General features: G+C 56.8%; 46 protein-coding genes and 1 pseudogene (1 of these 47 only partly in view). 34 read left to right on the forward strand and 13 right to left on the reverse strand.

Going from position 1 to position 43970, the window contains the following annotated elements; all coding sequences use genetic code 11:
• The 22 genes from CNE01S_RS14085 to CNE01S_RS14190 all read left to right on the forward strand — a co-directional run.
• On the forward strand, positions 1-171 hold the 3' end of the coding sequence (locus CNE01S_RS14085) for an STY4534 family ICE replication protein (RefSeq protein WP_061276967.1). 318 nt of this gene lie to the left of the window's left edge; only the last 171 of its 489 coding nucleotides appear in the window; its start codon lies off the left edge, out of view; it ends in the stop codon at positions 169-171.
• Between the two features lie 77 nt (positions 172-248).
• Complete coding sequence (locus CNE01S_RS14090) at positions 249-452, forward strand: hypothetical protein (RefSeq protein ID WP_061276929.1); 204 nt, start codon at positions 249-251, stop codon at positions 450-452.
• Between the two features lie 13 nt (positions 453-465).
• The gene (ssb, locus tag CNE01S_RS14095) at positions 466-1017 is read left to right on the forward strand and encodes a single-stranded DNA-binding protein (protein ID WP_061276930.1); all 552 of its coding nucleotides are present in this window, start codon (positions 466-468) and stop codon (positions 1015-1017) included.
• A 261-nt stretch (positions 1018-1278) separates the two neighbouring features.
• A complete protein-coding gene (pilL2, locus tag CNE01S_RS14100) occupies positions 1279-1932 on the forward strand; it encodes a PFGI-1 class ICE element type IV pilus protein PilL2 (protein ID WP_072279145.1) in 654 nt (217 codons plus the stop codon).
• Positions 1917-2645 carry a hypothetical protein gene (locus CNE01S_RS14105; protein WP_138089298.1) on the forward strand — a complete coding sequence of 243 codons (729 nt, stop codon included), beginning with the start codon at positions 1917-1919 and terminating at the stop codon, positions 2643-2645. The genes pilL2 and CNE01S_RS14105 overlap by 16 nt, the downstream gene beginning before the upstream one ends.
• 1 nt (position 2646) lies before the next feature.
• Positions 2647-3369 (forward strand): TIGR03759 family integrating conjugative element protein, encoded by a 723-nt coding sequence (locus CNE01S_RS14110; protein ID WP_061276932.1) that lies wholly within the window; start codon positions 2647-2649, stop codon positions 3367-3369.
• The gene (locus CNE01S_RS14115) at positions 3348-3908 is read left to right on the forward strand and encodes a lysozyme family protein (protein WP_061276933.1); all 561 of its coding nucleotides are present in this window, start codon (positions 3348-3350) and stop codon (positions 3906-3908) included. The genes CNE01S_RS14110 and CNE01S_RS14115 overlap by 22 nt, the downstream gene beginning before the upstream one ends.
• The gene (locus CNE01S_RS14120; protein WP_061276934.1) at positions 3905-4441 is read left to right on the forward strand and encodes an integrating conjugative element protein; all 537 of its coding nucleotides are present in this window, start codon (positions 3905-3907) and stop codon (positions 4439-4441) included. Before CNE01S_RS14115 ends, CNE01S_RS14120 begins: the two co-directional genes overlap by 4 nt.
• Positions 4442-4643: 202 nt before the next feature.
• Positions 4644-4910 carry a hypothetical protein gene (locus CNE01S_RS14125; protein ID WP_061276935.1) on the forward strand — a complete coding sequence of 89 codons (267 nt, stop codon included), beginning with the start codon at positions 4644-4646 and terminating at the stop codon, positions 4908-4910.
• Positions 4907-7054, forward strand: coding sequence for a type IV conjugative transfer system coupling protein TraD (traD, locus tag CNE01S_RS14130; protein ID WP_082763219.1), 2148 nt, complete (start codon positions 4907-4909; stop codon positions 7052-7054). Before CNE01S_RS14125 ends, traD begins: the two co-directional genes overlap by 4 nt.
• Positions 7035-7793, forward strand: coding sequence for a TIGR03747 family integrating conjugative element membrane protein (locus tag CNE01S_RS14135; RefSeq protein WP_061276936.1), 759 nt, complete (start codon positions 7035-7037; stop codon positions 7791-7793). The genes traD and CNE01S_RS14135 overlap by 20 nt, the downstream gene beginning before the upstream one ends.
• Positions 7794-8099: 306 nt before the next feature.
• Positions 8100-8879, forward strand: a complete 780-nt coding sequence (gene modA, locus CNE01S_RS14140; RefSeq protein ID WP_061276937.1) for a molybdate ABC transporter substrate-binding protein — start codon at positions 8100-8102, stop codon at positions 8877-8879.
• Between the two features lie 240 nt (positions 8880-9119).
• On the forward strand, positions 9120-9458 hold the full coding sequence (locus CNE01S_RS14145) for an integrative conjugative element protein, RAQPRD family (RefSeq protein ID WP_061276938.1): 339 nt from the start codon (positions 9120-9122) through the stop codon (positions 9456-9458).
• Positions 9458-9700, forward strand: coding sequence for a TIGR03758 family integrating conjugative element protein (locus CNE01S_RS14150; protein ID WP_082763220.1), 243 nt, complete (start codon positions 9458-9460; stop codon positions 9698-9700). Before CNE01S_RS14145 ends, CNE01S_RS14150 begins: the two co-directional genes overlap by 1 nt.
• Positions 9701-9741: 41 nt before the next feature.
• The gene (locus tag CNE01S_RS14155; protein ID WP_082763221.1) at positions 9742-10128 is read left to right on the forward strand and encodes a TIGR03745 family integrating conjugative element membrane protein; all 387 of its coding nucleotides are present in this window, start codon (positions 9742-9744) and stop codon (positions 10126-10128) included.
• 19 nt (positions 10129-10147) lie between these two features.
• Complete coding sequence (locus CNE01S_RS14160) at positions 10148-10504, forward strand: TIGR03750 family conjugal transfer protein (RefSeq protein WP_061276939.1); 357 nt, start codon at positions 10148-10150, stop codon at positions 10502-10504.
• The gene (locus CNE01S_RS14165) at positions 10501-11160 is read left to right on the forward strand and encodes a PFL_4703 family integrating conjugative element protein (protein ID WP_061276940.1); all 660 of its coding nucleotides are present in this window, start codon (positions 10501-10503) and stop codon (positions 11158-11160) included. Before CNE01S_RS14160 ends, CNE01S_RS14165 begins: the two co-directional genes overlap by 4 nt.
• A gap of 35 nt (positions 11161-11195) precedes the next feature.
• Complete coding sequence (locus tag CNE01S_RS14170; RefSeq protein ID WP_245874491.1) at positions 11196-12086, forward strand: TIGR03749 family integrating conjugative element protein; 891 nt, start codon at positions 11196-11198, stop codon at positions 12084-12086.
• Positions 12083-13612, forward strand: a complete 1530-nt coding sequence (locus tag CNE01S_RS14175; protein ID WP_061276942.1) for a TIGR03752 family integrating conjugative element protein — start codon at positions 12083-12085, stop codon at positions 13610-13612. Before CNE01S_RS14170 ends, CNE01S_RS14175 begins: the two co-directional genes overlap by 4 nt.
• Before the next feature lie 10 nt (positions 13613-13622).
• A complete protein-coding gene (locus tag CNE01S_RS14180; RefSeq protein WP_082763222.1) occupies positions 13623-14075 on the forward strand; it encodes a TIGR03751 family conjugal transfer lipoprotein in 453 nt (150 codons plus the stop codon).
• A gap of 143 nt (positions 14076-14218) precedes the next feature.
• Positions 14219-17008, forward strand: a complete 2790-nt coding sequence (locus CNE01S_RS14185; RefSeq protein ID WP_082763224.1) for a conjugative transfer ATPase — start codon at positions 14219-14221, stop codon at positions 17006-17008.
• On the forward strand, positions 17002-17412 hold the full coding sequence (locus CNE01S_RS14190) for a hypothetical protein (protein ID WP_061276943.1): 411 nt from the start codon (positions 17002-17004) through the stop codon (positions 17410-17412). The genes CNE01S_RS14185 and CNE01S_RS14190 overlap by 7 nt, the downstream gene beginning before the upstream one ends.
• A 443-nt stretch (positions 17413-17855) precedes the next feature.
• On the opposite strand, the gene CNE01S_RS14195 is transcribed toward CNE01S_RS14190, so the two are convergent.
• The 3 genes from CNE01S_RS14195 to CNE01S_RS25270 form a co-directional block, all read right to left on the reverse strand.
• A complete protein-coding gene (locus CNE01S_RS14195) occupies positions 17856-18158 on the reverse strand; it encodes a hypothetical protein (protein ID WP_061276944.1) in 303 nt (100 codons plus the stop codon).
• Positions 18159-18229: 71 nt separating this feature from the next.
• The gene (locus CNE01S_RS14200; protein ID WP_061276972.1) at positions 18230-18721 is read right to left on the reverse strand and encodes an Hcp family type VI secretion system effector; all 492 of its coding nucleotides are present in this window, start codon (positions 18719-18721) and stop codon (positions 18230-18232) included.
• Positions 18722-19255: 534 nt separating this feature from the next.
• On the reverse strand, positions 19256-19504 hold the full coding sequence (locus tag CNE01S_RS25270; RefSeq protein WP_072279146.1) for a hypothetical protein: 249 nt from the start codon (positions 19502-19504) through the stop codon (positions 19256-19258).
• A gap of 471 nt (positions 19505-19975) precedes the next feature.
• Between CNE01S_RS25270 and CNE01S_RS14210 the strand changes: the two genes are divergently transcribed.
• The 6 genes from CNE01S_RS14210 (at position 19976) to CNE01S_RS14240 (ending at position 26269) form a co-directional block, all read left to right on the forward strand.
• Entirely contained in the window at positions 19976-20176 is a 201-nt protein-coding gene (locus CNE01S_RS14210) for a hypothetical protein (protein ID WP_061276946.1), read from the forward strand.
• Positions 20177-21544: 1368 nt separating this feature from the next.
• A complete protein-coding gene (locus CNE01S_RS14220; protein ID WP_061276948.1) occupies positions 21545-21943 on the forward strand; it encodes a TIGR03757 family integrating conjugative element protein in 399 nt (132 codons plus the stop codon).
• Positions 21940-22941 carry a TIGR03756 family integrating conjugative element protein gene (locus CNE01S_RS14225; RefSeq protein WP_061276949.1) on the forward strand — a complete coding sequence of 334 codons (1002 nt, stop codon included), beginning with the start codon at positions 21940-21942 and terminating at the stop codon, positions 22939-22941. The genes CNE01S_RS14220 and CNE01S_RS14225 overlap by 4 nt, the downstream gene beginning before the upstream one ends.
• An 11-nt stretch (positions 22942-22952) precedes the next feature.
• Entirely contained in the window at positions 22953-24401 is a 1449-nt protein-coding gene (locus CNE01S_RS14230) for an integrating conjugative element protein (protein WP_061276950.1), read from the forward strand.
• A gap of 45 nt (positions 24402-24446) precedes the next feature.
• Positions 24447-24764 carry a hypothetical protein gene (locus CNE01S_RS14235; RefSeq protein ID WP_255212418.1) on the forward strand — a complete coding sequence of 106 codons (318 nt, stop codon included), beginning with the start codon at positions 24447-24449 and terminating at the stop codon, positions 24762-24764.
• On the forward strand, positions 24761-26269 hold the full coding sequence (locus tag CNE01S_RS14240) for a conjugal transfer protein TraG N-terminal domain-containing protein (RefSeq protein WP_061276952.1): 1509 nt from the start codon (positions 24761-24763) through the stop codon (positions 26267-26269). Before CNE01S_RS14235 ends, CNE01S_RS14240 begins: the two co-directional genes overlap by 4 nt.
• 89 nt (positions 26270-26358) lie before the next feature.
• Here CNE01S_RS14240 and CNE01S_RS14245 read toward each other — a convergent pair whose 3' ends face one another.
• Positions 26359-26748, reverse strand: a complete 390-nt coding sequence (locus CNE01S_RS14245) for a hypothetical protein (RefSeq protein ID WP_061276953.1) — start codon at positions 26746-26748, stop codon at positions 26359-26361.
• A 340-nt stretch (positions 26749-27088) separates the two neighbouring features.
• On the opposite strand from CNE01S_RS14245, the gene CNE01S_RS14250 reads away from it, so the two are divergent.
• A complete protein-coding gene (locus CNE01S_RS14250) occupies positions 27089-28126 on the forward strand; it encodes an AAA family ATPase (RefSeq protein ID WP_061276954.1) in 1038 nt (345 codons plus the stop codon).
• 118 nt (positions 28127-28244) lie between these two features.
• Positions 28245-30623: a S8 family peptidase gene (locus CNE01S_RS14255; protein ID WP_245874336.1), complete on the forward strand. Its 2379-nt coding sequence runs from the start codon at positions 28245-28247 to the stop codon at positions 30621-30623.
• An 82-nt stretch (positions 30624-30705) separates the two neighbouring features.
• Here CNE01S_RS14255 and CNE01S_RS14260 read toward each other — a convergent pair whose 3' ends face one another.
• From CNE01S_RS14260 to CNE01S_RS25275, 3 genes are all read right to left on the reverse strand, one after another.
• The gene (locus tag CNE01S_RS14260) at positions 30706-31104 is read right to left on the reverse strand and encodes a GNAT family N-acetyltransferase (RefSeq protein ID WP_061276955.1); all 399 of its coding nucleotides are present in this window, start codon (positions 31102-31104) and stop codon (positions 30706-30708) included.
• Between the two features lie 275 nt (positions 31105-31379).
• Complete coding sequence (locus tag CNE01S_RS14265) at positions 31380-31643, reverse strand: hypothetical protein (RefSeq protein ID WP_138089297.1); 264 nt, start codon at positions 31641-31643, stop codon at positions 31380-31382.
• 552 nt (positions 31644-32195) lie between these two features.
• The gene (locus CNE01S_RS25275; protein ID WP_138089296.1) at positions 32196-32402 is read right to left on the reverse strand and encodes a hypothetical protein; all 207 of its coding nucleotides are present in this window, start codon (positions 32400-32402) and stop codon (positions 32196-32198) included.
• Between the two features lie 380 nt (positions 32403-32782).
• Between CNE01S_RS25275 and CNE01S_RS14270 the strand changes: the two genes are divergently transcribed.
• Positions 32783-33694, forward strand: a complete 912-nt coding sequence (locus CNE01S_RS14270) for an integrase domain-containing protein (protein ID WP_061276957.1) — start codon at positions 32783-32785, stop codon at positions 33692-33694.
• A 69-nt stretch (positions 33695-33763) separates the two neighbouring features.
• On the opposite strand, the gene CNE01S_RS14275 is transcribed toward CNE01S_RS14270, so the two are convergent.
• On the reverse strand, positions 33764-34285 hold the full coding sequence (locus CNE01S_RS14275) for a GNAT family N-acetyltransferase (RefSeq protein WP_061276958.1): 522 nt from the start codon (positions 34283-34285) through the stop codon (positions 33764-33766).
• A gap of 355 nt (positions 34286-34640) precedes the next feature.
• Between CNE01S_RS14275 and CNE01S_RS14280 the strand changes: the two genes are divergently transcribed.
• The gene (locus tag CNE01S_RS14280; RefSeq protein WP_061276959.1) at positions 34641-35738 is read left to right on the forward strand and encodes a glycerol dehydrogenase; all 1098 of its coding nucleotides are present in this window, start codon (positions 34641-34643) and stop codon (positions 35736-35738) included.
• A gap of 39 nt (positions 35739-35777) precedes the next feature.
• The gene (locus CNE01S_RS14285; protein WP_061276960.1) at positions 35778-37427 is read left to right on the forward strand and encodes a dihydroxyacetone kinase subunit DhaK; all 1650 of its coding nucleotides are present in this window, start codon (positions 35778-35780) and stop codon (positions 37425-37427) included.
• A gap of 234 nt (positions 37428-37661) precedes the next feature.
• Here CNE01S_RS14285 and CNE01S_RS14290 read toward each other — a convergent pair whose 3' ends face one another.
• Together CNE01S_RS14290 and CNE01S_RS14295 are read right to left on the reverse strand one after the other, a co-directional pair.
• On the reverse strand, positions 37662-38366 hold the full coding sequence (locus tag CNE01S_RS14290; protein WP_061276961.1) for an IS6 family transposase: 705 nt from the start codon (positions 38364-38366) through the stop codon (positions 37662-37664).
• Positions 38367-38575: 209 nt separating this feature from the next.
• Positions 38576-39496, reverse strand: coding sequence for an alpha/beta hydrolase (locus CNE01S_RS14295; protein WP_061276962.1), 921 nt, complete (start codon positions 39494-39496; stop codon positions 38576-38578).
• A gap of 117 nt (positions 39497-39613) precedes the next feature.
• Here CNE01S_RS14295 and CNE01S_RS25015 point away from each other — a divergent pair.
• Positions 39614-39832: pseudogene (locus CNE01S_RS25015) on the forward strand (integrase core domain-containing protein); the annotation flags it as partial.
• A gap of 433 nt (positions 39833-40265) precedes the next feature.
• On the opposite strand, the gene etsC reads toward CNE01S_RS25015, so the two are convergent.
• The 3 genes from etsC to CNE01S_RS25490 all read right to left on the reverse strand — a co-directional run.
• Entirely contained in the window at positions 40266-41645 is a 1380-nt protein-coding gene (etsC, locus tag CNE01S_RS14300; RefSeq protein WP_061276974.1) for a macrolide efflux RND transporter outer membrane subunit EtsC, read from the reverse strand.
• A gap of 3 nt (positions 41646-41648) precedes the next feature.
• Positions 41649-43586: a MacB family efflux pump subunit gene (locus CNE01S_RS14305; protein ID WP_061276963.1), complete on the reverse strand. Its 1938-nt coding sequence runs from the start codon at positions 43584-43586 to the stop codon at positions 41649-41651.
• On the reverse strand, positions 43583-43970 hold a 388-nt coding region (locus tag CNE01S_RS25490), incomplete at its 5' end, for an efflux RND transporter periplasmic adaptor subunit (protein ID WP_369406086.1). The genes CNE01S_RS25490 and CNE01S_RS14305, both read right to left, overlap by 4 nt.

A 43970-nucleotide genomic window follows, 5' to 3' on the forward strand; every position in this document is an offset into this window, starting at 1 on the left:
CTGAACAAGGGCGAACATGCCGGCGAACAGCGCGTCAGCCTCAAGGCCCGCCTGATCAAGGTGGACTGGGTAAAAATCGGCCAAGAGATGGTCTTTAAAGCCGAGAAGTCTGACTCCCTGCCGCCCCAGAATGGCGCGGCGCAGCCGTCCTACGCAGAGAACTCATTCTGAGCGGCTTTCATCCTTAACTCACCTGAATAACAGACCTTCCGTCAGGGCGGTCTGTTTTCTTATGAAGGAAATCTTCGATGATGCATTCAACGGGCATTCTGGCCGCCGCGTCAGGTTTTCACTTACCTTTGCAAATTCTCCGCAGTAGCCGTGGCTATTACATCGGCACCGTAAATGATGCGGGCCCGGTCTCCCGCGAATCTGAAGAATATTTCAGAACGCGTCAGGCCGCAGAGCAGGCACTGCAGGGCAGTACCTGGACGCAGCGCCAGGGGGCATAAAGGAGAACTGACTATGACATCGCGCGGCGTAAACAAAGTGTTATTACTCGGGTATCTTGGGCAGGATCCGGAGGTGCGCGGGTTACCGGGCGGAGGTTGTGTGGCCACCCTGTCCCTGGCGACCTCTGATACCTGGCGGGATAAAGCCACCGGTGAGCAAAGAGAAAAGACGGAGTGGCACCGGGTGGTGATTTTCAACAAGCTGGCCGAAGTGGCCGGCGAATATCTGCGCAAGGGCGCTCAGGTGTATATTGAGGGCGCGCTGCAGACGCGAAAATGGCAGGATAAGTCCGGTCAGGATCGCTACACGACGGAGATTATCGTCAATACCGGTGGCACAATGCAGATGCTGGGTGGCCGCCCGGCCGGCTCACCGGCACAACCGACCCGTGGTGAGCAGGGCAAACCCCAACAGGCAGGCCTGCTTGGATCGGGGCCAGTCACATCCGGCACGGTGTCAACGCCGTCGGGTATCAGTGCGGGTGCACCGATGGATTTTGACGACGACATCCCTTTTATGGGGTTCGGATATGGCATGGCGCAGTCAGCAGTATACTGCCTGTAAGGCGTACCGCTGATGGGCGCGACCGTACGCGAACTGACCACGGTCGGAAGTATGCAGAAAAAAGGGTTTTTTATGCCGATGACTTCACTCCATTGTGCATACCTTCGGTCGTATATCTCATGCCTGAAGGTCTGATTCATTACTTACGCTGACGTCAGTCAGCGTTTTTTTTGCCCGCGTAAAATAGAGTTGTTAATTGAGGGGCCCCTGTGGGCACCGCAGAGTGAGGCCTGTTTTTCACTGAACAGGATACCCTTCTCTATGGCTCACCCGATACGCCCCGTCGCCGCCACGCTCGCGCTCATCCTGCTGGCGGGCTGCCATGTTCCCCAGCCCCTTCAGTCCCGTGCCCCGGCAGCGCCCCTGCCTTCGGTGACCGTCACGCGCAACGTCCGGCCGCTTGTGGCGGACAGCGAAGAACTGACCCCGGAAGTGGTGCGCTATGACCGATACCTGCTGGTCAGTACCGATCCGGAGGCGACGCAGCGTGACCCACTCGCCCAGATTATTGATATCCGCATTCCGGCGTCCCTGCACCCGACCATCGCGGATGCGCTGCGCTATGCCCTGCGCCAGTCCGGCTATGCGCTTTGTGCCGCGGGGCCTGCCAACGGCGTGCTCTACCGCCAGCCGCTGCCGGGCGTGCAGTATCAACTGGGGCCCATGCGGCTGCGCACTGCCCTGCAGGTGATGGCTGGACCGGCCTGGCAGGTGGAGGTGGACGACGTGCAGCGCGTGGTCTGTCACAGCCTGCGCGATGGCTATCAGCTGCCCGCGACACAACTGGCCCCGGCTCCGGCCGTTGTGCCTGTGCCGGTTCATCCCGTGCCAGCAGGGCTGCCGGTAACTCATCTTCTGCCTGCGCGACCTCAACTTCAGCAGACCCGCCCGCACACACGTTGGCTGACAAAATGAGCGACCTGATCCCCTTATCTCCGGCAGTGAAGCCCCAGTCCCGCAGTCTCTGGCGTGTCGCCGGTATCAGCCTGGTGACCCTGACGCTTCTGGTCACCGGCGGCGTGACGCTGCACGCCCTGTCCCAGCAGGCCACACGGCTGGCCCGGCTGGAGGCGACGCAAAGCACATTCCCCCCCCGCGAGGCCCTGTCCTTGCTGCAGGCCTCGTTTTCGGCGCAGACAACGCGCACCGGGGCACTGGAGGCCCGCCTGAACCAGGTGACGGGGGAGATGACCTCGCTGGCGCGTCGTCCGCAGACCGCGCCGGAGATGGCCGCGCAGATAGCGCAGCTTCGCCAGGAGGAGCAGGCGCTCAGTGACCGGGTGGCACATCTGCAGGCCTCTCCGGCATCTGTCCCTGTGCCTGCGAAGGTTCAGGTCATGCCACACCCTCAGACTGTCGCTGCCCGTCCGGAGACAAAACCCGCTCCCCGCGCCCGCAAGGGGCGGTCCATCCTGGCACAGTCAGCCCCCTTCGTGCTGACCGGTACCGAACGGCGCGGGGCACGGCTGCTGGCGGCGGTGGCTCCCCGTGGTTTTGACCACTTGTCGCAGGTGCAACTGACGGGCCCCGGCGAGACCTTTATGGGCTGGGTGCTGGTTGAGGTTGACCCGCATCAGGCGCAGTTCTGTTCCGGCCAGCGCCGGTTAACCCTGAAAAGTGAGCAATGAGATGAGGATGAAATACTCTCGTTCTGTCGGCTTGGCTGGCCTGTTGCTGTGCGGGAGCGTTAACGCGACCTTTGCCGCAGCGCAGCCGTCCGCGGTTGAGAACAGCCGCATGACCCGGACGCAGGTGCAGGCGGCAACGCAGCAGGCCGGACAGTGGGGCCTGAGCCCGGAGACAATGCAGCGCTACCGGGACCTGATGGCGGGGCCGCGCGGTATCCAGTCTCCGGGGCTGGACCCGCTCTCGGTGCTGGGGATTGAGGCCCGGAGCGATGCCGAGCGGCGGGAGTACGCCGACAAATGGGTGAGGGCCGAATTTGCCCGCACGGAGAAAGAGCTGCGTTTTCAGCGGGAAGTGAACGCCGCCTGGCAGCGGCTCTACCCGCAGGTGCTACCGGTCAGCATAGGCAGCTCAGCGGGGATTACCCACGACACCGGGGGCCGGCTGGCGCTGTTTGTCCGGGCGAAGGACTGCACGCAGTGCGATGCCCGGCTGGCGGCGGTGCTGGCCGACCCCCGGCCGGTGGACATTTACCTGGTGGACAGCCGGGGAGATGACGCCGTGCTGCGCCAGTGGGCGGGGGCGCACCGTATCCCGCCGGAGCGGGTACGCCAGCATTCGATGACGCTCAACCACGGCGGCGGGCTCTGGATGCGGGTGGGAAACGGCCTGATGCCGGTGGTACTGCAGCAGGAGAGTGACGGATGGCATATCGCCGCGTACTGAGCCTCATCCTCGGGTGTGCCCTGGCGGGCAGCAGCCTGGCGGCACACCCGCAGACCGTCCCCGACGGCTACCAGCGCATCGCGCAGGCGCATCAGGTCCCGCCGGAGGCGCTATATTCCCTGGCGCTGACCGAGTCCTCTGCCACCTTTCCCCGGGGTGAGCGTCCCTGGCCGTGGACGATTAACGTGGAGGGGAGAGGCTACCGCTATTCCACCCGGCTGGCGGCCTGGCAGGCACTGCAGGGGTTTATGCGTCGCACACCCCTGAAGCATATCGACGTGGGGGTAGCCCAGGTCAACCTGGGCTGGAACGGCGGGTATTTCACCTCCACCTGGCAGGCGTTTGACCCTTACCGCAACCTCAGTGCGGCGGCAGAGATTTTACGCCGCTGCTGGGACAATCACCCTGGCAGCTGGCTCGCCGCCACCGGATGTTACCACCATCCGGCCGGGGGACGTCCCGCAGCCACCTACACCGCCACCGTGACCCGTAAGCTTGACCAGCTTACTCCGGTCCCTGCATCCCGGAGATCCCGATGAAGATGTTGTCCTTTTCCCGCTCCTTTCTGTTCTCCGGGCTGCTGAGCGTGCTGCTCTTCCCGGCCCTGACCGCCGCCGCCCTGCACGTGATAGCCGACGTGGGCGGGGCCGATGCGGCGCCATTTTACGGAAGCATTAACCGCCAGGATGGCACGCCGCAGGCGCTACCCCCGGCCACAGCGCCCGGGCAGGACGAAGCCGCCATGCTGCCAGTGACGACCCCTGAGCTGACGCCCGGGGCGGTCAGTGACCGACCGCTGCAGCTGCCTGGTATCGGGGCGCTGTTCCTGGTCGGGGAGGATCCGGGTTCCCGGACCTGGCTGGTGCGTAATGCCGCCGTGCTGGCGGCGCGCCATGCCGTCGGGATGGTGGTGAACGTGACGACTGTTGTGAACCTGCAGGCCCTGCGGGAACTCGCACAGGGCGTGGAGATGGCCCCGGCCAGCGGCAGCGAGCTGGCCCGCCGCCTGCGGCTGGAGCACTACCCGGTGCTTATCACCGACACCGGGCTGTCACAGCAGGTAACCCCGTAATGCCTGTGCCGCAGATAGCAGGGCTGCTGCTCCTGAATCCGGGGATGATTTTCCTGACTCTGCTCAGTGGGCTGGCTTGCCTTCTGTGCACCCTGGTCCGGCGACGTCGCAGACGGGCGAGCCTGCGTCGTCGTCACCGCTACCGGGCGACATCCCCCCATCGATATTTTAAACAACGCTAAGAATACAAGGAGATGCATGAATGAGAGATGCCGCTAACACCGTCTGTTCAGGACTGTCCCTTGCCGGGCGCACGCTGTACGCCCTGCTGTCAGAGGGCTGGACCGTGTTGTGCTTCTGGCCAGCCATGGTCTTTGGCCTGTGGGATATCGCCCGGGCGATGCTGGTCCTGACGGCGGGCCTGGCAGGAGGGGAGGAAAGCCACCTCCTGGGCGTATATATTCAGGTGCTGACAGTTACCGTCCTGCTTCGCCTGATGGTGAAGGTCTGGCAGTGGAGAACACGATGAGTGACCGCTACGTGGTGGAGGCCCTGCTGCGCCCGGCGGTGGAACTCAACACAGCTGTGGCGGCCGGAGTGACGGCATATGTCTGCGTGGCTGCCCCCTGGGCGGTGGCCCTGGCGCCCTCGGTCAGCTATGTGACCGCCGGTGGGTTTGCGGTGCTGTCGGCGGTGCGTCTGCGTCAGGGCATGAAGGTGCTGCGCTACCGGCGCAACCTCCGTCGCCTGCCGCGCTACGTGATGGCAAGCCGGGATATCCCGGTGAGTCACCGGCGGCTGTTTCTGGGGAAAGGCTTCCGCTGGACTCAGAAGCACACCCAGCGCCTGCAGGACACCCTGCGCCCGGAGGTGGAGAGCTATGTGCAGCCTGCGGCCCTGTACCGCGCTGCACGACAGCTGGAGAACCGCTGCGAATACCGCCTGCCCTGGCTCACCCGGTTGCTCAGCATCGACTCGCCCCTGAACCCGGTGCGCCCGTTGCCGCCTGTGGGCGGAAAGGCGGTACTGCATGGCATTGAGCCGGATGAGGGGGAGGTTACCATGGCGCTGGGGGAACGCGTCGGGCATACCCTGGTGATGGGTACCACCCGTGTCGGCAAGACCCGTCTGGCCGAGCTGCTTATCACCCAGGATATCCGGCGGGGGGACATCACCATTGTGTTTGACCCCAAAGGCGATGCCGACCTGTTCCGCCGGGTCTGGGCGGAGGCACACCGCGCCGGGCGCGGGGATGTGCTGACGGTCTTCCATCTGGGCTGGCCGGCACTCTCGGCCCGCTACAACGCCGTGGGGCGCTTCGGGCGCGTCTCCGAGGTGGCTTCCCGCGTCGCCGGTCAGTTGTCGGGGGAGGGGAACTCGGCGGCCTTCCGGGAGTTTGCCTGGCGTTTCGTGAACATCATCGCCCGCGCCCTGGTGGCGCTGGGGCACCGGCCCGACTACACGCTTATCATGCGCTACGTCAACAACATCAGCGAACTCTACCTGCTCTACGCCGAAAAGGTCGTTCAGGCACAGCTCCCGGCCCTGATGCAGCAGATAGCCAACAGCGTGGGCGTCCTGACGGAGGAGGATGTGCCCCGCAACCTGCAGGGCCAGGCGGAGGCGCTGAAAATCTGGGCGACAGAGGTGGCGCTCAGCTCGCCTGAGGGAAAAACGCTGTATGATCCGATACTGGATGGCCTGCGTTCCGCCGTCCGCTATGACCGGACCTACTTCGACAAAATTGTCGCCTCCCTGCTGCCGCTGCTGGAGAAACTGACCACCGGTAAAACCGCCTCACTGCTGTCCCCGGACTACCTGGACATGGACGACCCGCGGCCCATCTTTGACTGGGAGCAGGTGATACGCAAACGCGGGATAGTTTATATCGGGCTTGATGCCCTGAGCGACAGCGAGGTGGCCACCGCGGTCGGCAACAGTATGTTCGCTGACCTGGTGAGCGTCACAGGCCATATCTACAAGCACGGTATTAACGCGGGCCTGCCGGGGGATAATCCGGACAAGCTGCCCGTCAATCTCCACTGCGACGAGTTTAACGAGCTGATGGGGGATGAGTTTATCCCGCTTATCAATAAGGGCGGTGGGGCCGGTATGCAGGTGACCGCCTACACCCAGACCTCCTCCGACATCGAGGCACGCATCGGCAGTGCGGCGAAAACCGCCCAGGTCACCGGGAACTTTAACACCCTCATTATGCTGCGCGTGCGCGACAACAAAACCGCCGAGCTGCTGACCACCCAACTGCCGCAGGTTGAGATTTACACCAAAACCCTGGTCTCGGGCCACGCGGACGTCTCCGACCCGGAGCGGGGGCAGGACTTCACCTCCAGCACCCAGGACCGGGTGGGGACGGTGAAAACCCCGCTGCTGGAGCCGGCGGATGTGGTGAGCCTCCCGAAAGGCCAGGCGTTCGCCCTGCTCGAAGGCGGTCAGTTGTGGAAGGTCCGCATGCCGCTGCCGGCAGACGAGCCGGATGACCCGTTGATGCCGAAAGACCTGGCGGCGGTGGCGGAGCAGATGCGGCGCAACTACCACTCCAGCGAGACCTGGTGGACGGGCGGCACCCTCACACCTGACACCCCAGCCGACATGCCACCCGATGTAGCCCCTGAGCCAGACACCGGAGGTCCGGATGGCAACGACGCAGCCTGACATGCCTCGCCAGCCGGTACGGCCAAAGTCGCACGGGATTATCTACAACGTGCTGTGGGGCTGGCCGTGGGCGCTCGTGGGGATGGTGCTCTCCTCGCTGCTGCTGAGCCTGCTGATTGAGTTTTTGTGCATGGCCTTCCTGTGGCCGGAGCAGGGCGCGGCCCACAGCCAGTGGATGCTGATAACCGAGAGCGGCTGGTTATCGGCGGAGTTTACCCGCAGCCTGCTGCTCTCAGAGCCGTCGGTGACGGCGATAAGCGGGCTGAACCGTGCGTACCAGTGGGCCTTTGTGGACAGTGGTTTAATGGCGTGGATCAACGCGCAGTATCAGGGTGGGCTTCACAACAATAATGAGATCTCAAGGCAGGTGAACGCCTGGCTGGGAGGGATTGCCGGGTACGTGCATGAATACCTGCTGGCCGCCATATACGTGACCGGGGTGACGGTGATACGGGTCATTATTCTGGTGCTGTCAGGGCCATTGTTTGTTCTGGTGGCGATGGTGGCCGTCGTTGAGGGGCTGAGCCGACGGGATCTGCGGCGTTACGGGGCGGCATATGAATCGAGCTTTGTGTATCACCATGCGCGGCGGCTGGTAAAACCCGCATTGTGCGTACCGTGCATGCTGTATCTGGCGTGGCCGGCGGCGGTGTACCCGAATCTGTTACTGCTGCCTGCCGCCCTCCTGTTTGGCGCGGCAATTACGGTAACGCTGACCTCCTTCAAGAAATACATATAGCCCGGAAATCAGGCTGGACAGCGGCGGCCAAAACTGGCTTTTGGGCGTCGCCGTCAGCAGGCAAGCCACAGTGGGTGGCGCGTCAGCCTTAGCTGATTACCCGAGTCTCAATACGCCAGTCTTACTAATGTTGCCAAATAATGAAATTTTTCCGTTAGAAATGCTTTATTGGCTGCCGCATAGTTTCTCCAGACCATTCTGTATATTTGTGTGGTGAAAGAATATGGGGGGGTAATGTCTGATTCATTTTCTCCTTCATTGCTTAAGTTAATAAAAATCACAACAGACTTAATAAGGATGAAAACTATGAAATATCCCTGGAAAAAGTTGCTGCTAACACTGGTGTTGGCAACGGGAATGACAGTACACGCTCAGGCGGCTGAACACGTTAGAGTTTACGCAGCTGCTTCGTTAACAGATGCTATTAAAGATATTGCCAGCCAGTATCAAAAGCAGAAAGGTGTAGAGGTCACCCCCTCTTTTGGTGCATCGTCAACGCTAGCCCTTCAAATTGAAAAAGATGCGCCTGCTGATTTATTTATTTCTGCCGACCAGGAATGGATGGACTATTGTGTTAGCAAACAAAAAATAGCCAATAATACCCGGCATACGCTATTGGGCAATAATCTTGTGTTGATTTCTGAGAAAACCAGCAATATAGGCAAAACAGATATCAACGATAAGACCCAATGGAGCCAATTATTGGGTGCGAGTAAGCTTGCCGTAGGTGATCCAGACCATGTTCCTGCCGGTAAGTATGCCAAACAAGCGCTACAAAGTCTTGGGGCATGGGCAACGCTGGAGCCAAAACTGACGAAAGCCGCAGATGTTCGTGCTGCAATGGCTTTAGTTGAGCGTAAGGAAGCCCTGCTGGGCATTGTATACGGTTCCGATGCTTTGGTGAGTTCGAGCGTGATCGTTATCGGTACCTTTCCCGCCGCAAGCCACAAACCGATTGAATATCCGGCGGCGATCGTTAAAGGCCATGAAACTGCAGCAGTGAAAGCATTTTATGATTATCTGAAAACGTCTGATGCAACAGCTATTTTTAAACATTATGGTTTTGTCCCTTTAATGAGCCAATAAAAATAGGTAGTTGTGGGGGCTTTTGCCTCGATGAGTTTTGCTGTCCCAAAGCAGCATACTCTGTACTACTCCGCTCACAATGTTCTGCTTTGACTTTGTGAGCGGATCTTCACTAAGTACACGGTGATATTTTGTTGGTCTTTGCCTAAATTTTCACTCCCGCTTAAAGGGTTATTCGCTGACCCGTCGCCCCAAATCTTTCACCCTGAACGTACCTATTTCATGCAGAGGTGCGTCTCTATGCCATATCTTCCACCCAAACTTTTTCCCCTCGTCATCTGTGGCGGGCTGCTGGGCCTGTCGCTGCTGGCGGCGCTGCCTGCACAGGCGTCCGAGATGGACGAGCTTGCCAGTACCCAACGCCTGCTTGATCAGGCTCAGGCTTCCCTTGAGCGTGCCCGCGTGGCCGCCGCGCAGGCCGATCCGGCTGAGCGCGGGCGTTTTTACTTCGATTATCTGCGGGCGACCACAGACCTGAACACCGTGCGGGCCGGGATAGACCACTACCTCACGCCCTCCCGGGCGCAGCCGCGCTACACCGGGGCCGTCACCGGGCAGTACCGCCGGGAGCGCCCCTGATGGGGATGACGGCGGGGCAGACGGCGGCCTTCACCGCGGCATCGGGTCACCTTGATATTCCCCTGTTGCACCTCGCCTGCGTGGGCTTTCTGGTGGAGGGCCTGTTCCTGTGGGCCGCCTGGGCCCTGACGGACGTCTGGAATGGCTGGGCTAACGAAAAAGTGCGTCATGCCGCCCTGGTGCGGTTCGCTATCCGGGCTGTGATCCTCATCGTGGTGAGTATCTGGATGTTCGCCAGCTGACCCTCTCTCTTTTACCGAAGACTTACTGAACGGAGCAACTTATGACTCAGCAGGACGGACTGCGTCCCCGTATTACCGCATTTTTCCACCGGCTGGCCTGGTGGGCCAGCCTCCTTCTCCTGTGGTGCTGGTTCGCCTGCGAGCCGGCCCTGGCTGATCTGCCGAAGGTGGATCCGCCTGTCAGTGGGGGCGGGGCCGGGCTGATGGGGCAAATCAAGGGATATTTGCAGGACGGTATCGTGCTCGGCGGGCTGGTGATTGCCGCCATCGCCTTTATCAACGTTGCCATTGCTGCGGTGCATACCTTCACAGAAGTGAGAAGTGAAAAAGCCACCTGGACCAAGTTCGGCGCCATCGTGGTGGTTGGTGTGATTTTACTGGTCAGCGTCATCTGGCTGCTGGGTAAATCGGCCACCATCATCCTCTGACGCAGGAGTGCGGTTAACGATGCAGACGATTCGTTTTCTCCCGGACCGGCTCAATGCCGAGCCGGTGGTATTCCGGGGCTTCACCGCCCCGGAGATGGGGCTGGCGGCGTTGGCCGGGGTGGGGCTGGGTCTGGCCTGGTCATTGCCCCTGCTGTTTCTGGCGGGCTGGGTGATTGTCCCGACCGGGATGCTGGTGACGCCGCTGCTGGTCATCGGCTTTGGCGGGAAGTGGCTGATGCGCCTCAAACGCGGGAAGCCGGAGAATTTTATCTGGCAGCAGATGGCGATGAAAAAGCGGCAACTGGGCGTCGGCGACCCATCACTGATTATCACCTCGCAGGGCTGGTCTCTGCGCCGCAGCGGGAGGTCGTCATGAGCCGCTTCCGCCATGCCCTGCAGAACCGGGACCAGCATATTCGCACGCTGCGGGTGGCCTGCGGGGTGCTGCTCCTTCTGCTGCTGGTCACCCTGGGCGGCTGGATGCGCGCCCCTGACCGGCTGACCCTGCATATTCCGCCGGATCTGCGCACCGGCAGCACCCGCCCGTGGTGGGAGGTGCCCGTGCCGACAGTTTACAGTTTCGCCTTCTACATCTTCCAACAGCTGAACGCCTGGCCGAAGAACGGGGCGGTGGACTACCCGGCGAAAATCGCCGCGCTCTCACCGTACCTCACCCCTGCCTGCAAAAGTTTCCTTGAGGCGGATGCGAAAACACGTACCGACAGCGGGGAGCTGGCTGACCGCGTGCGTGTGGTCTACGAGGTACCCGGCCGGGGCTACAACGGCAGCAGCGTGACGGTGTATGACCGTGACAGCTGGAGGGTACGCCTCGACGTGGTGGCGGACGAGTACTTTCAGGCCGAGCCAGTAAAGCGCGCCCTGGTGCGCTTCCCGCTGAAGGTGGTTCGCTGGAGCGGGGATGCCGAGCGCAACCCGTTTGGTCTGGCGCTGGACTGCTATGACGGCGTGCCGCAGCGGCTGGAGGCTGCCCCGGTGGCGGCGAAACCTGCGCAACAGGGGGTATTCCCGTGAAGATGAAACCGATTCAACAGGGTTTTCGCCCCGGTATGACGATGCTGGTCCTGGCCTGCCTCGCCTCTGCCAGCACGCAGGCCGATGAGCTGATGAAGTGGGAGCGTATCCCGCTGCAGATCCCACTCAGCACCGCGCATGAGCGGGTGGTGTTTGTGGATAAAAACGTGCGGGTGGGCTTTCCCCCTGCGCTCAACGGTAAGCTGCGGGTGCAGAGCACCGGCGGGGCGGTGTACCTGAAAGCGGAGACAGCCTTCCCGACCACCCGGCTACAGCTGCAGGACGTGGAGACCGGGGAGGTCATTCTGCTGGACGTCACCGCCGCAGAGACCGGCCCCGACGAGCCGGTACGCCTGGTTTACAGCGGGGACGTCACCCGGCTTGACAGTAAAGCCGATTTACGTGAGGCCGGTGCGAAAGCTGGCACAGGGAGTGCGACGTCCGGGGCGACGGGGGCATCCGGTGCAACTGGCAGCGCCGCCACCCCGCCGAAAAAAACGCATTACAGCGCCCCGCTGCCGGTGGTGCTGACCCGTTATGCGGCCCAGAGCCTGTATGCCCCGCTGCGCACCGTGGAGGCCGTGCCGGGTATCCACCCCCTGAACCCACATTTGCCGGGCCACATCACTACCCTCTATCCGGCTGAGCCCGTGGCAGCAACGCCGCTGGCCACCTGGAGCGTCGGACCGCGCGCTGTGGTGGCCCTGCAGGTGCGCAATACGCAGACCCGCAGGCTGGTCCTTGATCCTCGTCTGCTGCAGGGCGAATTCGTGGCCGCCACCTTTCAGCACCGCTGGCTGGGCCCGGCGGGTACGCCGGAAGACACCACTGTGCTGTACCTGGTCACCGCCGGGCGGCCAGAGACCGCTTTTATCGCTGAGCCCGTTGTCGCACACCCACGCGTGAAAAAGGGGGCAAAACCATGAAGGTGAAATCCAGTCTCCTGGTTAAGGTCATCGTCCCGGCCATGCTTGCCGGCGGTGTGGTGGTGGGGCTCCGGAGCTGTGACTCCCACAGTACCTCCCCGGCCGACGCGCAGCGGGCGGCGCTTTCCCGCACCCTGGCTGACTTGTCGCCGGACGAGCTTAAATCCCTGGGCGTGGAGGGTGACACGCCGGAGGACACCCTGCACACCCTGATTGGCTCCCTCAACACCGTCCGGGCGGAGCAGAAGCAGCTGAGCCAGGAGAACGAGGCCCTGCGCAAGCAGAACACGCAGCTGAGCCACCGCGGGCAGGATGTCGTCGGCCAGGTGAATGACGCGGTTAGCAGCTTGCAAAAACAATACGACGAGCGCACTCGCCAGATGCAGGATGAGCAGCAGACGCTCAAAAGCCAGCTGCAGTCGATGGCTGACCGGCTGGCGAACGCGGGAACGTCTTCGCCAGCCTCTGGTCAGGGAGCGTCCGGCGACAGCGATATCCCGTCCGGGCTGGGGCTGGATGGACTGGGTCGTGCGCAGGGCGGCCAGGCGACCGCGGGTGCCGACGGCCTGATGTGGGTCAGCCCCACAGACCAGCAGCCCGCCCTTCCCGGGCAGGCGGACGGCAAAACCGGCCCGCAGTTCCCGACCTCGTTCCTGGACGATAACCCGCTCACCCGCCAGAAGGCGGCGTACGAGATGCAGGTCAAGGGCCACACCACCGAAAACGGCACCGCGGCAAAACCCACCGAACACCCGGTCTTCACTCTGCCGGAGAATTCCACCCTGGTGGGCAGCCGGGCGATGACCGCCCTGCTCGGGCGGGTGCCCATCAACGGGACGGTCACCGACCCGTATCCGTTCAAAATCCTGATAGGGAAGGACAACCTCACGGCCAACGGCATCGAACTGCCGGACGTGGAGGGGGCGGTGGTCTCCGGCTCGGCCAGCGGGGACTGGACGTTGTCGTGCGTGCGCGGCCAGGTGAACTCCATCACCTTTGTGTTTGCAGACGGGACGGTGCGCACCCTGCCGCACCCGGTGGAGCTGGCTAACGGCACAGGCAATGTCGGTAACGGCAGCAAAACCGACACCGGTACCAACGGCGGGATTGGCTGGATATCCGATGACGACGGCATCCCCTGCATCAGCGGGACCCGTAAATCCAACGCGGCCACGTATCTGCCGACCCTGTTTGGCCTGTCGGCGGCGGGGGCTGCCGGCGAAGCCATGAGTCAGGGACAGCAGACCAATCAGACCAACGGCTACGGCGGGGTGACCTCCACTCTGACCGGGGATGCGGGCAAGGCGGCGCTGGGGAAAGCGATTGCCGGGGGCATGAACGAGACGGGGGAGTGGGTGAAGCAGCGCTATGGCCAGATGTTTGACGCCATCTACGTCCCGCCGGGGGCACATCTGGCGGTGCACATCACCCGCCAGCTCAACATTGACTATGAAGAGCCCGGCCGTAAGGTGCGCTACGACTTCACCCTGCCGAGTGAAGCGGGCGCGGAAGGCGGACTGGACTGAGGACGACAGGATGAAAACAACGACTACCCACGTATTCACCCACCTGAGAAGCGGAGGGGGCCGACTGGCCTGCCTGGTACTGGCCGGTTGCCTGATGAGCGGGTGCGCCACTTCCAAAGAGGAGATGCTGCCCGCTGGCGACCATACGATGCTGGCGCTGTGGAACGGGGAAGACGGCAGCGGGAGTGCCTCACAGGCCACCGCCGTGGCCCGGCAGGCGCTGCGCCGCCCCCTGAACAGCGCTGAACAACAGACCGCCCCGGACACGGACGACAGTTACGCCCGCACGGCGGCGAGTGAAATCAGCCAGCAGTTCCCGCGCCTGCCGAACCCCGACATGGTGATGTATATTTTCCCCCACCTGGCGGAGGGCACCTCACCGGTGCCGGGTTACAGCACGGTGTTCTCCTTCTACGGGCAGACCCAGTACGCCATGCCCGGTGAACGCACGGAGGCGCTGTGATGCTGCGCACTTTGTTTCCGCTGTTTGATAAAAAACGTACCAGACGACCGCGAACGGTACCACCTGTCACCCCCGGTATTTTTCCTGCGGGTGAATCTGATGCAGCCTTTTCTGATGTTGGTACCTGTGGCGGGCAAACTGTCATGCCCGCCGGAGAAGGCGAGCCCCTCGTGGTTGCCGGGCGTGAGGCCCTCCGGCGTCCCGGAAAGCTCGATACCGGAGCCGAACAGAAAGTGTATCAGGCAGGTCCTTCCGTACTGGACTACCTGCCCTGGGCGGAGTATCTCGACCACGAGCAGTGCCTGCTGCTCGATGACGGAGTGTCGGTCGGGGCGGTGTACGCCATTTCCCCGGTGGCCACGGAGGGCAGAACGCTTGACCGTCTGATGCAAATCCGCGACACGGTGGAGGATGCGCTCCAGGACAGCTTCGACGAGCACGATGAGAATCCCTGGGTGGTGCAGTTCTTCTGCCAGGACGAGGACAACGTGGACGCATACCTTGCCGGCCTGGAGACGTACATCAAACCTCACGCCCGCGACACGGCGTTCACCCGGGACTGGCTGGCAGTCACGGCCCGCCATCTGCGCGGCATTGCCCGCCCGGAAGGGCTGTTCACCGACACGCTTATCACCGGCCAGCCCTGGCGGGGCCAGCAGCGCCGCACGCGCATGGTGATTTACCGTTACGTGGGGGATCACAACCGCGACCCGATGCCGCCGGTGGCCATGCTCAACCAGGTGGGCGAGCGGGTGACCAGCGCCCTCGGCGGGGCCGGCATTATCAGCGTGCGCCAGAACGGAGCGCAGGTCCACGACTGGCTGCTGCGCCTGTTCAACCCTGCCCCGCAGTGGGTGGATAAAGCCACCCTGCACCGGGAGGCGCGCTACTTTGACTGCCGGGAGACCTCGGAGGGAGAGATGCCAGTGAGGAACGACTTCACGGAGACCCTGTGGTTTACCCCGCCGCGCTCGGACGTGCAGCACGGGGTGTGGTGGCTGGACGACATTGCCCACTGTGCCGTGCCGGTGGAAAAGCTCCGGCGGCCTCCAGAGCCGGGGCAACTCACCGGTGAGCAGGCCAGGGGCGAAAAGAAAATCAACGCCCTGATGGACACCTTTCCGGAAGGGACGATGGTCTGTATGACCATCGTGGTGCAGCCCCAGGACACGCTCGAGGCTGACTTCACCCGGCTTTCGAAGAACGCCGTCGGGGAGAACACCGACTCCGGGCGCGTGCGCCAGGATGTGAAAACGGTGAAGGAGTACCTGGGCAACCGGCACAAGCTCTACCGTGCCGGTATCACCTTCTTCCTGCGGGCCGACAACGTGGAGGTGCTGAATCACAAGCGCGTGGCGCTCAGCACGGTGTTGCTCGGGGCCGGGCTGCAGCCGGTCCGGCCGGAGTTCGACGTGGCCCCCCTCAACACCTGGCTGCGGGCGCTGCCGATGTGCTTTAACCCCCGGACCGACAAAAAGCACTGGTATACCCGCCTGACCTGGGTTCAGCACCTGGCGGGGCTGCTGCCAGTGACGGGGCGTGAGACCGGTACAGGTCACCCGGGCATGAGCTTCTTTAACCGGGGGGGCGATACCCTGACCGTGGACCCGCTCAACAGGCTCGACCGCAGCCAGAACGCCCACCTCCTGCTGTTCGGCCCGACCGGGGCGGGCAAGTCCGCGACGCTCTGCGCCCTGCTGTCGCAACTGATGGCGGTGCACCGCCCTCGACTGTTTATCGCTGAGGCCGGCAACAGCTTCGGGCTGCTGGCGCAGTACTTTAAACGCCTCGGCCTGACTGTACACGTGGTCAGCATCAAGCCCGGCAGCGGCGTGACCCTCCCGCCGTTCTCGTACGCACACCGCCTGGTGGAGGAAGAACTTGCCTCCCTGAGCGTGGAAGTGGATGAAAATGACCTGCCGGACATCACCGAGGATAATGGCGATGAAGACAAACGCGATATCCTGGGCGAAATGGAAATCTCGGCAAGGATGATGATAACCGGCGGGGACGCGAAGGAGGAGGCAGAGCTGAAGCGTGCTGACCGGGCGATGATACGCGAGGCGCTGATGGTGGCAGCCCGCCTGACGTATGACGCGGGCCGCCAGATGTTGCCCTCGGACCTGCAGCAGGCGCTGTACGCCATCTCCACCGATGAGAGCGAACGCCGGAATGCCCAGCGCCGTGCCCGGGCCGCCGAGATGGCGGAGTCGCTGGGAATGTTCACCCAGGCAGGGAGCTTTGAGGCGGAGCTGTTTAACCGGGAGGGCAGCCTGTGGCCGGAGGCCGACGTCACGCTGATTGACCTCGGGCACCTGGCGCGGGAGGGCTACGAGGCGCAGATGGCACTCACCATGGTGAGCCTGACCAATACCATCAACAACATCGCCGAACGCGACCAGTATACCGGGCGGGATATCGTGTTCACGGTGGATGAGGCCCATATCGTGACCGTCAACCCGCTGCTGGCCCCTTACATGACCAAAATCGTGAAGATGTGGCGCAAGCTCGGGGCCTGGCTGTGGCTGGCGACCCAGAATCTCAGGGATTACCCGGACATTGCCGGGAAGATGCTGAACATGGCCGAATGGTGGGTGTGCCTGACCATGCCGCCGGAGGAGGTGAAGGAGATTAGTCGCTTTAAGGCCCTGAGCCCTGAGCAGGAGGCGGTCCTGCTCTCTGCCCGCAAGCTGTCCGGGTGCTACACCGAGGGCGTGGTGCTGGCGAAGAATATCGAGGCCCTGTTCCGGGCTGTGCCCCCGAGCCTGTATCTGGCGCTGGGGATGACCGAGAAGGAGGAGAAAGCGGAGAGACGCCAGATAATGGACGAATACGGCTGCAGCGAGCTGGACGCGGCCATCCGGGTGGCCGCGGCATTTGACCGCCAGCGCGGCCTGTCCGCCCCGGGGCAGGAGGAGAACGCCCCATGCTGACCCTGACCTGGCCGACCCCGGCCGTGACTTCGCGGCCCACTGACGGGGAGCCGGTGCTGTTCGGTCTGCTGCCCCAGGGGACCCCGACCCTGAGTCCGCCTGATGCACAGGCCCTGCAGACACTGCGCGCCGCTATGCTCACCCGCCTCACGCCGCCGGTCAGCTTCGCCTGCCACCCGCACCGGGTGGCGCAGCGCTGCAGCGTGGCCCTGCATGCGGAGGGGCAGGGTGGCGGGTGCATTGACCTGCTGGTGACGGTCAACGGGCAGACGCGATTTCCGGTGGAGGACGAGTATGCCCGTCCCCGCTGGTATCTCACCGTCCCGGACGCCGCAGACCTGGTCTACCTGGTCCTTTATCTGAATACCCTGGCCGATCGGGATAATAACGTTGACCCAAACTAACTATGATCATTATCGGATTGATAATATGAGCATGAGCATGAGCAAAGAAATGAAAATATCTTCCCGGATAGTGTGCCTGCTCCCGCTGCTGAGTGGCTGTGCAGATGCGATCCGGCGATGCTGAACAACATATCAGCGATGGTGCCGGGGCTGTCACGTAGATCCTGTGCAGCCCGGCGACAATATCGGCGATAGCATGCCGTGGATGAGCCGGGCTATACACCAGCCGCACACCACTCAAAATCTGTACAAGTGGCTCACGCCACTGGCACTACCTTTTGAGAAAAACAATGGTGAATATCGTTGAGGAATCTGGTGGTGTTTCGATTCAGCATTCATTCTGCCGAAAAAAGAAAGCACCGGCGATATAATCGTGCAGTGCTTTATCTGTCGCTAAAGGCCCGTTTAGCTATTCGGCGGGGGACTCATCGGCAATCAGGTAATTAGACTGTATAATCATTGATCATTTGCTCAATAGCCATAATGGATTCTCCGGATTTCATCCTGTTAAGCATGTTATTGTAAAACTGAGAAAATTGCTTCTCAGCTTCACCGGGTTTTGCACTCTCTATTATTTCTGAGGTGATTTGCCCAAGTCTTGATTTTATCCCGCGCACCCTGGCATCACCACGGTAGTATTTATCCAACGCATTAGAAAATGCCATTTTTGTTAACAGTGCTTTTTGTCCTTCGCCAAGCGAATCAAAAGCAGTGCTGTTTGACTGTTTACTTACACATGCGCCCATATTACATCCTTTCATAGTATGAATATTCTGGTGAATAATAATCAATTAAAAAGTTCTAATACATACGGCGATTACGCAATGCTTCGCTCACGCCATGAGTCTGAGTGGGAGATATTGCCGTCTTTATAGTTCCAGGTGATTTTTTCATAACGCAACTCAATCTGTTCGAGATGATTATGCTTCTGTTTGGATGTATCCTTGATGTCATGCATCATCGGTGTTACCTGAACGACCTTTACGTTCTCAAGCTTTGTATTGAAGTATTCAGTCTCCTGACCGGCATCATTTATTTTATACCACTTGAATTCTGCAGATTTCAACGTCTGGCCTGTGGTAACCGCTTTATAAAAATATGGGCTGGAAGAGTCTATTTCCTTAGTGAAAATTAAAGGTGTGTGAGTTCTGGTTCCGGTCAGCTTGCCTGTGTTATTGTCTGTTGGGATATAAAGTTTGTGTAATATCTCAGATACTTCGATGCTACCTTCGCGGTCATTTACGTCAACAGAACCTTTGATATCTCTACCACTGTCATCTTTTAACCATAGATAAATTGGAATTGCCATGATATATTTCTCCATGTATTTTGGTTGTGATTTATTATATTGCCAATAAGACATTGATTTTGATGTTCGCATTGAATATGAGGAGGCTACTTTCCTCGTAGCCTCCGGTGTGTGCATAAATATTGATATGTTACCCTGAAACATTGAATATCCATAATGGACGGTATGCATCAAATAATTATCTTCTGAAGTAACTAATCATATTCAGGACAATCCACATCAACCCTGTTACATCATTTACCTCATGTGAACATATTCGTGTGTCACGTTACAGCAAATGGCACTGACGGATATGAAAAATTTAGATATTCCAATGAATTTTCAGTCATTTCTCAATACCTGACGAAAAGGAATATTGCGAGAAGATGATGGGGTATTTCGCAAAGTGGCGCAGTGGGAGATGCAGTGGTGGGGCTGTGGCATAGCAGGACGAGCCAGCGGCTACCGGGATCAGAGAGCAATGAGGCTGGCAGTCTGCCAGCTTTATATTTTTGTGAATACTCTTGACTGCAGGATGTGGATGTAACAACCCCTCTAGTTGGTTACTGGCCAGTTTACCATAAGTTCCAGAAGTCTGGATTTTTCACTACTCAACAGAATTCCATCAGACGTCAGACGGGACAGACCAAAATCGATCAGATTAAACAGGCGATTGACGCTGCCGAACAGGATATTCGTTCTCTTTATATCGCCATGATAAACTCCAAGGGAGTGTTGTAACTGGTTAAGTGAATCGTATAATCTGGCTAGATCTTCTGCTGTAAGTGTTGCAAGTAATTCCATGGAATTCGCACCGGGTGCGCACCCGGTGGCGCTGCAGCGTGACTCCGCATGCGGAGCGGCAGGGGGGCGGGTGCATTGACCTGCTGTTGATGGTCAGCGGGCAGACGCGGTTTCCCGAGAAGGGCGAGCACACCCGTCCCGGCTCTTACCTGTCAGGCGCAATAGCCACCTTTATGATGAGAGCCTGTGCCGCCGTGAGGATGTTCCCCCTTGGGGCAGGACAACGCGCTAAACGATGCCATTCCTACGACAAGTGTCAGAACGATTGCCAGTATTTTCTTCATGTTTTATTCCTTTTTTATCAATCACAGTAAACCCTCTGAATAGTATGGCTTTATGGGGAAATCATAAAGCCTGATAAATATACATACAATAGTTGAAAGCTTGTGCTGTTTGTCTGGCGTACGCATGAGTATCAGCCCGAAGGTTATATACTAAAGGGATACGCACGTTCAGATAGCAGGGGATAATATGGGCAACATCGCCAATTCTCAGAAAATTGTTTCCTGGCTAAGGAGCATGGCGGATTGTATTGAGTCAGAGGATCCTTTGATAAAAGACGTCATTATTGAACCCGTAGTGATGGATTTTGAGAAAGAGGAATTTGCCAGAGTAATGACGTTTATCTTCACATCGTCACCTCAAAAGCAAGCTAAACCAGGAGAGCAGTAGTTCACTCGTTCGATTCTGGTAACGATATTCGCTGCCTTGTTTCTGATGTTATCAGTGGACGGGTCTTGCCAGGCCTCCGGAGCATCCTGCCATTTCCCAATAATTCGAATAAAGTACAAGTTTTTTGCGTTTGTTTGCAGGTAGTTATACTGTGATACTTCTTTACGGGCAGCAGGTGCCTGGTTGTCTTCGTTTTAGTACGATTCATGGTGAGTGACCAGAAGCAGCGTTCATTTAATCAATCCCCCTGGGCTCCTACCCGATTGATAATGAATGTTCAGCACCTGCCAGCCCACAGATTGAGCTGCTTTTTTTTACACTGTCTATCCGGTGAGCAAAGTGTTGTTTTCCGGAGGCAAGGTTGTTGGTTAGGCTGCGCAGTGCACCAGGCAAGTGTAGACCCGCTTTTGTCAGGGCCGGGCCTACCGACGCGATAGTCCGGACGAACGGGACTTTAAAAACCGATATCGTTGACGGCGGGGAAGCAGACCCGCAACTTTACCGCCATCATATAATGGCAGTTAGCCGGGCTATCCAGGGCGATGACACAGGCCTGATGCCTGCGGTTCTCGCCAGCTGCTTTTTAGCTGAAAAAAGAATGGCCTGGGGCAGGGAAACGCGTTCGCATGAGCATTGGGTGATTTACTGATATCTCCGTATCAGACCTGTCGCCATATAACAGTGCTCAGCCGAATGCAGGCATCAATAGTTGCGCCGCTAAAGGAATTTTACTCGTCCTGGATTGATATCCAGGGGCAGTGAACAATACTTAATGTATCCCGTGTGTTATGCCGGGGATTTCCAGTACGATGTTTTTTCTTATACCCACAGGCTGACTCCTGTGGGCTTTTTCTTGATAGCGAACACGAATTTCCCCTTTGGGTATTGTTGGTATTGTCATGTTAACAGTATGGTTATTCCGTCGCAGTGAATCCCCCTAAGCGGCGGGGCCAAAAGGTTAAAATGTCCTGAAGTCAACAGCGCGAGCCGGGTCTGACCGTCCTGAGGCTCACCGGGAGGCACCCGGCACTGTGACAACCTTACCAATGACTGGCTTGTCATAATCTTAAGGCCCACTCTGGTGGGCCTTTTCTGTCAATACTGCCCGGTAGCTCCAGTGCCAGTGAACAAAAATATCTGTATGTCACGGGCGCGGTGGTTGCCCGCTTGCTGTTTAAGTGCGCGTGAAGTGATGTTACTCAGACTGTTGCCGGGTGCTCAGGCCGAAATTATCGTCATACTTCTCCTGTCTAAAAGGCGCTGCTGTAGCGCATGATAAATTTTGCAGCTTCAGGTTTGAATTAACTACTGCACGACCGCGCCAGCCTGCGCACCCTATCAGGACCTTTATTCTGATGGAGTGCGCCGATGCACCTCAGCTCCGCTTTGTTCTTCTCTGTTCTGCTGCCGGTTCCTGTGCTGGCAGCCTCGGTGGTCTACACCGACAGCCAGCATCCCCCGGTGAATGTCGCGCCCGATACGCAGGTGGTGTGGCTCGATGGCCCCGACCGGCTGCAGACGCAGTTCTTTGGTACGTTACCTGCCGACCCGGTGCAGGCTGAAGCGCAGGTCAGGGCGGTGCTGCAATCGCCTGACTGGCAGGCGCCTCAGCAGCAGATTGCTGAGGCTTACCGGGGTATAGTGCATGCCCGTGAGCTCGGGGTGGCGAAGTTTCCGGCGGTGGTGTTTGACGAGACGGAGGTGGTCTACGGCACGGCTGATGTGGCCCGTGCCACCGCCCTGAAAGCGCAGGGTGGCCGGCCATGAGCGGGCAGCTTAGCCGGTGTAACCGGCTGCGCACAGGGCTGAATACGGTGGCGGCCGCGCTGGCTCTGACGGCCGCCACTGCCCCGGTGACGCTGGCGGCCCTGAGTACCGCGCAGATAGTGGCGAGCGCCATGGCCCCGGCCTGTATCCAGTGGCGGGTCAGCGGTATCTGCTACTGGCTGCTCTGTACCCCGTTTGGCTGCACGGTTAAGACCTCGGTGAAGGTCACCCACAACCTTCCGGAGGCTGTGGTCTCCACGTACCCGGCCCCGGGCGGTAACCCCTGGCGTGAGATGGCGCTGGTCAGCCGCACGGCGGGCGGGGTAGAGAACGCTGTCACCGGAGCCCTGGCCGGGTTGTCGGCCGGGGGCGGGAACGCCACGGAGATGAAAAACCCCGGACAGCGTCACGCCAGCCTGCTCTTCCGGTACGCCGATGCCATCGGCCATCCGGCCACCTCCCTTATCGGGGGCAGCATCAGTGGCTACTCCTGTGCCAGCGCAGCTACGCCGCTGGCCCCCTATTTTCTCAGCACTCTCGACATGTTCGCCTGGCGTACCGGCCTGCCGGAGTCGCTCTACCCTGAAGCCCTTATCCCGGGCCGGCGCGAGCTGGGCTCACAGCTCAGCGGCGACATGTGGGGGGCGCTCTATCCCCGGGCCGGGCTGGTGAACCAGACCGACGCCGACCAGGCGGCCGCCGTGGTGGCCCAGCGGGTGGCGGACATAATCACCCGCACCGGCCAGCCCCATGTCTACCAGCCCCTGAAGGGGACCCGGCGTCCCGGGTACTGGCCGCCGGGCGAGGTAACCGAGAACACTGGGAGCAAAAACCACACCTGGCAGCGGCTTGCCCCGCAGCTGAGCCGGTCCTGCGCCGTGTTTCCCGATGGTTCACACGAGGCGGCGCCGGACGGGCGCGCCGCCTTTGCTCTCTGGCAACCTTACAGCTGCTGTCAGCGCCGGGGCCAGACCTTCCTTTACAGCACCGATATTTGAGGTCAGTACGAATGAACACAAGTTATACGTCGGCATCGCCCCGGTGGGCCGCTGCGCTCTTGGCCGGGCTCATCACTATCATTGTTCCCGGTGTACATGCCGGACAGCTTTCGCTGCCGGAAGTGACCAACAGCGCCATGGGTTACGGGAAGGATGTCTCCGGGGCGGTCTCCGACAAGCTCTATTACACCCTGGGCGGCGGCTCGGTGATATCGCAGCCGGGCACCCGGAGCAACATGCCGCACCTCGGGGTGAACCTCGGGTGGAGCAGCGACCTGATGTGCGGCAACTTCGACCTGAAGACCACCGTGGGCAACCAGCTCAATGGGGTGACCGACGGCTTTAAAAATCTGATGGGGGAGGTTATCCGGGGCGCGACCGGGGCAGTGGCCAGCCTGCCGGCGATGATTATCCAGCGTGCCAATCCCGGCCTGTACGACATGCTCACCAACGGTGTGCTGCAGGCGAATATCGGTTTCGACAAGGCCCAGCTCAACTGCCAGAACATGTCGAGGCGCCTGATGAACTTCAGCGACAGCAGCAAGTGGACCCAGGCTGCCATGATGGACGAGTACCGGAAGGTGATTAACACCGGTGGGGCGGACGCCATCCGGGCGGACACGGCAGGGAAAAAAGTCACCGGGAATTCTGGTCACGGCTGGGTGGGCGGTCAGCAACGGGGTGGCCAGGGGCAGCCGGCAATCCGTCCGACCCATGACCTGGCGGCGGCGGGCTACAACATGATGACCGGCCAGCCGGTGCTCAGCACCGCGACCGTCAGCCAGGGCAACTGCAACGGGGCCGTGTGCGGGCGCTTTAAGAGCCCGGAGGAGGCCGCGAAGGCGGTGGTTCAGGTGCTGGGTGACCGGGCCATGCGGACCTGCACCGACGCGACGAAGTGCACCAGTGGGGATGATGACCAGCAGCCGGGGGTGACCGTGGCGGGCACTGGCTTTGCGCCGATGCTGGAGGCGGCGACAAAAACCAACATTGAGGAACTGGTGAAGCTGGTCAACGGGACGGAGAAACCCACGGCGGAGAACCTCGGGAAACTGAAAACCGGGAGCCTGGGCATGACTGCCGGCGTGATTAAGGCCCTGCAGCGGGACCCGGACAATGCGGCCCTCACCGCGCGCCTGGCGGGCGAACTGGCCATGGCGGACACCGTGGAGAGCGCCCTTCTGATGCGCCAGATACTGGTCACCGGGCTTTCTGAACCCAACGTGGCGGCTCAGGATGCAGCGGTGGCTGAAGGCGACAGGCGTATCACTGCCCTTGACCGCGAAATCTCCGCCCTGAAAAACGAAATGGAGCTCAAGCGCGAGCTGGCGAACAACTCGGTGCTGACCATCATCGGCCGGGAAATCAACCGGGTCGAAACCAACCCCCAGACGCAGTATGAGGATAATACCGACGTCCGCTTTAACCAGCTGGCGGTGCCGCCGGCAGACAACAAATAGGGAGACAGGAAACATATGAACGTAACCATGTTGAGGGCCGGACGGGTGGCAAAGCGTCTGGGTATCCTCCTGCTTTGTATCGTCTGCGTGACGGGTGCAGGGCTGTGGCTGGCCGACCTCGGTATGGCGCATCCCGGGGCTGTGGCCCGGCTGCACCGCTGGATGGACGGCACCCGCAACCTGTGGCTGGCCTGGCGGCTGGTAATTTACGCCCTGCTGGCCTGGGGCTTCCGCAAGGTCTGGCGGGCCCCGGGCTGTAAACCGGAGTACCGGGCGCCCCTGCGACGGATGGCGACCGTCAGCGTTGTCTTCATTCTGGTCTGTGAATACGCTGTGTTCAGCGTCCCGGGAGTCAGCTTATGACCACCAACAGCTATCTCGAATATTTTCTCACCCTGCTGGGGTGGGTCATCAACAACGGCCTGTGGAATATCCTGCTGGGCACCGGGCTGTTTGCGGCCCCGCTGGCGTTCCGTATCGTGGGTATCTGGATGAAGGTCAGGGAGGAGGGGGAAGATGAGGGGAACAAGGGCATGCTCTCCCTGCCGCGCATAGAGAATACCCTGTACGGGGCGTTCTTCGTGATGCTCACCTGCTGCGTGCCGCTGATTAACGTCAGCCTCAGCACGATAACCTACGACCTCTCCCGGGCGAAAACCTGCGGAACCTGGACGCCCAAAGCGCCGGACGAGAGCGGATATGCCACGATTATTTCCAGCCTCAACAACCAGACGGCAGCGGCTCCGGTGTGGTGGATGCTGGTCCATAAGCTCTCCAAAGGCATCACCCAGGCGGCGGTGGCCACCATTCCGTGCCGGCCCGACCTGCGTCAGCTGCGCTTTGAGGTGCAGCACACCCGGATTGGCAATGCGTCCCTGGCGAGCGAGCTGCAGGACTTCACCAATGACTGCTACGCCCTGGCGCTTTATATGTGGAAGCAGCAGGACCAGGGGCAGACCACGGACAGGAAGGTGCTGCGCGACATCGAGTGGCTGGGGAGCAACACGTTTATGAACCGTTACTACGGTGACCTGCAGTCGAAGATGCCCCGGGCAGCGTTTCCATGGAATACCGCGCGGGACAGCGGGCGGCCCAATACCGGTAGCGGCGGCTATCCGACCTGCCAGGCGTGGTGGAACACGGCCCATACGGGGCTGAAGGCAAGGGTGATGGCCCAGGCCGACCCGGGCATGTGGCTGCGGCTGTCAGCCGCCCTGAAAATGATGGGCAAAAGCACGGCGGACTATGAGGAAGCGGTGATACGCCGCCTGGTGAGTCCGGTCAGCCTGAACGCTTCGCAGTACGGGCAGGCCTATGTCGGCTATGGCGGGAACGCAGATTTTACCATTGATAACACGGTGACCCGCCTGGTGGGTATCGGGGGGATGGCGCTGGGGAGTCTGGCCGCCTGGCCTGCGTTTGACGCCATGCGCCAGGCGCTGCCGATGGTGCAGGCGGTTATGCTGATGGCGGTGTACGTGATGTTCCCGCTTATCCTGGCGTTTTCGGCGTACGAGTTTAAGACAGTGATCACCCTGACCTTCGTGGTGTTCGCGCTGAACTTCCTGACATTCTGGTGGGAGCTGGCACGGTGGCTGGACAGCTGGATCCTGGAGGCACTTTACACCTCGGACACGCACACGAGCTTTAATATGGCGGGGTTCCAGAACACGTCGGACGATTTGATCATGTCCTTTGTGCTTGGATCTATGTTCATTGTATTGCCCGCTGTCTGGGTAGGTGCACTGTCATGGGCTGGGATTACGACGGGTGGGTTTATAGATAAAGCCATTGCAAACGGCGTTCAACAAACTGAAGCAAGTGGAGGGCAAGGCGCTGAGGTAATGAAAGATAGTGTAGGATTATGAAATATAAAACCCCGCACTGAAAATCATCCTTATTTTATAAAAACCGGAGCACCGTTTTTAAATCTCCGGTTTTTATAATTATCTCGAACTCATTCGTCAATACGGTGAGAAGTTACTAGATCTTCAGAACCAGAATACAATCCGTAACCCTGATTTCCATTTCTGTATTGAGGAATAGCGCTTGACCGGCGGCGTCGGCGACGATGTTTGTTTTCAGGATCTGGTGTTAGGCCAACGATAGCCATCCAGACAAACGCAATTACTACGCCAATCAACAGTCCACCCAATACCGCCGCAATGATCGAGAGCACCACAGCCAGTACGATCGGGACATGGCCCAGCCAGCCAGGAAGACCACGTGACTTAGCCCAGTGAACGCAAATCGCGTCCCACTGACTTACCCGACGTCGAGTTTTCTTCCAGAGTCCCGCGAATTTCATACCACGCTGGACTGCTGCAAATTGTTTGTCGTTCTGCATTTAACTGCCTCGCCATTTATGCAGGTGCTGATTGACACACTTTTTATGATGTTATTAGCAGTATAGATTAGTTATAAGGCAGGTGCTATGAATCCTGTCTGATATATCAACTTCTAGCCTCAACAGGCTGCAGCTCGTAGCCATCAATCCATTCCCTGTTCAATGGGCACAAGCGCGCGAGGCCGTCCTGTGCACCTGGCAGGCTTTTTCTTTAAAATCAGGACAGATTAATGACTTCGTGGTGATAAATCACATTTACTCGCCGCCGGCTTCACTCTACACTCACGAGAGGTGAGATGTAATTTTCAGGCTCCAGGGCACCAATAACAGGACTACTACCGTGGCAAGCGCAGATCAACTTAAGGCACTTATCAAATCGCACATCAGTCGCGATGATGGACACTTTTATTCGGTGGCCATGCAAGTTGCTGCGCATGAGGCTAAGCAGGGCCACGGCCGGTTGGCTGAAGAGCTGGTGAGCTTGCTGGATAAAGGCAAAGCTAAACTCGCTGGTGACAAAAGCGGCAAACTGGTCCCTTTCGCCAACGCAGCCAAATCCCGGACTGAACTGGGTAACCTGTTGAGTGTGAGTGAGCCTGATTACCGTCTGTCTGATGTGGTAATGGAAAAATCCGCTGAAGCTCAGTTAAACCGACTGGTTCGTGAGCAGCGAATGATGACACGCATACGCGAACATGGCCTTTCGCCCAGGCGGAAGGTGTTGCTCGTCGGTCCCCCGGGCACAGGGAAAACATTGACGGCTTCAGCGCTGGCCGGTGAACTCGGTGTCCCGTTGTTTCAGGTTCGTTTCGATGCATTGATCACCAAGTTTATGGGAGAAACTGCCGCCAAACTTCGGCAGGTTTTTGATGCCATGGTTGATATTCGCGGCGTCTATTTCTTTGATGAATTTGATGCCATTGGTTCACAACGTAACCTGGCGAATGATGTGGGTGAAATCCGTCGCGTGCTGAACAGTTTTCTGCAAATGATTGAGCAGGATAATTCTAACAGTGTGATTATCGCCGCAACGAATCACCCGGAAATCCTCGATTATGCGCTTTACAGGCGTTTTGATGATGTCATTGAGTATCATTTACCTACCCCAGAGCAGGCTATGGATCTGCTTCGTGTAAGGCTTGGTGCGTTTATACCCAAACCGTTCAGAAAGACAGGGCTGGCAGGGTTACTTGATGGTCTAAGTTATGCAGAGATTTGCCGTGCGGCAGATGAGTCCATGAAAGAAGCATTGATGAGCGATCGTACCGCTGTAGATATCAATCTGCTTAAGCATGCACTGGAAGAGCGGCATCAGGTCAGCATCAAGCTGTCGAAAAATGGAAATAAGAATCTGAATCATGACGGAACCAGCCGCTAATAAACGATTGCATTTTATTCTCCCCGGAACAGCCAAAAGCGAACCTTTTACCACACCCGCATCAGGCGGAGGTGGTTCCCCCTCTTTACCTGACAGAGACCGTGAGCAGCATGGACAAATGCTCAGTGCTCATCTCGCGCAGGTAAAAGCGATAGCCGCCCGGGCTCACAATAATCAGAGAGGCGCTGCCCTGCACAGTGGTATTGGTGTGCAGGTCGAGTTTGTTGGCCAGCCTGATGTTGCACTGGCTTTTGAAAGCCTCAGCAGTGAGCGTAATCGTGATCGGACTAAAAACATCGAGCTTCTGAGTGTTCACACTGATAAAGATGATATTACCTGCGCCAACGTGTTTATTCCTGACGGGAAAATAGCCCATTTTGAAAAATATCTGCAGGATTATCTGGATGACAGGCGGGGGGCGAATAACACTTCTCGCGATCACAAGGCGCTCATCAATACGCTTTCGGCTATCCGGTTATCCAGTATTCGCTCACTCTGGACAGATGATGACGCGTTGTTGCCGGCTGATGAAGAAGAGGCTTTCTGGTGGGAAGTCTGGCTTCCGGTTCGCGGCAATCGTGAAGCGGTTCTCTCCGATTTCCGGACGATAGTATCAACGACTGCGTGTGCTGCCAGTGAACATGCTGTGAGTTTTCCTGAACGAACCGTAACCTGGATGTTTGGCTCCCGGCGTGAGTTTGCCCGTTCAGGGCTTTTGCTTAATTGTGTGGCAGAGCTACGTCGTGCAAAAGAGACAGCCGAATTCTTTACCGGCTCATCCATTGTTGAACAGGGTCTGTGGGCAGAAGATGTGTTAGCCCGACTTGATGCCCCGGAAGATGGCGCAGCCGTCCCCTATATTTGCCTGCTCGATTCCGGGCTTAATCATGCTCACCCTCTGATATCGCCGCTGGTTCATGAAGCGGATGTTTATACCGTCAGCGAGGCATGGGGGACTGACGATCGTGTGAATCACGGTACCGGGCTGGCAGGGCTGGCCTTATACGGTGATATGTTTGATGCGCTGGTTTCTACGGAAACGCTGGGCATCAGCCATCGGCTGGAGTCCGTCAAGCTCACCTCCGGACTCGGGGAAAGAAATGGCGGGGCGCGTGAACATGCTTACCTTTTCAGTATGGCTGTCACACGGCCAGAGATAAGCTTTGGGCAGCGCAGACGCGTATTCAGCTCTGCTGTGACAGCCACAGATTATCGTGATTTTGGCAAACCCTCCGCCTGGTCTGCTATGGTTGATTCTCTGGCCGTAGACGCCGGATCTCAGCCTGCCTTTCCGCGCCTTTTTGTTTTGTCGGCTGGAAATATTTTTGATCGGGAGCACTGGCAGAGATATCCGGACAGTCTCTCGGTCAATCAGATACACGATCCGGCACAGGCCTGGAATGCCCTGTCCGTGGGTGCCTGTACCTGTAAAACAGGGCTGGATGAAGCGGGATTCAGCGTACTGGCTACCGAAGGGGGGTTAAGTCCGTTTACCTCAACGTCAGCGGAATGGGACAGCGTATGGCCCCTCAAACCGGATGTGGTCTTTGAGGGCGGGAACGCAGGTACTGATGGTGCGATGGCGGACAGCTTCGGCAGTCTGGAGCTGCTGACGGCCAGTTCCCTGACCCGGCGAAACCTCTTCACAACCACCAATGCGACCAGTGCAGCGTCAGCGCTGGCTGCAAGAATGGCGGCTCAGCTGATGGCGCAGTTTCCACAGTTGCGTCCAGAAACCATTCGGGCATTGATCGTTCATTCTGCCCGCTGGACGCCGCAAATGCTGGCCATGTATCCGGCAAATACCCAGAGTGGGTATGCAATGCTTATCAGGCACTGTGGCTGGGGGATCCCCAATCCTGACCTTGCTGTCTGGAGCGCCAAAAACAGTCTGGCCATGATTGAAGAGAGCAGTCTTCAGCCTTACCATTTGACGCCGGGGGGAGTTAAAACCAATGAAATGAATGTGCATGCGCTTCCCTGGCCAGAAGAGGCGCTGCTGGCGTTGCAAAACACGCCCGTTGAAATGCGGGTGACGCTGTCTTACTTCATTGAACCCAACCCGTCTGCTCGTGGGGGGGAGTCAAAATATTACTACCCTTCGCATCGTCTTCGTTTTGCAATGAAACGCCCGACTGAGTCTTTTGACGATTTCCGCGGGCGCATCAATGCGGCCGCGCAGTCTGAAGGGGAAGAGACAACCATTTCAGGAAATGATAACAACTGGCTACTGGGCATCCGACAGCGCCACAAAGGTTCTGTTCATCAGGACATCTGGCGTGGTACGGCGGCAGAGCTGGCAAGTTGCGGATACCTGGCGGTATACCCCGGGCAGGGATGGTGGAGAACGCGTAAAGCGTTGGGGAGATACGCCTCAGAATCTCGCTACAGTCTTATCGTATCTATTCATGCACCAGGGTCTGAGGTAGATCTTTTAACGCCGGTGCAAACCCGGATTGATGCATTAATAAACACGCCTGTTGTGTTAACGACCTGAATGTTGCGAAGCCTGCAGATATTTAACCTGTATCCGCAGGCATGAGCATGTTAATGAATGCTTCTCGAAAGAACGCCCTGAGTTAGTTAACCAGAAATGTCTGATGTCGGGTCAGTGAGGCAGAAAGCCAGTATATCTTTGACCAGCCGGCAAAATCGCGTTCAAGTTTAATCGCCTGAATAAGTGCTTTGCCGAGCCCGTTGCCTCTCAATTCTTCCATGACATAAATATGCTCAATACAGCAAATGGGATCGGTTTCCAGGGCGCAGTCCTGCACTACCGCGACAGCAAACCCTGCAATGTGATTGTCAACTTCTGCCACCCAACAGATTAGTGATGAATTCATGTCCATTATTCTCTGCCAGGTTGCGATGCCCTTTTTATCATCACTGGCTAAGCCTGCTTTTGAAAGATAATCAAACCATAATGCCAGCCAGTTATTTCTGTCCCCGGGCCTTGCAAAACGCACCGCGATATCCATATTAACCTCTGCGATATGTGATTCAGGATTTATCATTACGCCAATGAATGTAGTCGCAAATAATGCTGTTGTAATGTCTGGCTTAAATAAAACTAAGCATTTCACGCCGTGGTGACAGCGAGTTTATTCAGGGGGGGGTAAAACTTCATGATAACGTTCAGTTATGAACGCCGGATGAAAATTGATGTGGTAATTAATAATGATAAACTGAACCCCTGCGAATGGGGTTCGCAGGGATTTCATTGTTGAGAAAAATCGTAGCATATCCGTTGATGCTAATTATCAAGTTGCTTTTTCAGACAGGCCATAAAAGGCTGTAGCGCCTTTTTATGCTCAGGGGATAACTCACCTTTGTCCTTTTCAGTCACCCCAACAAAACGTGTTGTCTCTTTATTTTTATTGAGTGCATACTTTACAACAACCTGATAATCATGATTGTCGGGTATTAAGGTCCGGCAGGGAGACAAGTCAGTGGATGCCTGTGCCATACCCGCGAACACCATACATGCCAGACAGAGTAAATAAAAACGTTTCATCATTCTCCTTATTCACCGAAATCATACTGAAGTCAGAATTAAAACGGTTCAGCCTGCGACGCAACTAAAATATCCAGTCCTGCCTCAGGAATGAGAGAATTCTTTAAATCAAACAACGGAATGGTATTTCCATCATCTTGACGGGGGCTTTCTTCATTGGTACTGTGAGCAGGCATTATTGTCGTCTCAGGACGACCAGCCAATGCCTCAGTAGCTCGAGAGAGGCGCCTTCGGGTAGCTACCAGCCAATGTTTCACTGGCCTGAGAGAAACGCCTTCGGGTGGTCAGATAAAGCCCTCGTGACCTGAAAGAGGGAGCCTGTAAAAAACAGGCGGTAAACCCGTTTATCCTTTGAAAACGGGTGTCACGACACCAGTGATGAAGGCAAACTTACTCCATCAAAGATACGCAGCATCAGGCTGCAGCTGTCTTCTCCGTCAACAGCCGTGTCAGGCTGATATGGCGTTTACTTACGTTATGAATCTTTAAGGGATACGCCCTGAGTGGTGTGTGACCCGTGCATGTCCGTATAAGCCCGTCTGGCACAGAGGGCGCTTACGGCGACGGCACCGGAAGCATAACGCTGCGCGGCGTCACTTGCGTGTAAGCAAAGCGAACACCAAGTGACGCCGAAAGGCGCACGACCTCCAGCCCGCGAATGACGGGGCTTTCACACGTACCGGACAGACGTTTTACCGCGTGTCGTACAGTAAAACGGTCAGGTTCAGTACGTTTCTCACCTCCCGCCGCGTCCGTTTTCACGGACGGCCGCCCCGGGAATACTGTTCACTTCAATTAACGCCTTCCCGCCCCGGAAAGCGTTAACCCCATGATTAAAGGAGAAATTCGTTTCGATATTGAGGCGTCAGACTGGGACTGACGGGGAGAAATACCCGATGCAACCCTGAAATGGGTAGCAATCGATCTTCTGCAAAAACTCAACACAGATTAGCTCTGCTACACAATATCAAACGAGCCAGGATGGCGAACGAACCGACACGCAGGGACGTCTGTGACGACGAAAAACTCACAATCAGAGGGGCGTCTGCTTACTCCACCCTGTCTGTACGACGGGCTGGCATAAGTGGATGCATTGTTACGTCTGACATGCACGCGTTTAGCTGGCAGGGAACGGAGAGAAGATGAGCAGAAAAACGGCAAGATCTAAAATTGATATATTCAGGAAAAACTTTATCACTCACGCCCGCAGCGTGTCCGGAGGGTATGCCACTAAAGCAGACAGGATGCGTATTGCGAAATATTTTCTCAATTACCTCAGGGATAATGGGATTAAATTACGTCAGGCCGACAGTATTAAAACACGTCACTTTTCGGGTTATCTTCTCAGCAGGAAAGAAAAGGGCATTTCTGACAGAACGATATGTAATGAACGCGCGGCACTCCGGGGAATATTTGGCAGTCTGGGAAAACAGTCGTTAGCGGACCCTGATAACCCGTTACTCAGTAATAAAACGCTGGGGCTGGAAAGCAGTAGCCGGAACGGGAAAAAATCCCCCCTGGCGGCAGAAGAATTCAGGCATGCTTTTATCGAAGTGGAAAAAAAGGATAAAGGCGTGGCCGCCACAATGTTACTGGCCTGTACGTTGGGATTACGCACGAAAGAAGCAGTTGAATCCTCTAAATCAATTTCAACCTGGAAAAAAGCGCTGGAAACCGGTCAGCATTCTGTCAGGGTTGTTTTTGGCTCAAAAGGTGGTCGCCCAAGAGATACGGTTATTCTGGACAGGGAGACCTTAAAATATGCCATCAGTTATGCGGAGGAAGTTATTCGGGAAAATAACGGAAAACTTATTGATAAGCCTGACATTAGAAAAGCTATCGATAAATATAGATATCATGTTCGCCGTGTCGGGTTAACGGGAGACAAAGCGCCACACAGTATGCGTTATCAGTTTTCTCAGGATGCGAGGAAATTTTATGAAGAAAAAGGATTCACGGAAAAAGAAATTTACGCCATGGTTTCGATGGATTTAGGTCATGGAGATGGTCGGGGGCGGTATGTGAAACAGGTTTATTTTAAAAATAATGATTAAACTGAACCGTTCGTTGAGAGTAAAAGCAATCGCCCACGCATAGCTACTGATTCAATTTTTAGCCATTTCTCAGAGTTGACGAAATACTTCATAAGTATATAGAGATACATTTTTACCATTTATTATAACGGGAGGGTGGGGCTGTTCAGACAGCCGCATGCCACTTCGGATCATAACCTGTGCCGATGCCTGGTTATTGCAGTCACAATGACCTGAAATTCTACTGAGGTTATATTCTGAAAAAGCAAAGCGAATAACCTCCCGAACAGCTTCGACACAATACCCTTTCCCGTGATGGGCGGAGCCCAGCCAGTAACCAATTTCTGCATTGTCAACCTCCGGAAATTTAACCGATACAGCGCCGATAAGCGCCCCGTCGTTTTTCAAACGAACAGAGAGCGTGATATTCATCAACTGTTCTGTCTCCGTTATCGTTTTTCGGAGCCATTGTTCGGCTCGTTTGAGTGTGAATGGCTCACTGAAACTTTGAGTCCATTTAGCCAGCCAGGGGTCGTTTGCAAGCTGACAGAGTATATGCGTGTCATTTAACGTAAAGGGTCTGAGTATCAGTCTCTTACTTTCTAATTGCATGGTTTATCTTCCCGTATTGGAATACGCATCGACACGCAGTATAACACTGGCTTCTTGACGCAGATAAGCCGATTTTCCCTGGGGTTATACAGTAATGGTAGGGCGCTCTGATCGTAAACGTCTGGTGCGGACTAAGCACTTCAGACGGAGGGATCGCCCTGAATCCAAATCAAAGCGGATTGGGTAAATAACAATAAATCACCGTGGCAGGATGGTTGTCTTTCGGGGTGAGTTTCTCTGCGCGCTGGATTCAAAGAATGTTCCTGGTTATGAGCTCTTTTGAAAGGAAGTTATTGTATATGGGTTTAGTTAGGTTCAGATAAATACTGTACTCTACCCATAAGGAAACATATTCATGAGAATCATCCAGTCACCCGGTAAATATATTCAGGGCCCGGACGTGCTGAGCACGCTGAACAATTACATCCGTCCGCTTGGTTCACGCTGGCTTATTCTGGCTGACCCGATTATGCGGCTTCACGTCGCACGGCTTTCTTCTGAGGCTGACGGTCTTCACTTTCAGACTGAAATCTTTAACGGGGAATGCTCCAGGCAGGAAATCCAGCGTGTTGCGGTCCTGGCTGAGAAACACCGTTGCGACGGCATTATTGGATTTGGTGGGGGGAAGGTGCTTGATACGGCCAAGGCCGTTGCTCATTACCAGCATCTGCGAGCGGTGATGCTGCCCACGGTCGCGTCCACAGATGCACCCACGAGCGCGTTGTCAGTGGTTTACAGCGAAGAAGGTGCATTCGAGGAATACCTGTTCTACCCGGCGAACCCGGATATGGTGATTGTTGACAGCACCATCGTGGCGAACGCGCCGGTTCGCCTGCTGGTGAGTGGTATGGGGGATGCGCTCTCTACCTGGTTTGAAGCCCAGGCGTGTTACGAGTCCCGGGCGGCAAATATGTCCGGGGGGCAGAGCACCCGGGGAGCGCTGAACCTTGCCCGGCTGTGCTATGACACGCTCCTGCAGGAGGGCGTGAAGGCAAAAATTGCCGTGGAACAGAAGGTAACCAGCCGTGCGCTGGAACGCGTTATTGAAGCGAACACCTATCTCAGCGGTATTGGTTTTGAAAGCAGTGGCCTTGCGGCAGCCCATGCGATTCATAATGGTCTGACGCAGCTTGACGAGTGTCATCACTTCTATCACGGCGAAAAAGTAGCGTTTGGTACGCTGGCGCAACTGGTTCTGCAGAACAGCAGTGACGCACAAATCGATGAGGTTCTGGATTTCTGCCTCGCGGTAGGGCTTCCGGTATGCCTGGAGCAGCTCGGTGTGAAAGGGGATGTGAAGGATAAAATGAGCAAGGTGGCGAAAAAGAGCTGCAGCGAGGGCGAAACCATCTTTAACATGCCGTTCATCGTGACCCCCGACAGCGTCTACAGCGCTCTGCTCGTTGCTGACCAACTGGGACGTAAAAAAGCCGGCCTGCCTGCGCAGGTATAACACCCCCCCTTCATCACCGAATACAGAGGAAGTGTAGCGATGAGTCAATTTTTTATGAATGAGAAGGCTGACCTGGTTAACGAGGCGATAGAAGGAGTATTGCGTTCATCGCCCTTTGATAATCTGGCCCAGCTTGATGCTGGTCAGGATATCCGCATTGTGGCCCGCAGGGACTGGGATAAACGCCGGGTGGCAATTATCTCCGGCGGCGGGGCGGGGCACGAACCGGCGCACGTGGGGTTTGTCGGAAAAGGCATGTTGACGGCGGCAGTCTGCGGGGATGTGTTTGCTTCCCCCAGCGTGGATGCGGTACTCAGCGCCATCATCAACGTCACCGGTGACGCCGGTTGCCTGCTTATCGTCAAAAACTACACCGGTGACCGCCTGAACTTTGGGCTTGCCGCAGAAAAGGCCCGTAAGCTGGGCTACCGGGTGGAGCTGGTGACGGTGCGCGACGATGTGTCGCTGCCGGATAATCCCCAGCCTCGAGGTGTGGCAGGCACAGCACTGGTTCATAAAATTGCCGGCTACGCTGCCGAACAGGGAAAATCGCTGCAGGAGGTCACGGGCATTGCGCTGGAGGCGATTAACCATGTGGCCAGTATCGGTGTGGCATTCTCCAGCTGTAATATTCCAGGGGAAAGCACACCTGATCGTGTGAAGCCTGGCACCTGCGAGCTGGGCATGGGCATTCACGGCGAACCTGGCGTGGAGACGCTGCCGGTTAAACGCAGCCGCGAGCTGGTGAGCCTGATGGTGGATAAACTGCTGTGCACCACCGGAACCGCACAACCTGTGGCTTTGCTGGTGAACAACCTGGGGGGCTTCTCCATGCTGGAAATGTCCCTCCTGACGCGCGAGGTCCTCTGTTCCCCGCTTGCGAAGGCAACTGAACTGCTGGTCGGCCCGGCGACGGTTGTCAGTGCGCTCGATATGAAAGGTTTTTCGCTCTCGGCGATCACCCTCACGGAAGCGTTCAGGGAAGCGCTGCTGGCTCCGGTAGAGGTGGCGGGGTGGCCTGCCGTGGTGGTTCCGAAACAGCCCGGGGTGGTTACGTCGGGCCGACGTATCACGCCGCATCCTTCCACGCCCTCTGAGAATGGTACGGTAAAGGCCGTGCTGGCCACGGTGTGTGAAACCCTGCGCGATGCAGAGCATGAGCTGAACGCTCTGGATGCGCGGGTCGGGGACGGGGATACGGGTTCCACGTTTGCAGCCGGGGCGGGGCGGGTTGCCGCGGCCCTGGCGAAAGGTATGCTGCCGCTCGACAAACCCGATGATCTGATGATTGTGGTGGGCGAGCATCTGGCCAGCGCCATGGGGGGGTCCAGCGGCGTGCTGATGTCCATCATGTTCCATGCATGCGGGCAGAAGCTGGCCGCCGGGAGCACGCTCGGCGAATCCCTGGTTTATGGCCTGGGTCGGATGCAGTTTTACGGTGGGGCGGATATCGGCGACAGGACAATGGTTGACGCGCTTGCGCCCGCACTGGCCCTGTATCGTGAAGGAGCCCCGTTGTCTGCTGTAGCTGACGCTGCGCAAGCCGGGGCAGAGAGCACCTGCGTAATGACGAAAGCCAGAGCGGGTCGTTCATCCTACCTCAGCCGCGATAATCTTGATGGGGTGAAGGATCCGGGGGCATATGCCGTCGAGAAGGTCTTTGCGGCGCTGGCGAATAAGTATGCCTGAGACGGAACTGAAAGCGAGTATGCCGTTGTTCATCCAGGTGTAAGATAGTTCGCAGTCAATAGCGTATCCCTGTGGAGGTGTTGTTGGCTGCGTATTACTGTACTGCCGCATCGAAACGACCCATTCTGAAATATGACCATAAGCTACACGTAGCAATTGTGATACAGGCAGTCACTTTTATAGGCACTGTTGCAAAGTGTGCGATGAGTTAGCCTGCTGTTTTATTGAAAGGCCTTACATTTCAAAGACTCTGCTCACCATACGCATCTCGCCCAAGGGATCACCATAATAAAATGCTGAGGCCTGGCCTTTACGCAGTGCGCGCATAACCTCAATGTCTTTGATTGTGGCGTAAGCCGTTTTCATCGATTTAAATCCCAGCGTGGCGCCTATTATCCTTTTCAGCTTGCCATGATCGCATTCAATGACGTTATTCCTGTACTTAATCTGTCGGTGTTCAACGTCAGACGGACATCGACCTTCGTGTTTAAGCAGAGCGAGCGCACGCCCATAGGTGGGCGCTTTATCCGTGTTGATAAAGCGCGGGATCTGCCACTTCTTCACATTGTTGAAGATTTTACCCATAAACCGGTATGCGGCTTTGCTGTTACGACGCGGAGATAGGTGAAAATCTACAGTACGCTCCCTGTTGTCAACGGCCCGGTAAAGATAAGCCCAGCGGCCATTGACCTTCACATACGTTTCGTCAATCTGCCACGGGCAAAGATCGGAAGGGTTACGCCAGTACCAGCGCAGTCGCTTTCCCATTTCAGGCGCATAACGCTGAACCCAGCGGTAAATCGTGGAGTGATCGACATTCACACCACGCTCAGCCAGCATTTCCTGCAGCTCACGGTAGCTGATGCCGTATTTGCAGTACCAGCGAACCGCCCACAGGATTATGTTACGCTGAAAATGCCGGCCTTTGAATAGGTTCATATGCTGCTACGTCAACAAAAGGTGACGATAATTTTATCACCACCGAATTTTTGCAACAGTGCCGTTTTGTTCACACGAAGCCGACCTTAACGCCATCGACGGCTGCTATGAGCGAGGAGCGGACGTTATGTCACACATCCGCCTTTCAATTACTGTTTTCTCATTGAACAGTAGAGGCGAATTAATGTTTTTTTGGTTAAAAAAGACTATCAAATCTTATCAACTGAACAAATTCGTGTGCAGATGTCCCGCATAAGATTACGCGCCGTCTGGCTAATGCCTCCAAGTTGAAAGAAACCGTGAATCACGCCCAAATAGCGCTGTGCGGTGCACGTTACCCCTTGATCAATCATGCGATTAAACAGATCTTCACCTTCATCACGCAATGGGTCATATTCCGCTGTGATGATATGTACTGGCGGCAATCCTGCGAAGTCGTTACGGAATAAAGGGCTGGCTTCAGGATGGGTAAAGTCAGTGTTAGGAAAATAGGCTTCAAAACCGCTGAGTAGCGTGTCGCTCGTCAGCACATAATCGCTACCGTTTATTTTGTAACTATAAGAGGATGCCGTTGCGTCCAGCATCGGGTAGATAAGTATCAACTGCCGGGGTAACCACTGCCCAGTATTTCTCACTCGAAGCGCTGATATCAGGGCGAGATGCCCCCCTGCGCTGTCACCAATAAACGTTATATAGTTGCGATCAACACCCAGCACCTCTGAGTGCCGCCAGATAATGTTAGCGGCGTTTTCAGCATCATCATGTGCAGCAGGATAAACATGTTCTGGAGCTAAACGATACTGCACCGCAATGACACGGCAACCACTTAGAAAAGAAAGTTGTCGCAGTTGATTATCATGAGTTGAAAAACCACCACTCACAAAACAACCGCCATGATAATAAATAATCGTAGGTAACATTTTATCTTTATTTAAAGGGGCGACAATACGCAACGAAATGTTGTCAATAATCACATCTTTAATATTTACACGTTTCTCAATATCACCGGCAAGCGCGGTGCTTGCGACATAGCCAGCACGACGCTCTTCAAATGTCTGACCACGGGATGATGGTCGACCGGTTGCGATAAAGTCGTTAACAAGGTTTGCAATTTCTGGTTCAAGAGCCATGTTGATTACCTTAAATACGAATTTTTTTAAAAATAAGCTTCGTAGTATAATTCTTTGACAGGAGTTTACAATATTTTGAAAATAGGAATGAAATAGTGTTATTTCCTGAATAATCCCTTCTCACGCCCGGGAACCCCGACGGACAATGCGACAGTGGAGTCCTTCAACGGCAGGCTGCGGTAGGAATGTCTGAACGAGAACTGGTTCATGTCACTGGAGGATGCACGGTGCAAAATCGAGGCCTGGCGCATACACTATAACCAGAGGCGTCCCCATATGACCCCGTCAGAATTTGCTGAGAAGTCTGCCGGTTGCCAGAATATGCAGCCAACATGAGGCCGGTTATTCCTGATTATGACTGGAGCATATTCGGGGTCAGGGTCAAGATCCGACATTACTAACTGAGCGTTGTATCTAACCTTGGGGGCAGGTCAGATGTGTTGGGCGAATTCTGGGTTTATGGTCTGGGGTAAATATCGGCGACTGGACAATGGTGTTGATGCCTTCAGCGTGTTATGACGTCGCCCGCGAATGTATTCTGACGTGCCAACTTAACCGGGGACTCTTTCTGAAAAGAGAAACAGAAGAACGAAAGTTTCAACAACGATTTTATGAGTATCTGCAATTGGGTGATTTGAAGATTTTCTCAATGCAAACGCCAGAGAGCATTGCTGCTGAGATAGCCGGTTTAGTATCCCGGCAGACAGGGCAATAAAACAGCAAACTCACCTGTTTTGTTTTTGCTCCACAGGCAACGGTTGAATCGTTTTTAGTTGTGTAAAAAGACTTCCTTACTTCCCCCTCCAAATTCGAGATAAACTCTCGCCAGATTCTGGTACTGATTAAACCGATTTTCGTTGAGCGCTGATTCTGTCTGCCGGCGTTGTTCCTGAGCATTCAGCCAGTCAGTGATGGTGACAGCCCCCTCGCGGTAACGTACCTCATTCAGCCGTTCAGACTTGCGTGCCAGCGCCAGTGTGGTCCGGAGATGCGTTTCCTGAGCCATCAGTTGCATACGCAGAGACAATGCGTTGTCCACATCAGACATCGCCTTATAGAGGGTTTGCGTAAATTCCAGGGCACGTTGTTCGTAGTCGTTTTGGGCAATTTTGACGTCCACATTCATTTTTCGCCATTCCAGGAAGGGTAACGTCAGGCTGGCTCCGATGCCGGCGACGGGATTGCTCAGAAAGGTCAGTAATGCGCTGCTGCCTGTGCCCAGCGTACCTGTCAGGGTGAATGACGGATAATATTGCGTACGTCTGGCGTCAATGTCGGACAGGGCCGCGCGCAGGCGCATCTCTGCTGCATTCACATCAGGCCTGCGGCCCAGGATGCTGACCGGAATTCCACTGTCAATCTGCGGCAGTGGTCCTTGCGGCAGGTTTTCCGGTTCAACAACCGTTTTCCCTGGCGGGGCACCCAGCAGTACGGTCTGCTCATTCAGCGCCTGCTGGCGCTGGTGCTGCAGCGTCAGCAGGCGATCTTCCTGCTTCAGGACATTTTGCTCTGCATTAACCACATCAAGGGGCGATATTTTTCCCGCATGGAATCGGGCGCTGGCCAGCTGGCGCGTTTTCGTTGCATATTCAAGACTTCCCTGACTTATGCTGATTTGTTCATTGAGGTAGCCAATTCGCCAGTAGTTCGTGCTGGCGTTTGCCAGCAACGTGAGCCTTGCTGCCCGTAAATCCTGTTCGCTTGCCTGGCTTAGCCACTCTGCAGCATCCTGTGCCCGGGCAAGCTTACCCCACAGGTCCACCTCATACCGGGTATCCAGTGATGCACCACTTTTATTCTGCCAGGATGATGGCCCGGATAACTCGTGCTCCGCTCCGCTGTTCAGTCTGGCATTGAGGTCTGGTGCCGCGAGTATGCCGGTTCGTTCGGCATTAAGTTGCGCATGATAGACACGCAGCAGTGCCCGGGCCAGATCGTAGTTTCTGGTCATCACCTGATGCAGCCAATTGTTGAGTGCGGGATCGCGGAAATCCAGCCAGTTAAAGGGGGCTGGCGCAGTACCGACTGTTTCAGTTTGCCAGTGGTCCGGATACTGAATGAGCGGGCGTTGATACTCACTTTTTAACATATTGCCGCAGCCAGCACAGAGGAGTACGGCGAGGCATAAGGGAAAAGGTAATAATTTCATCATTTACTCACTGGCCAGTGAAGCGACCGGATCCATTCTTGCTGCCTTGCGGGCAGGGAGATAACCGAAAACCATGCCGATTAACGTTGAACAGAAAAATGCAATGGTGGCGGCCTGCCAGGACCAGATGGCGTTGAGCATGTCGCCCCCCATCAGAGAGAACAGTGGGCCGGTGGCGAATGACAGGGCAATACCCAGTGCACCGCCGGTCAGGCAGACCAGCACAGCCTCTGTCATAAACTGCTGCATAATGTCGCTTCGTCTCGCCCCCACCGCCATGCGCACGCCAATCTCGTGGGTGCGTTCCGTCACGGAAACCAGCATGATATTCATTACTCCCAGGCTACCGATAATCAGGGCGATTGAGGCGACCATCAGGATCAGCAGGCTGAGTGTCATGGACGTGTGTTCAACCGATTTTCGGAACTGGTCACGGTTGAACAGCATAAAATCTTTTACCCCATGACGCTGAGTCAGCAACTGCGTAATGGCGCTGACCGCTGCCTCACTCGTGACGTCGTCCCGCAGTCGAACGCTGATGCTACTCAATGTCGGTTTTCCCACCATGCGGTACATGACGGTACTCCAGGGCATCCAGACTGCGATTCGGTTAGGGGGATAATCACGGTTACTTTTTGCCACACCAATTACCCGGGCCGGAACGGATCCGAGAAAAACAATCTGGCCCAGCGCGTCGGTACCCGGATCGCCAAAAAGGGAGTGTACGGCATTATCATTGATAATGACTTCCTGCAGGGCATGACGGTCATCGCGAAACGTGGCACCCTGAATAATTGCGATGCCGTTCACGTGAAAATAGTCCCGCCCGACGCCGTTGATGGTGGCTGTGGCTGATTTTCCGCGAAAGCGGATAGTGTCCTGAGCGTAGATCTCCGGCGTGACGCTTTCGATAAAATTCTGCTGTACGAGGGCATCCGCGTCGGCGGGGACCAGTGTGCGGATTTTGTCGGCGGCATCATCGAAGAAATCGCTACCTGGGAAAATAGCGACCACATTGGTCCCCAGCCCTTTGATGTTTTCCAGCGTTCGCTGTTTGGCCCCTTCGCCCAGCGCGACAACGGTGACAACGGCGGCAATCCCGAAAATGATACCGGTCATTGTTAATGCGGTGCGCAGGCGGTGCACATTCATCGATTTTAGCGCCATATGCAGCGACTCACGGGTGCGATCCAGGAGAGTCTGCCAGCCTTTCTGCAACACCCGGGGCGATTGTGGAAACGGTTGCCCGGTACCCGGGTTATGCCCGCTGTCCGAAATGATTTCACCGTCCTGAAGTTCTATGACGCGCTGGGCACGTTTCGCGACGTTCATATCATGGGTAACGATAACGACGGTATGGCCGCGCTGGTTTAGCTCACTGAGAATAGCCAGGACTTCCTGACCTGATTGCGAATCGAGCGCGCCGGTGGGTTCGTCAGCCAGAATTATCTCCCCGCCGTTGATAAGCGATCGTGCAATACTGACGCGTTGCTGCTGCCCACCTGACAGTTGACCTGGCCGGTGGTTCTCCCACCCTTCCAGCCCCAGTCGGGCCAGCAGTTGGGCTGCCCGCAGACGGCGCTGGTCGCGGGGGCGGTTGGCATAAATGGCCGGGATTTCCACGTTACCCAGTGCGCTGAGGTCGGGCATAAGATGATAACGCTGAAAGATAAAGCCAATGTGTTCCCGGCGTATCTGTGCCAGCGCGTCAGCAGACAGCTGCGCTGCATTCTGGCCACCAATTACGTAGTCGCCGCAGTCAGGTACATCGAGGCAACCCATAATATTCATCAGCGTTGATTTACCGGAGCCGGAAGCCCCGATGATGGCAACCATTTCACCGGCCCTGATAGTCAGGTTGATATCTTTCAGTACGCTGAGGGACTGATTGCCGTTTGAGTAAGTCCGGTTGATACCTTTTAGTTCAATGACTGCCTTCACAGGAAGAAGACTCCCTCGGCAGGTTTGGCCTCTGGCTGAGACAGCGTAACGGTTTCACCTGCCTTCAGTCCGGAGAGGATCTGCACATCAACATTGTTGGTGATCCCGGTTTTGACTTCACGCGCCTCAGTATGTCCGTCTGGGGTCAGCACCTGTACCTGCGATTTTTTATCCGCTGTTTTATGCACCGCCTGGACAGGTATCAGGAGGGTGTTTTTTGCTTCGCCAAGCACCATTGAGACCTGGGCAGTCATGGCAATGCGCAGGCGATTACCGGCGTTTGGAACGTCGAGGAGTGCGTTGTAATAAACGGATGCATTTGACGTTCCGGACCCCGAGGACGTGCTGTTGCTGGCCAGTGAATCGTCTTTCATTATCGATTCC

This window comes from Cedecea neteri NBRC 105707 = ATCC 33855, assembly GCF_001571265.1.
GTDB lineage: Bacteria > Pseudomonadota > Gammaproteobacteria > Enterobacterales > Enterobacteriaceae > Cedecea > Cedecea neteri.

Coding starts and splice junctions, on each gene's coding strand:
- CNE01S_RS14090 (WP_061276929.1), top strand. CDS start 249: ATGATGCATTCAACGGGCATTCTGGCCGCCGCGTCAGGTTTTCACTTA.
- ssb (WP_061276930.1), top strand. CDS start 466: ATGACATCGCGCGGCGTAAACAAAGTGTTATTACTCGGGTATCTTGGG.
- pilL2 (WP_072279145.1), top strand. CDS start 1,279: ATGGCTCACCCGATACGCCCCGTCGCCGCCACGCTCGCGCTCATCCTG.
- CNE01S_RS14110 (WP_061276932.1), top strand. CDS start 2,647: ATGAGGATGAAATACTCTCGTTCTGTCGGCTTGGCTGGCCTGTTGCTG.
- CNE01S_RS14115 (WP_061276933.1), top strand. CDS start 3,348: ATGGCATATCGCCGCGTACTGAGCCTCATCCTCGGGTGTGCCCTGGCG.
- CNE01S_RS14120 (WP_061276934.1), top strand. CDS start 3,905: ATGAAGATGTTGTCCTTTTCCCGCTCCTTTCTGTTCTCCGGGCTGCTG.
- CNE01S_RS14125 (WP_061276935.1), top strand. CDS start 4,644: ATGAGAGATGCCGCTAACACCGTCTGTTCAGGACTGTCCCTTGCCGGG.
- traD (WP_082763219.1), top strand. CDS start 4,907: ATGAGTGACCGCTACGTGGTGGAGGCCCTGCTGCGCCCGGCGGTGGAA.
- CNE01S_RS14135 (WP_061276936.1), top strand. CDS start 7,035: ATGGCAACGACGCAGCCTGACATGCCTCGCCAGCCGGTACGGCCAAAG.
- modA (WP_061276937.1), top strand. CDS start 8,100: ATGAAATATCCCTGGAAAAAGTTGCTGCTAACACTGGTGTTGGCAACG.
- CNE01S_RS14145 (WP_061276938.1), top strand. CDS start 9,120: ATGCCATATCTTCCACCCAAACTTTTTCCCCTCGTCATCTGTGGCGGG.
- CNE01S_RS14150 (WP_082763220.1), top strand. CDS start 9,458: ATGGGGATGACGGCGGGGCAGACGGCGGCCTTCACCGCGGCATCGGGT.
- CNE01S_RS14155 (WP_082763221.1), top strand. CDS start 9,742: ATGACTCAGCAGGACGGACTGCGTCCCCGTATTACCGCATTTTTCCAC.
- CNE01S_RS14160 (WP_061276939.1), top strand. CDS start 10,148: ATGCAGACGATTCGTTTTCTCCCGGACCGGCTCAATGCCGAGCCGGTG.
- CNE01S_RS14165 (WP_061276940.1), top strand. CDS start 10,501: ATGAGCCGCTTCCGCCATGCCCTGCAGAACCGGGACCAGCATATTCGC.
- CNE01S_RS14170 (WP_245874491.1), top strand. CDS start 11,196: ATGACGATGCTGGTCCTGGCCTGCCTCGCCTCTGCCAGCACGCAGGCC.
- CNE01S_RS14175 (WP_061276942.1), top strand. CDS start 12,083: ATGAAGGTGAAATCCAGTCTCCTGGTTAAGGTCATCGTCCCGGCCATG.
- CNE01S_RS14180 (WP_082763222.1), top strand. CDS start 13,623: ATGAAAACAACGACTACCCACGTATTCACCCACCTGAGAAGCGGAGGG.
- CNE01S_RS14185 (WP_082763224.1), top strand. CDS start 14,219: ATGCCCGCCGGAGAAGGCGAGCCCCTCGTGGTTGCCGGGCGTGAGGCC.
- CNE01S_RS14190 (WP_061276943.1), top strand. CDS start 17,002: ATGCTGACCCTGACCTGGCCGACCCCGGCCGTGACTTCGCGGCCCACT.
- CNE01S_RS14195 (WP_061276944.1), bottom strand. CDS start 18,158: ATGGGCGCATGTGTAAGTAAACAGTCAAACAGCACTGCTTTTGATTCG.
- CNE01S_RS14200 (WP_061276972.1), bottom strand. CDS start 18,721: ATGGCAATTCCAATTTATCTATGGTTAAAAGATGACAGTGGTAGAGAT.
- CNE01S_RS25270 (WP_072279146.1), bottom strand. CDS start 19,504: ATGGAATTACTTGCAACACTTACAGCAGAAGATCTAGCCAGATTATAC.
- CNE01S_RS14210 (WP_061276946.1), top strand. CDS start 19,976: ATGGGCAACATCGCCAATTCTCAGAAAATTGTTTCCTGGCTAAGGAGC.
- CNE01S_RS14220 (WP_061276948.1), top strand. CDS start 21,545: ATGCACCTCAGCTCCGCTTTGTTCTTCTCTGTTCTGCTGCCGGTTCCT.
- CNE01S_RS14225 (WP_061276949.1), top strand. CDS start 21,940: ATGAGCGGGCAGCTTAGCCGGTGTAACCGGCTGCGCACAGGGCTGAAT.
- CNE01S_RS14230 (WP_061276950.1), top strand. CDS start 22,953: ATGAACACAAGTTATACGTCGGCATCGCCCCGGTGGGCCGCTGCGCTC.
- CNE01S_RS14240 (WP_061276952.1), top strand. CDS start 24,761: ATGACCACCAACAGCTATCTCGAATATTTTCTCACCCTGCTGGGGTGG.
- CNE01S_RS14245 (WP_061276953.1), bottom strand. CDS start 26,748: ATGCAGAACGACAAACAATTTGCAGCAGTCCAGCGTGGTATGAAATTC.
- CNE01S_RS14255 (WP_245874336.1), top strand. CDS start 28,245: ATGCTCAGTGCTCATCTCGCGCAGGTAAAAGCGATAGCCGCCCGGGCT.
- CNE01S_RS14260 (WP_061276955.1), bottom strand. CDS start 31,104: ATGGATATCGCGGTGCGTTTTGCAAGGCCCGGGGACAGAAATAACTGG.
- CNE01S_RS14265 (WP_138089297.1), bottom strand. CDS start 31,643: ATGATGAAACGTTTTTATTTACTCTGTCTGGCATGTATGGTGTTCGCG.
- CNE01S_RS14270 (WP_061276957.1), top strand. CDS start 32,783: ATGAGCAGAAAAACGGCAAGATCTAAAATTGATATATTCAGGAAAAAC.
- CNE01S_RS14275 (WP_061276958.1), bottom strand. CDS start 34,285: ATGCAATTAGAAAGTAAGAGACTGATACTCAGACCCTTTACGTTAAAT.
- CNE01S_RS14280 (WP_061276959.1), top strand. CDS start 34,641: ATGAGAATCATCCAGTCACCCGGTAAATATATTCAGGGCCCGGACGTG.
- CNE01S_RS14285 (WP_061276960.1), top strand. CDS start 35,778: ATGAGTCAATTTTTTATGAATGAGAAGGCTGACCTGGTTAACGAGGCG.
- CNE01S_RS14290 (WP_061276961.1), bottom strand. CDS start 38,366: ATGAACCTATTCAAAGGCCGGCATTTTCAGCGTAACATAATCCTGTGG.
- CNE01S_RS14295 (WP_061276962.1), bottom strand. CDS start 39,496: ATGGCTCTTGAACCAGAAATTGCAAACCTTGTTAACGACTTTATCGCA.
- etsC (WP_061276974.1), bottom strand. CDS start 41,645: ATGAAATTATTACCTTTTCCCTTATGCCTCGCCGTACTCCTCTGTGCT.